This is a genomic window from Micromonospora sp. NPDC057141, assembly GCF_042670805.1.
In the GTDB taxonomy this organism is placed as follows: Bacteria; Actinomycetota; Actinomycetes; order Mycobacteriales; family Micromonosporaceae; genus Micromonospora.
Map to the genome: position 1 here is coordinate 622 of NZ_JBHUVA010000033.1, position 57,076 is coordinate 57,697.

56 protein-coding genes, 1 tRNA gene and 1 pseudogene (1 of these 58 cut by a window edge) are annotated in these 57,076 nt (G+C 72.0%); 38 read left to right on the forward strand and 20 right to left on the reverse strand.

Annotated elements, in window-relative coordinates; all coding sequences use genetic code 11:
* Positions 1-1,161, reverse strand: a 1,161-nt coding sequence (locus ACFT41_RS18050; RefSeq protein WP_377613918.1) for a hypothetical protein, incomplete at its 3' end; no start/stop codon positions are given.
* On the opposite strand from ACFT41_RS18050, the gene ACFT41_RS18055 reads away from it, so the two are divergent.
* A complete protein-coding gene (locus ACFT41_RS18055) occupies positions 1,138-1,980 on the forward strand; it encodes a Replicase polyprotein 1ab (RefSeq protein ID WP_377589613.1) in 843 nt (280 codons plus the stop codon). The genes ACFT41_RS18050 and ACFT41_RS18055 overlap by 24 nt on opposite strands.
* On the forward strand, positions 1,977-2,996 hold the full coding sequence (locus tag ACFT41_RS18060) for an HAD-IIA family hydrolase (RefSeq protein WP_377589614.1): 1,020 nt from the start codon (positions 1,977-1,979) through the stop codon (positions 2,994-2,996). Before ACFT41_RS18055 ends, ACFT41_RS18060 begins: the two co-directional genes overlap by 4 nt.
* Before the next feature lie 84 nt (positions 2,997-3,080).
* Here the strand turns inward: ACFT41_RS18060 and ACFT41_RS18065 are convergent, their stop codons facing one another.
* A complete protein-coding gene (locus ACFT41_RS18065) occupies positions 3,081-3,419 on the reverse strand; it encodes an SCP2 sterol-binding domain-containing protein (protein ID WP_377589615.1) in 339 nt (112 codons plus the stop codon).
* Between the two features lie 113 nt (positions 3,420-3,532).
* Here ACFT41_RS18065 and ACFT41_RS18070 point away from each other — a divergent pair, with 113 nt between their 5' ends.
* The 13 genes from ACFT41_RS18070 to ACFT41_RS18130 all read left to right on the forward strand — a co-directional run bounded on the left by ACFT41_RS18070 (position 3,533) and on the right by ACFT41_RS18130 (position 19,146).
* Complete coding sequence (locus ACFT41_RS18070) at positions 3,533-4,090, forward strand: phasin family protein (RefSeq protein ID WP_377589616.1); 558 nt, start codon at positions 3,533-3,535, stop codon at positions 4,088-4,090.
* A gap of 28 nt (positions 4,091-4,118) precedes the next feature.
* Positions 4,119-4,367 carry a hypothetical protein gene (locus ACFT41_RS18075; protein WP_377589617.1) on the forward strand — a complete coding sequence of 83 codons (249 nt, stop codon included), beginning with the start codon at positions 4,119-4,121 and terminating at the stop codon, positions 4,365-4,367.
* 19 nt (positions 4,368-4,386) lie between these two features.
* On the forward strand, positions 4,387-5,247 hold the full coding sequence (locus ACFT41_RS18080) for a TlyA family RNA methyltransferase (protein WP_377589618.1): 861 nt from the start codon (positions 4,387-4,389) through the stop codon (positions 5,245-5,247).
* A gap of 52 nt (positions 5,248-5,299) precedes the next feature.
* The gene (locus ACFT41_RS18085) at positions 5,300-6,184 is read left to right on the forward strand and encodes an NAD kinase (protein ID WP_377589619.1); all 885 of its coding nucleotides are present in this window, start codon (positions 5,300-5,302) and stop codon (positions 6,182-6,184) included.
* A 153-nt stretch (positions 6,185-6,337) separates the two neighbouring features.
* Complete coding sequence (gene recN, locus ACFT41_RS18090; protein WP_377589620.1) at positions 6,338-8,095, forward strand: DNA repair protein RecN; 1,758 nt, start codon at positions 6,338-6,340, stop codon at positions 8,093-8,095.
* Between the two features lie 119 nt (positions 8,096-8,214).
* The gene (steA, locus tag ACFT41_RS18095; protein WP_377589621.1) at positions 8,215-9,393 is read left to right on the forward strand and encodes a putative cytokinetic ring protein SteA; all 1,179 of its coding nucleotides are present in this window, start codon (positions 8,215-8,217) and stop codon (positions 9,391-9,393) included.
* A 28-nt stretch (positions 9,394-9,421) separates the two neighbouring features.
* The gene (locus ACFT41_RS18100; RefSeq protein WP_377589622.1) at positions 9,422-10,360 is read left to right on the forward strand and encodes a copper transporter; all 939 of its coding nucleotides are present in this window, start codon (positions 9,422-9,424) and stop codon (positions 10,358-10,360) included.
* A 67-nt stretch (positions 10,361-10,427) separates the two neighbouring features.
* Positions 10,428-11,294, forward strand: a complete 867-nt coding sequence (locus ACFT41_RS18105; protein ID WP_377589623.1) for a hypothetical protein — start codon at positions 10,428-10,430, stop codon at positions 11,292-11,294.
* Positions 11,295-11,332: 38 nt separating this feature from the next.
* The gene (murJ, locus tag ACFT41_RS18110) at positions 11,333-13,030 is read left to right on the forward strand and encodes a murein biosynthesis integral membrane protein MurJ (RefSeq protein WP_377613919.1); all 1,698 of its coding nucleotides are present in this window, start codon (positions 11,333-11,335) and stop codon (positions 13,028-13,030) included.
* A gap of 52 nt (positions 13,031-13,082) precedes the next feature.
* Positions 13,083-14,255 carry a glycosyltransferase family 4 protein gene (locus ACFT41_RS18115; protein ID WP_377587911.1) on the forward strand — a complete coding sequence of 391 codons (1,173 nt, stop codon included), beginning with the start codon at positions 13,083-13,085 and terminating at the stop codon, positions 14,253-14,255.
* Between the two features lie 23 nt (positions 14,256-14,278).
* Positions 14,279-16,600: a hypothetical protein gene (locus ACFT41_RS18120; RefSeq protein ID WP_377613922.1), complete on the forward strand. Its 2,322-nt coding sequence runs from the start codon at positions 14,279-14,281 to the stop codon at positions 16,598-16,600.
* A 180-nt stretch (positions 16,601-16,780) separates the two neighbouring features.
* On the forward strand, positions 16,781-18,544 hold the full coding sequence (locus ACFT41_RS18125) for a CTP synthase (RefSeq protein WP_377587910.1): 1,764 nt from the start codon (positions 16,781-16,783) through the stop codon (positions 18,542-18,544).
* On the forward strand, positions 18,541-19,146 hold the full coding sequence (locus ACFT41_RS18130) for an NUDIX domain-containing protein (protein WP_377587909.1): 606 nt from the start codon (positions 18,541-18,543) through the stop codon (positions 19,144-19,146). The genes ACFT41_RS18125 and ACFT41_RS18130 overlap by 4 nt, the downstream gene beginning before the upstream one ends.
* Before the next feature lie 106 nt (positions 19,147-19,252).
* Here the strand turns inward: ACFT41_RS18130 and ACFT41_RS18135 are convergent, their stop codons facing one another.
* Positions 19,253-19,567, reverse strand: coding sequence for a TM2 domain-containing protein (locus ACFT41_RS18135; protein WP_377587917.1), 315 nt, complete (start codon positions 19,565-19,567; stop codon positions 19,253-19,255).
* Between the two features lie 225 nt (positions 19,568-19,792).
* Here ACFT41_RS18135 and ald point away from each other — a divergent pair, with 225 nt between their 5' ends.
* The 9 genes from ald to ACFT41_RS18180 all read left to right on the forward strand — a co-directional run bounded on the left by ald (position 19,793) and on the right by ACFT41_RS18180 (position 28,740).
* A complete protein-coding gene (gene ald / locus ACFT41_RS18140; protein ID WP_377587908.1) occupies positions 19,793-20,908 on the forward strand; it encodes an alanine dehydrogenase in 1,116 nt (371 codons plus the stop codon).
* Complete coding sequence (locus ACFT41_RS18145; RefSeq protein ID WP_377587916.1) at positions 20,905-21,915, forward strand: site-specific tyrosine recombinase XerD; 1,011 nt, start codon at positions 20,905-20,907, stop codon at positions 21,913-21,915. The genes ald and ACFT41_RS18145 overlap by 4 nt, the downstream gene beginning before the upstream one ends.
* Positions 21,916-22,127: 212 nt before the next feature.
* A complete protein-coding gene (locus ACFT41_RS18150; RefSeq protein WP_377587907.1) occupies positions 22,128-23,051 on the forward strand; it encodes a ParA family protein in 924 nt (307 codons plus the stop codon).
* A gap of 88 nt (positions 23,052-23,139) precedes the next feature.
* Entirely contained in the window at positions 23,140-24,195 is a 1,056-nt protein-coding gene (locus tag ACFT41_RS18155; RefSeq protein WP_377587906.1) for a segregation and condensation protein A, read from the forward strand.
* Entirely contained in the window at positions 24,188-25,012 is an 825-nt protein-coding gene (gene scpB / locus ACFT41_RS18160) for an SMC-Scp complex subunit ScpB (RefSeq protein WP_377587905.1), read from the forward strand. Before ACFT41_RS18155 ends, scpB begins: the two co-directional genes overlap by 8 nt.
* Positions 24,999-25,769, forward strand: coding sequence for a pseudouridine synthase (locus ACFT41_RS18165; protein ID WP_377587904.1), 771 nt, complete (start codon positions 24,999-25,001; stop codon positions 25,767-25,769). The genes scpB and ACFT41_RS18165 overlap by 14 nt, the downstream gene beginning before the upstream one ends.
* A gap of 190 nt (positions 25,770-25,959) precedes the next feature.
* Positions 25,960-26,640 carry a (d)CMP kinase gene (cmk, locus tag ACFT41_RS18170; RefSeq protein ID WP_377587903.1) on the forward strand — a complete coding sequence of 227 codons (681 nt, stop codon included), beginning with the start codon at positions 25,960-25,962 and terminating at the stop codon, positions 26,638-26,640.
* Entirely contained in the window at positions 26,637-28,040 is a 1,404-nt protein-coding gene (der, locus tag ACFT41_RS18175) for a ribosome biogenesis GTPase Der (protein ID WP_377587902.1), read from the forward strand. Before cmk ends, der begins: the two co-directional genes overlap by 4 nt.
* Before the next feature lie 626 nt (positions 28,041-28,666).
* Positions 28,667-28,740: transfer RNA gene (locus ACFT41_RS18180), tRNA-Pro, on the forward strand.
* Positions 28,741-28,824: 84 nt separating this feature from the next.
* Here the strand turns inward: ACFT41_RS18180 and ACFT41_RS18185 are convergent.
* The 14 genes and pseudogenes from ACFT41_RS18185 to ACFT41_RS18250 all read right to left on the reverse strand — a co-directional run bounded on the left by ACFT41_RS18185 (position 28,825) and on the right by ACFT41_RS18250 (position 38,930).
* Entirely contained in the window at positions 28,825-30,030 is a 1,206-nt protein-coding gene (locus ACFT41_RS18185; RefSeq protein WP_377587901.1) for a tyrosine-type recombinase/integrase, read from the reverse strand.
* Positions 30,030-30,266 (reverse strand): helix-turn-helix transcriptional regulator, encoded by a 237-nt coding sequence (locus ACFT41_RS18190; RefSeq protein WP_377587915.1) that lies wholly within the window; start codon positions 30,264-30,266, stop codon positions 30,030-30,032. The genes ACFT41_RS18185 and ACFT41_RS18190 overlap by 1 nt, the downstream gene beginning before the upstream one ends.
* Before the next feature lie 323 nt (positions 30,267-30,589).
* Positions 30,590-31,807, reverse strand: coding sequence for a DUF3631 domain-containing protein (locus ACFT41_RS18195; RefSeq protein WP_377587900.1), 1,218 nt, complete (start codon positions 31,805-31,807; stop codon positions 30,590-30,592).
* Complete coding sequence (locus ACFT41_RS18200; RefSeq protein WP_377587914.1) at positions 31,804-32,679, reverse strand: bifunctional DNA primase/polymerase; 876 nt, start codon at positions 32,677-32,679, stop codon at positions 31,804-31,806. The genes ACFT41_RS18195 and ACFT41_RS18200 overlap by 4 nt, the downstream gene beginning before the upstream one ends.
* A 204-nt stretch (positions 32,680-32,883) precedes the next feature.
* Positions 32,884-33,072, reverse strand: a pseudogene (locus ACFT41_RS18205) (DUF2493 domain-containing protein); the annotation flags it as partial.
* Positions 33,073-33,184: 112 nt separating this feature from the next.
* Positions 33,185-33,490: a hypothetical protein gene (locus tag ACFT41_RS18210; RefSeq protein ID WP_377587899.1), complete on the reverse strand. Its 306-nt coding sequence runs from the start codon at positions 33,488-33,490 to the stop codon at positions 33,185-33,187.
* The gene (locus tag ACFT41_RS18215; RefSeq protein ID WP_377587898.1) at positions 33,490-33,711 is read right to left on the reverse strand and encodes a hypothetical protein; all 222 of its coding nucleotides are present in this window, start codon (positions 33,709-33,711) and stop codon (positions 33,490-33,492) included. The genes ACFT41_RS18210 and ACFT41_RS18215 overlap by 1 nt, the downstream gene beginning before the upstream one ends.
* A gap of 130 nt (positions 33,712-33,841) precedes the next feature.
* Positions 33,842-35,788, reverse strand: a complete 1,947-nt coding sequence (locus tag ACFT41_RS18220) for a conjugal transfer protein TraB (RefSeq protein ID WP_377587897.1) — start codon at positions 35,786-35,788, stop codon at positions 33,842-33,844.
* Entirely contained in the window at positions 35,788-36,174 is a 387-nt protein-coding gene (locus ACFT41_RS18225) for a hypothetical protein (protein ID WP_357065648.1), read from the reverse strand. The genes ACFT41_RS18220 and ACFT41_RS18225 overlap by 1 nt, the downstream gene beginning before the upstream one ends.
* Before the next feature lie 150 nt (positions 36,175-36,324).
* Entirely contained in the window at positions 36,325-36,789 is a 465-nt protein-coding gene (locus tag ACFT41_RS18230) for a Pycsar system effector family protein (protein ID WP_377587896.1), read from the reverse strand.
* Positions 36,790-36,873: 84 nt separating this feature from the next.
* Positions 36,874-37,743 carry a DUF2637 domain-containing protein gene (locus tag ACFT41_RS18235; RefSeq protein WP_377587895.1) on the reverse strand — a complete coding sequence of 290 codons (870 nt, stop codon included), beginning with the start codon at positions 37,741-37,743 and terminating at the stop codon, positions 36,874-36,876.
* On the reverse strand, positions 37,743-38,054 hold the full coding sequence (locus tag ACFT41_RS18240; RefSeq protein WP_377587913.1) for a hypothetical protein: 312 nt from the start codon (positions 38,052-38,054) through the stop codon (positions 37,743-37,745). Before ACFT41_RS18240 ends, ACFT41_RS18235 begins: the two co-directional genes overlap by 1 nt.
* Positions 38,055-38,190: 136 nt before the next feature.
* The gene (locus ACFT41_RS18245; protein WP_377587894.1) at positions 38,191-38,556 is read right to left on the reverse strand and encodes an RRQRL motif-containing zinc-binding protein; all 366 of its coding nucleotides are present in this window, start codon (positions 38,554-38,556) and stop codon (positions 38,191-38,193) included.
* Complete coding sequence (locus tag ACFT41_RS18250) at positions 38,556-38,930, reverse strand: DUF6284 family protein (RefSeq protein ID WP_377587893.1); 375 nt, start codon at positions 38,928-38,930, stop codon at positions 38,556-38,558. The genes ACFT41_RS18245 and ACFT41_RS18250 overlap by 1 nt, the downstream gene beginning before the upstream one ends.
* Before the next feature lie 608 nt (positions 38,931-39,538).
* Here ACFT41_RS18250 and ACFT41_RS18255 point away from each other — a divergent pair.
* The 6 genes from ACFT41_RS18255 (at position 39,539) to ACFT41_RS18280 (ending at position 44,793) form a co-directional block, all read left to right on the forward strand.
* Positions 39,539-39,760 carry a hypothetical protein gene (locus ACFT41_RS18255; protein ID WP_357059161.1) on the forward strand — a complete coding sequence of 74 codons (222 nt, stop codon included), beginning with the start codon at positions 39,539-39,541 and terminating at the stop codon, positions 39,758-39,760.
* Between the two features lie 128 nt (positions 39,761-39,888).
* On the forward strand, positions 39,889-41,055 hold the full coding sequence (locus ACFT41_RS18260) for a hypothetical protein (protein ID WP_377587892.1): 1,167 nt from the start codon (positions 39,889-39,891) through the stop codon (positions 41,053-41,055).
* 4 nt (positions 41,056-41,059) lie between these two features.
* Entirely contained in the window at positions 41,060-41,629 is a 570-nt protein-coding gene (locus ACFT41_RS18265) for a cysteine hydrolase (RefSeq protein ID WP_377587891.1), read from the forward strand.
* Positions 41,630-41,803: 174 nt separating this feature from the next.
* On the forward strand, positions 41,804-42,517 hold the full coding sequence (locus ACFT41_RS18270; protein WP_377587890.1) for a hypothetical protein: 714 nt from the start codon (positions 41,804-41,806) through the stop codon (positions 42,515-42,517).
* A 245-nt stretch (positions 42,518-42,762) separates the two neighbouring features.
* Positions 42,763-43,353: a hypothetical protein gene (locus ACFT41_RS18275; RefSeq protein WP_377587889.1), complete on the forward strand. Its 591-nt coding sequence runs from the start codon at positions 42,763-42,765 to the stop codon at positions 43,351-43,353.
* A 312-nt stretch (positions 43,354-43,665) separates the two neighbouring features.
* On the forward strand, positions 43,666-44,793 hold the full coding sequence (locus ACFT41_RS18280; RefSeq protein WP_377587888.1) for a tyrosine-type recombinase/integrase: 1,128 nt from the start codon (positions 43,666-43,668) through the stop codon (positions 44,791-44,793).
* Between the two features lie 334 nt (positions 44,794-45,127).
* Here the strand turns inward: ACFT41_RS18280 and ACFT41_RS18285 are convergent, their stop codons facing one another.
* Both ACFT41_RS18285 and ACFT41_RS18290 read right to left on the reverse strand, forming a co-directional pair.
* Positions 45,128-46,516 (reverse strand): IS1380 family transposase, encoded by a 1,389-nt coding sequence (locus tag ACFT41_RS18285; RefSeq protein ID WP_377587912.1) that lies wholly within the window; start codon positions 46,514-46,516, stop codon positions 45,128-45,130.
* Positions 46,517-46,652: 136 nt separating this feature from the next.
* Positions 46,653-47,312, reverse strand: coding sequence for a GNAT family N-acetyltransferase (locus tag ACFT41_RS18290; protein ID WP_377587887.1), 660 nt, complete (start codon positions 47,310-47,312; stop codon positions 46,653-46,655).
* Positions 47,313-47,606: 294 nt separating this feature from the next.
* Here ACFT41_RS18290 and ACFT41_RS18295 point away from each other — a divergent pair, with 294 nt between their 5' ends.
* The gene (locus tag ACFT41_RS18295; protein WP_377587886.1) at positions 47,607-48,158 is read left to right on the forward strand and encodes a hypothetical protein; all 552 of its coding nucleotides are present in this window, start codon (positions 47,607-47,609) and stop codon (positions 48,156-48,158) included.
* Between the two features lie 284 nt (positions 48,159-48,442).
* Here ACFT41_RS18295 and ACFT41_RS18300 read toward each other — a convergent pair whose 3' ends face one another.
* Positions 48,443-48,898, reverse strand: a complete 456-nt coding sequence (locus tag ACFT41_RS18300; protein ID WP_377587885.1) for a hypothetical protein — start codon at positions 48,896-48,898, stop codon at positions 48,443-48,445.
* 620 nt (positions 48,899-49,518) lie between these two features.
* Between ACFT41_RS18300 and ACFT41_RS18305 the strand changes: the two genes are divergently transcribed.
* The 7 genes from ACFT41_RS18305 to ACFT41_RS18335 form a co-directional block, all read left to right on the forward strand.
* A complete protein-coding gene (locus tag ACFT41_RS18305) occupies positions 49,519-50,250 on the forward strand; it encodes a MinD/ParA family protein (RefSeq protein ID WP_377613920.1) in 732 nt (243 codons plus the stop codon).
* A 53-nt stretch (positions 50,251-50,303) separates the two neighbouring features.
* Entirely contained in the window at positions 50,304-50,672 is a 369-nt protein-coding gene (locus ACFT41_RS18310) for a hypothetical protein (RefSeq protein ID WP_377589304.1), read from the forward strand.
* Positions 50,673-50,685: 13 nt separating this feature from the next.
* Positions 50,686-51,384, forward strand: coding sequence for a hypothetical protein (locus ACFT41_RS18315; RefSeq protein WP_377589303.1), 699 nt, complete (start codon positions 50,686-50,688; stop codon positions 51,382-51,384).
* A gap of 230 nt (positions 51,385-51,614) precedes the next feature.
* Positions 51,615-53,468, forward strand: a complete 1,854-nt coding sequence (locus ACFT41_RS18320; protein WP_377589302.1) for a hypothetical protein — start codon at positions 51,615-51,617, stop codon at positions 53,466-53,468.
* Positions 53,469-53,481: 13 nt separating this feature from the next.
* Positions 53,482-54,978 carry an SCO6880 family protein gene (locus ACFT41_RS18325; protein ID WP_377589301.1) on the forward strand — a complete coding sequence of 499 codons (1,497 nt, stop codon included), beginning with the start codon at positions 53,482-53,484 and terminating at the stop codon, positions 54,976-54,978.
* Positions 54,975-56,552, forward strand: coding sequence for a hypothetical protein (locus ACFT41_RS18330; RefSeq protein ID WP_377589300.1), 1,578 nt, complete (start codon positions 54,975-54,977; stop codon positions 56,550-56,552). Before ACFT41_RS18325 ends, ACFT41_RS18330 begins: the two co-directional genes overlap by 4 nt.
* Positions 56,552-57,076, forward strand: partial view of a type IV secretory system conjugative DNA transfer family protein gene (locus tag ACFT41_RS18335; RefSeq protein WP_377589299.1) — the start only. Its footprint extends 1,326 nt past the window's final position; the window shows 525 of its 1,851 coding nt (coding positions 1-525); its start codon is at positions 56,552-56,554; its stop codon lies off the right edge, out of view. The genes ACFT41_RS18330 and ACFT41_RS18335 overlap by 1 nt, the downstream gene beginning before the upstream one ends.

Consider the following 57,076-nt stretch of genomic DNA (forward strand, 5'->3'; position numbering starts at 1 on the left):
CGGCGTGAGGGTGGTTTCCGTCGCGATGGTGACGCCCGGCAGGGTGGGTTCCGTGGCGGTGACCGCGAGGGTGGTTTCCGTGGGGGTGACCGGCGTGAGGGTGGTTTCCGTTCGGGTCCGCCGCGTGAGGGTGGCTTCCGTGGTGGGGACCGTCCTGAGGGCGGTTTCCGCGGGGGCGATCGTCCTGAGGGTGGTTTCCGTTCTGGCCCGCGTGAGGGTGGTGGTTTCCGCGGGGGCGATCGTCGTGAGGGTGGTTTCGGCGGGGATCGGCGTGAGGGTGGTTTCCGTCGCGATGGTGACGCCCGGCAGGGTGGGTTCCGTGGCGGTGACCGCGAGGGTGGTTTCCGTGGGGGTGACCGGCGCGAGGGTGGTTTCAGTGGTGACCGTCGTGACGGTGGCCCGCGCGAGGGCGGTTTCCGTTCGGGTCCGCCGCGTGAGGGTGGTTTCCGTGGTGGGGACCGTCCTGAGGGCGGTTTTCGCGGGGGCGATCGTCGTGAGGGTGGTTTCGGCGGGGATCGTCGCGAGGGTGGTTTCCGTCGCGATGGTGACGCCCGGCAGGGTGGGTTCCGTGGCGGTGACCGCGAGGGTGGCTTCCGTGGGGGTGACCGGCGCGAGGGCGGCCCGCGCGAGGGCGGCTTCCGCCGCGACGGTGAGTCCCGCGAGCGCGGCTTCCGCGGCGGCGACCGCGAGGGCACCTTCCGCAGCGGCGAGCGCCGTGAGGGTGGCTTCGGCGGAGACCGTCGTGAAGGCGGCTTCCGTTCGGGGCCGCGTGAGGGCGGCTTCCGTGGCGGTGAGGGCCGTGAGGGTGGCTCCCGAGGTGGAGACCGTCGTGAGGGCGGCTTCCGTTCCGGCCCGCGCGAGGGTGGTTTCCGTTCGGGTCCGTCGCGTGAAGGTGGCTTCCGTGGGGGCGACCGGGCCGGTGGTCACGGCGACCGCCCGCGCCGGGACGACCGGCAGGGATTCGAAGACCGGCGTCGGGAAGGCGGCCACGGCGGGGACGCGTCGCGCGACCGTCGGGACGATCGCCGTGACCGTGCCGAGCCGGAGGGAACCGTCGCTCCGTCGCTGCCCGACGAGATCGTCGCGTCCGACCTGGACCAGGCCGTCCGCGCGGAGCTGCTGTCGCTGGCCAAGCCGGTGGCGGATACCGTCGCCCGGCACCTGGTCGCGACCGGCCAGCTGATCGACGAGGACCCGGCGGAGGCGCTGGCGCACGCGCTCGCCGCTCGTCGGCTCGCGTCGCGTATCTCCGCGGTGCGCGAGGCGGTCGGGTTGGCCGCGTACCACGCGGGGGAGTGGCAGACGGCGATCGCCGAGCTGCGTACGTACCACCGGATGACGGGGTCGCAGAGCCACCTGGCTGTGCTCGCCGACTGCGAGCGGGCGCTCGGGCGTCCGGAGCGGGCGATCGACCTGTTCCGGGGGGCTGACCGGGAGAAGCTCGACCAGGCCGTCGCGATCGAGCTGCTGATCGTCGCCGCCGGGGCCCGGGGCGACCTCGGCCAGAAGGACGCGGCCGTGGCCATGCTCCAGGTCCGCGAGCTGACCAACGAGGCGACCGAGCCGTGGGCCGCCCGGCTCCGGTACGCGTACGCCGACGCGCTGCTCGCCGTGGGCCGGCGCGAGGAGGCCCGGGAGTGGTTCTCCCGGGCGGCCGACGTCGACGCCGAGAGCGACACCGACGCCGCCGAGCGGCTGCTCGAACTCGACGGGGTGTTGATCGAGGGCGACGACGCGGACGACGAGCCGGCCGAGGAGATCGCCTCCGGCCCGGGTACGCCGGGTGCGGTGCCCGCCCAGCCGGATGCCGCCCTCACGGGCGGAGCGGACGGCGACACGGACGATCAGGACGCGGCCGAGCTCGACGACGAGGGTGACGACGACGAGGACGGCGCGGACCGGGTCGGGTCGGAGCCGGTGAAGACCGAGCGGGGCGCGGAGTCCGCAGACTCGCCCGAGCCGGGCGCGGACCAGCGGTGACGGCGGACGCCGGGGACCGGCTGGTCGACGGGTACTCGCTGGTCGTCTTCGACCTGGACGGGGTCATCTACCTGATCGATCGGCCGATCCCCGGCGCGGTCGAGGCGGTGGGGCGGTTGCACGCCGAGAGACGGACGGTCGCGTACGCCACCAACAACGCGTCGCGGCGGTCCAGCGAGGTCGCCGACCTGCTCACCGGGATGGGGGTGCCCGCCGGCGCGGACGAGGTGCTCACCTCTGCGGGCGCCGCCGCCGAGCTGCTGGCGGAGCGGTTGCCCGCCGGCTCGCCGGTCCTGGTGGTGGGGGCGGAGGCGTTGCGCGCCGAGATCAGCGCGGCCGGGCTGCGCCCCGTGTCCCGCGTCGACGAGTCCCCCGCCGCCGTCGTGCAGGGCTACGGCCCGCAGGTCGGCTGGGCGGACCTGGCCGAGGCGTCCCTGGCCGTGCGGGCCGGCGCGCAGTGGATCGCCACGAACACCGACCGGACGCTGCCCAGCGGGCGTGGCCCGCTGCCGGGCAACGGGTCGTTGGTGGCCGTGCTGCGGACCGCGTTGGACCGTGACCCGGACGTGGTCGTGGGCAAGCCCGAGCCGGCGCTGTTCGCCACCGCCGCCCGTCGGGCAGGGCAGGGGCGCACCCTCGTGGTGGGCGACCGGCTCGACACCGACATCGAGGGCGCCCGGCGTGCCGGACTGGACAGCCTGCTGGTGCTGACCGGTGTGAGTGACGTGCCCGAACTGCTGGTCGCGCCGGCGGCGCGCCGGCCGACGTACGTCTCGGTCGACCTCGCCGGGCTGTTCGACCCGGCGGCGGTGGTTCGGGTGCCGGGTGCCGCCGAGACGGGCGGCTGGTCGGTGCGCGCGACCGACGGCGACCTGGAATTGACGGGCGCCGGCCGGCCGCTGGACGCCCTGGCCGCGCTCTGCGCCGTCGCGTGGACGGCGGATGCGGGCCCGCAGGTACGCGCGGGTTCGCCGGAGGCCGAAGCGGCCCTGGCCGCCCTCGGCCCGGCCGACTGACTCACCGAGCGGTGGGTGCAGCCCGCGCCGCCGGCCCCGGGTCACTCCCCGGGCTGGTGGCGCGGGCTGCACCCGTCAGGGCCGTCAGAGCAGCTTGCGGAGCTTCATCAGGTCGAACGGGTTCGCCTTGATCGACACCCGACGGGACGTGATCGCCCTGGTCACGTCGAGCTCGCCACGCACCAGGGCGAGCAGGTCGTCGCTGCTGGTGCTCAGTGCGATCTTCGCCTTCGGGTCGTCCCCGTCGGTGAGGTCGAGCAGCCGCCCGTCGGCGAGCCGGCCGTGGAAGGCGGTGTCCAGGTCGGTCACCCGGCAGGCCAGGGTCCGGTCCAGGTCGACCCGCTCCCGCACGGTGTCGGCGTTGCGGTCCAGCCGGGTGGCCAGATCCTGCAACGCCTGCCGGCACTCGTCCACGCTGGCCACTTTGTCTCCTCACGCGCGCCACGTCCGTTTCCCGGCACCGTACCGCAATGGGCGTCGCAGGGCGCCCGGTAGCGTGAGACCCGCAACCCCCACCCCGTGGAAGGACTTCAGGCATGCAGGACGCGTGGCGCGCCTACCTCGGACTGGCCATGGGCCTGACGGAGGCGCCCCGGAAGAAGGCACAGGACGTGGTGCGCCGGGTCGTCGGCTCCGGCGAGGCGACGGCAACCCAGCTCCAGGCCCTCGCCGAGGAACTGGTCTCGACCGGCGCGGCGAACCGGGAGGCGCTGACGAAACTGGTGCGCTTCGAGGTGGACCGCGCGCTCGGCGCGGTCGGGCTGGCGACGGCCGACGAGGTGGCCGAGCTGACCCGCCGGGTGCACGGGCTGGAACGCCAGCTGAGGGAGGCAAGGGCCGGCCTCGCCGAGCCCGCCCCGCAGCCGTCCGGGCCACCCGCGCCGGCGGCGAAGAAGGCCGTGGCCAAGAAGGCCGTGGCCAGGAAGGCCGTGGCCAGGAAGGCCGTGGCCAGGAAGGCCGTCGCGAAGAAGGCCGTCGCGAAGAAGTCGCCCGCCGCGGTGAGCCGCACCGAAGCCGAGGAGGGGGCGGCGGAGCCGGCCCGCCCGGTGAAGAAGGCGCCGGCCCGCAAGCGGCAGCCGGGCGGTGCGGCGTGAGCGTACCCGTGATGGGTCGGGGCCGGCGGTGAGCGGGCCGTTCCGGCCGGGGCCCCCGCCCGACGGCCGGCCCGCGCCGCCACCCGGGCCCCGGCCGGGCCCGCCACCCCGCCCGCTGGCCACCGACGACGACGGGGCCGCCCGGCACCCGGCGGTGGACGCCGCCGTCCAGGCGATGGCGAACGCCGCCTCGCTCTCCCCGGCCGATCAGATCCCGCAGTACGAGGCGGCGTACCAGACGCTGCGGGACACCCTCACCACCATCGACCAGGCCTGACCGACCGGAGATCCACCCCATGGCACGTCGCAACCGGCTCGACGCCGAACTCGTCCGCCGCGGTCTGGCCCGGTCCCGTGAGCAGGCCGCCGCGCTGGTCGAGGCCGGCCGGGTCCGGCTGCGCGGGGTGCCGGCCCGCAAGGCCGCCGCGTTGGTCGACCCCGCAGATCCGCTGCTGGTCACCGGCGCCGACCCCACCTCGGAGTACGTCTCCCGGGGCGGCCACAAACTGGCCGGCGCGCTGGGTGCCTTCGCCCCGGGCGGGCTGCGGGTGTCCGGCCGGCGCTGCCTCGACGCGGGCGCGTCGACCGGCGGCTTCACCGACGTGCTGCTGCGCGCCGACGCGGCCGAGGTGGTCGCCGTCGACGTGGGCTACGGGCAGCTCGCGTGGCCGCTGCGCACCGACGACCGGGTGCGGGTGTTCGAGCGGACCAACGTCCGCACGCTGACCCCGGAGGCGATCGGCGGGGAGGTCGAGCTGACGGTGGCGGACCTGTCGTTCATCTCGCTGCGGCTGGTGCTGCCGGCGCTGGCCGCCTGCACGCGGGCCGAAGGCGACCTGGCGTTGATGGTGAAGCCCCAGTTCGAGGTCGGCAGGGAGCGCGTCGGCGCGGGCGGCGTCGTGCGCGATCCGGCGTTGCGCGCCGAGGCGGTGCTGGACGTGTCGGCGGCGGCCGCCCAGCTCGGGCTGGGGCTTGCCGGCGTGACCGCCAGCCCCCTGCCGGGGCCCAGCGGCAACGTCGAGTTCTTCGTATGGTTACGCCGGGGCGCGCCGATGGCCGACCCGGAGCGGGTGCGGGCCGTTGTGGCGGCCGGCCCGCAGGGCGCGACCCCGTCCGGTGACGCGCCGGACGGGGCCCCGGAGGAGGTGGCAGGGTGAGCGCGAGGAGTGAGCTTGCGAGCCCCGCAGTCGCGAACGGAAGGTGGATCCGTTGAGTCGTACCGCGCTGCTGGTGACGCACACCGGACGGCGTCGCAGCACGGAGCACGCCCGGGCGGTCGCGGCGGACCTGATCGCCGCGGGGTTCGAGGTGCGGGTGGTGGCCGAGGAGGCCGACGACCTGGACCTGCCGGGCGTGGTGCCGGTGACGGGGCTGGAGGCCGCCGAGGGGGCCGAGATCGTCTTCGCCCTGGGCGGCGACGGCACGTTCCTGCGCGCGGCGGAGCTGGCCCGGCCGGCGAAGGTGCCGCTGCTCGGCATCAACCTGGGCAAGGTCGGCTTCCTCGCCGAGGCGGAGATCGACGACCTGGACGTGGCGGTGCGCGACGTGGTGGACCGCAACTACACGGTGGACGAGCGGCTCACCCTCGACGTTACCGCGGAGTTCGACGGTGGTCCGACGATCGAGTCCTGGGCGCTCAACGAGATCAGCGTCGAGAAGGGCGAGCGGGCCCAGATGCTGGAGCTGCTGGTCGACGTGGACGGCCGGCCGCTGTCGCGGTACGGCTGCGACGGCGTGGTCTGCGCGACCCCCACGGGCTCGACGGCGTACGCGTTCTCCGGCGGCGGGCCGGTGGTCTGGCCGGAGGTGGAGGCGTTGCTGCTGGTCCCGATCAGCGCGCACGCGCTGTTCAGCCGGCCGCTGGTGACCGCGCCCACGTCGACGTTCTCGATCACGGTGGACCCGTTCACCACCCTCGCCGTGCTGTGCTGCGACGGCCGCCGCGTCTACGACCTGCCGCCGGGGGCGCAGGTGACGGTGCGGCGGGGCGCGCTGCCGGTGCGGGTGGTGCGGCTGCGGGCCCGGTCGTTCACCGATCGGCTGGTGGCGAAGTTCGGGTTGCCGGTGCACGGCTGGCGGGGCAACCGCAGGTGAGCGACGTCTCCGGGGCGGCCCGGCGGCGTTGGCGGACCGCTGGTCGGCTGGTGCGCCGGCGGGGGTGACGGGCGGGCCGGTCGGTGGACGGTCACCGCGTACCGGCCGTGCCGGCTGGTCAACTGTCGGGGCGCGCGTCTACTGTCGGTTGCTGTGCTGGAAGAGCTGCGCATCACCGGACTGGGCGTCATCGAGGACACCACGCTGCCGTTGGCCGGCGGGATGAACGTCATCACCGGCGAGACCGGTGCGGGCAAGACGATGGTGGTGACCGGCCTCGGCCTGCTCTTCGGGGGCCGGGCCGACGCGGGCCGGGTGCGGGCCCAGCCGGGTCGGGCGGTGGTCGAGGGGCGGCTGCGGCTCGGTGGCCGGGTTGCCGCCGCCGTGCACGCCCGGGTCACCGACGCCGGTGGGGAGCCTGACGACGACGGTTCGCTGCTGCTGAGCCGCACGGTCACCGTGGAGGGTCGCTCCCGGGCGCACCTGGGCGGGCGCGGCATGCCGGTGGCGATGCTGGGCGAGGTCGGCGAGCAGGTGGTGGCGGTCCACGGCCAGTCCGACCAGTTGCGCCTGTTGCGCCCGGCCGAGCAGCGGGCCGCGCTGGACCGGTTCGCCGGGCCGGAGCACGAGAAGCTGCTCGACGCGTTGCGGGAGGCATATTCCCGGTGGCGGGCGGTGGTCGACGATCTGGCCGACCGGCGGCGCAACGCCCGGGCGCGCCATCAGGAGGCCGACCTGCTCCGGTTGGGCCTGGACGAGATCAGCCGGGTGGATCCGCAGCCGGGCGAGGACGACGAGCTGAAGGCCGAGGCGCAGCGCCTGGAGCACGCGGAAGGACTGCGTACGGCGGCGCAGACGGCGTACCAGTGCGTCGCGGGCGGCACCGAGCCGACCGACGAGGCGCCGGACGCCACGGCGCTGCTGGGGTTGGCCCGGCGCACCCTGGAGGCGCAGGCGGGCACCGATCCGGCGCTGGGTGACCTGGCGGCCCGGTTGGAGGAGGCGGCGACCCTGGTGGCCGACGTCTCGGCGGAGCTGTCGGCGTATCTGGCCGCGTTGGACGCGGATCCGGCCCGGTTGCAGGTCGTCTACGAGCGGCGGGCGGCGCTGCGTGCGTTGACCCGCAAGTACGCCGACGACGTCGACGGGGTGGTGGCCTGGGCGGAACGGGCCCGGGTGCGGCTGTCCGATCTGGACACCTCCGACGATCTCCTCGATGAGCTGGGCCGGGAGGCGTCCCGGCTGGCCGGTGAGGTGGCCGAGCTGGCCGGGCGGGTGTCGGTGTCCCGGCAGGAGGCGGCGTCCCGGTTCGCCGAGCAGGTGACCGTCGAGCTGGCGGGGCTGGCGATGCCGCACGCCCGGATCGAGGTGGCGGTGCTGCCCCGGCCGGCGGGCAGGGCGGAGCCGAGCCTGGCGGTCAACGGCGTGGAGGTGGGCGTCGGCCCGGACGGCGGCGACGAGGTGGAGCTGCGGCTGCTGGCCCACCCGGGGGCCCCGTCGCTGCCGTTGCAGCGGGGCGCGTCCGGTGGTGAGCTGTCCCGGGTGATGCTCGCCATCGAGGTGGTCTTCGCGGGCTCGGGTGGCCCGCCGACCCTGGTCTTCGACGAGGTCGACGCGGGCGTCGGCGGCCAGGCGGCGGTGGAGATCGGCCGGCGGTTGGCCCGGCTGGCCCGCAGCCACCAGGTGCTGGTGGTCACCCACCTGCCGCAGGTGGCGGCGTTCGCCGACCGGCACCTGGTGGTGGCGAAGGACACGGGTGGTGCGGTGACCACCAGCGGGGTGCGGGTGGTGGAGGACACCGAGCGGGCCCGGGAGTTGGCCCGGATGCTGGCGGGTTTGCCGGATTCGGATCTGGGTATCGCTCACGCAGAGGAGCTGTTGGCCGTGGCGGCACGCGAAAGGCGGCCGTGACGGCGGGTATTGTGAGCGCGCGCACACCGGCACGCGCTCTGGTGTGCTTCCCTGGGTAGGCGGCCCTGCTCAGGCATGTCGCGACAGAAAAGCCTGCCTCACATGCCAGGATGGTCACGATGCGTCTACCCACGTTGCGCCGGACCCGTAACACCGAGCCGGACACAGTCCTCGGCACCGCGCGCCTCGACCGCCGGACGAAGCGCCTGGTCGGCCGGCTGCGTCCGGGCGACATCGCGGTCATCGACCACGTCGACCTGGACCGGGTGGCGGCCGATTCGCTGGTCGCGGTCGGTGTCGCCGCCGTCCTGAACGCGAAGCCGTCGGTCTCCGGCCGCTATCCGAACCTCGGCCCGGAGGTGCTGGTGACCGCCGGCATCCCGCTCCTGGACGACCTGGGCGAGGGGATCTTCGAGCGGGTCCGGGAGGGCGACACCGTCCGGATCGAGGGCAACACCGTGTTCGTCGGCGGTGAGCCGGTCGCGCACGGCGCGTTGCAGGACGCCGAGTCGGTGGCCAAGGCGATGGCCGACGCCCGCGAGGGGCTGTCGGTGCAGTTGGAGGCGTTCGCCGCCAACACGATGGACTATCTCAGGCAGGAGCGTGACCTGCTCCTCGACGGCGTCGGCGTGCCGGAGATCCAGACCCAGGTCCGGGGCCGGCACTGCCTGATCGTGGTCCGCGGCTACGACTACAAGGCCGACCTGGACGTGCTGCGGCCGTACATCCGGGAGTTCAAGCCGGTGCTGATCGGCGTGGACGGCGGGGCGGACGCGCTGGTAGAGGCCGGCTACACCCCCGACATGATCATCGGGGACATGGACTCGGTGACCGACGACGTGCTGCGCTGCGGCGCCGAGGTGATCGTGCACGCCTACCCCGACGGCCGGGCCCCCGGGCTGCCCCGGGTCACCGGGCTGGGCGTCGAGGCGATCACCTTCCCGGCGGCGGCCACCAGCGAGGACCTGGCCATGCTGCTGGCCGACGAGAAGGGCGCCTCGCTGCTGGTGGCGGTCGGCACGCACGCCACCCTGGTCGAGTTCCTGGACAAGGGCCGGGGCGGGATGGCCTCGACGTTCCTCACCCGGCTCAAGGTCGGCGGGAAGCTGGTGGACGCCAAGGGTGTGAGCCGGCTCTACCGGCAGAGCATCTCCGGTTCCTCGCTGCTGCTGCTGGTCCTGTCGGCGGTGGCGGCGATGGCCTCGGCCGTGGCGGTCTCCACCGTCGGCAAGGCGTACCTGGGCGTGGTCAGCGAATGGTGGAACAATTTCGTGTTCCAGCTCGGCCAGCTCTTCTAGCTCCCCGATCGATCAAGAGGCTGCAAGCGTGATCAACTTCCGTTACCACGTGGTGTCCCTGACCGCGGTCTTCCTGGCGCTGGCCATCGGCCTGGTGGTCGGCACGGCCGCCCTCAACGGCCCGGTCGCCGACTCGCTCAAGGAGCGGGTCAACGGGCTGAGCAAGGACAACCAGCAGATGCGCCAGGCGGTCAACAACATGCAGAAGGAAATCGAGCTGGAGGAGCAGTTCGCCGCCGAGATGGCCCAGGTCTTTCTGCCCGGCAAGCTCACCGACCGCCGCGTGCTGCTGCTCACCCTGCCCAGCGGGCGTGAGCACACCGAGGGCGTGCTCAGGATGCTCCAGACCGCCGGCGCCCAGGTCACCGGCCGGGTCGACCTGCAGGACAAGTTCATCAACCCGGACAACAACAACAACCTGATGGAGCTGGCCGTCACCGCCGCCCGGCCGAGCGCCCCCGCCTCGGGGCTGCCCGGCAACGGGCACGGGGTGGAGACGTCCAGCGCCCTGCTGGCCAGCGTGCTGCTGGACCGCGCCGACGGCACCACCGCGGCCACCGACGCCGACCGCCGGGCGGTGCTGGCGTCGTACAGCAACGCGGGATACCTGACGACCGACGAGAAGGTGACCGGGCCCGCCGAGGCGGTGGTGCTGGTCAGCGGCCAGCCGTACGTGGACAAGGACTCCGCGAAGAAGGACGAGTCGGTGGTCAAGGTCGCCGAGCAGTTCGACCGGACGGGGGCGATCGTGGTGGCCGGCAACGGCTCGGCCGGCGGTAACGTCGTCGCGGTCGTCCGGGGCGACCCGGTGCTGTCGCAGACCATCTCCACCGTCGACGACGCCAACACCACCCAGGGGCAGCTGGTCACCACCCTGGCCCTGGTGCAGCAGCTCGTCGAGAAGAAGGCCGGCCAGTACGGCGTGGGCGACAACGCGTCCTCCCTGCTGCCTAGACTGCCCCAGTGAGCGAACGACGTACCCGGGTGTCCGATCCTCTCCGCCGCGCCTGCGGCGTACCGAACGGGGTGACCGCGTGAGCCTGCTGGGCCGCCTGCTGATCGCCGGGGCCGGTGCCGCCGCCGCCCGGTACGCGCTGCGCGAGGCGCGCAGCTCGCCGGCCGCCCCGGCGCTGGAGCGCACCAACTTCCGGGGCCGCACCGTCACCCTCGCCGCCGGGCCGGCGCTCGCCGCCGGTGCCGCCGCGGCCGGGGCGTTCGGTGCCGCCAGCGCCCCCGCCGGCGCGGCCGCGCTGGTGGCCGGCGTGGGCGGGGGAGCGGTCGGGGTCTACGACGACGTGGCGGGCGCCCGGCCCGAGCAGAAGGCCGCCAAGGGTTTCGCCGGGCACCTCGCCGCGCTGCGCGAGGGCCGGGTCACCGCCGGCCTCGTCAAGATCGTCGGAGTGGGCGCGGCGGGGCTGGCCGCCTCGGCGCTGCTCGCCGCCGACCAGGCGGTCGCCGCCCACCCCCGCCGGCGGCGGCACGGCGCGGTGGGCCGCACCGTGGACGTGCTCCTCGGCGCCGGGGTGATCGCCGGCACCGCCAATCTGATCAACCTGCTGGACCTGCGGCCCGGGCGGGCGCTGAAGTCCGCGCTGCTGCTCGGCGCGCCGCTGACCGGGGGGCCCCATGGCGGGATCGCCGCCGGGGCGGTGGGCGCCGCCGCCGGCCTGCTCCCCGAGGACCTCGACGAGCAGGTGATGGTCGGCGACGGCGGGGCCAACGCGATCGGCGCGGTGCTCGGGGTGGCCCTCGCCGCCCGCACCGGGCCACTGGGGCGGGCCGGCGTGCTCGCCGTGCTCGCCGTGCTCACCGCCGCCAGTGAGAAGGTCAGCTTCACCCAGGTCATCCAGGCCACCCCGGGGCTGCGTGAGCTGGACGCGCTGGGCCGGCGCACCGACTGACGTGCGACGGCCGACCGACGTGCAGACCACCGGCTGACGTGAAGAACCCGGCACCCCTCGCCGGCGCCGGCCGGGTGGCCGGGGCGGCCGCCCTCATCGCCGTGCTCACCGTGGTCGCCCGGCTCGCCGGCTTCGGCCGGACCATGGTGTTCACCTGGACACTGGACTTCAGCGACCTCGGCGACATGTACGTGGTCGCCAACGTCGCGCCGAACATCATCTTCGAGATCGTGGCCGGCGGGGCGCTGGCCAGCCTGGTCGTGCCCCTGCTGGCCGGCCCGGTCGCAGCGGGTGACCGGCGGGCCGTCGGCGCGACCACCGGGGCCCTGCTGACCTGGACGCTGACCCTGCTGGTGCCCCTCGCGGCGCTGGTCGCGCTGCTGGCCGGGCCGATCGTCGAGGCGCTCAGCTCCGGCCGCAGCCCCGCCGAGTTGGCCGCCGGGGCGCGCATGTTGCGGGTCTTCGCCCCCCAGCTGCCGCTCTACGGCGTCGGCATCGTGCTCACCGGGGTGCTCCAGGCGCACCGCCGCTTCGCCTGGCCCGTCATCGCCCCGCTGCTGTCCAGCCTCACCGTGATCGTGGTCTACCTGACCTTCGGCGGCGTCGAGGGACGAGGGGCCACCGTCGCCGGGGTGAGCCGGGGCGGCGAGCTGGTCCTGAGCGGCGGCACCACCCTCGGCGTGGTCGTGCTGTCGCTGTCGCTGCTGATCCCGCTGCGCCGACTCGGCCTGCGGCTGCGCCCCGGCTACGCCTTCGGCGCCGACGCCCGGGCCCGGGTCGGCGGGCTGGCGGCGGCCGGGGCGGTCACCGTGGCCGCCCAGCAGATCGCCCTCGCGGCGGTCGTCAAGGTCGCCTCCGGGGGCCCGACCGGTTCCGTCCAGGCGTTCAACCTGGCCCAGACGATGTACCTGCTGCCCTGGGCGGTGCTGGCGGTGCCCCTCGCGGTCGCCGCGTACCCGACGCTCGCGGCGGCGTCGGCGGCCGGCGACGAACCGGCGTACCGGGACACCCTCGCCACGACCACCCGGGGGGTGCTGCTGTTCAGCTGCCTCGGCGCGGCGGCCCTCGCGGGCACCGCCGCCCCGGTCGCCGCGTTCTTCCGCCCGGCCGACCCGGCCCCGGTCGCCGCCGCGATCGCCGGCTTCGCCCCCGGACTGCTCGGCTACGGGCTGTTCGCGGTGCTCTCCCGCGCCCTCTACGCCCGAGGCGAGACCCGGCCGGCCACCGCGGCCATCACCGCCGGCTGGCTGGCCGTGCCGCTGGCCGTCGTCCCCCTCGCCGCGCTGCTGCCCCGCGCCGACCGGGTGCTCGCGGTGACCCTGGCCAACTCCGCCGGCATGCTGCTGCTCGGTGTCCTGCTGCTCGTCGCGGCGCGCCGCACGGCCGGGCCCGCCGCGCTGGCCGGGGCGGCCCGCGCGGGGGCGGCGGGGCTGCTCGGCGGGGCGCTCGCCGCGCTCGCCGGGGCGGCCACCGCGCATGCCCTGGCCGGGGCCGGGGCCGGCACCCCGACGACACTCGCGGCCCTCGTGCAGGGCATGCTGTCCTCAGCCGTGGTTGGCGTCGTGTTCCTCGCCGTGGCATACCTGGCCGACCGGCGGGACGTGCGGCCGGTGCTCGCCGCCGTGCGCCGCCGGTTGCCCGGTGCGGGCTGGCGAGCCGGGCGCTCCGGCGGGCCTCGGCGGCAGGACGTGGTCGGTCCGGAACGGGGCGACGGGAAGGAGACGGTGTCCGGGTGAGCGTGACGACGGGCGGCCGACCGGGGGTGGCGGTGGACCGGAGGTGGTCGCGGTGACGGGCGCGACACCGGCCGTCGGACGGCACGGCACCGTGGCGCTGCTGCTCGCCTCCAGCACCGGCGGCGTCGGCCAGCACGTCCGCTCCGTCGCACGGGGCCTCGCCGCGGCGGGCGCGGCGGTGCTGGTCTGCGGGCCCGCCGCCGCCGAGGAGCAGTTCGACTTCACCGGCGTGGGAGCCCGCTTCCAGCGGGTCGAGATCCCGGCCAGCCCGACCCCCGCCGACGCCCGGGCCGTCGCCGCGCTTCGCCGCGTGCTGGCCACCGAGACCGAACCGGTCGCCGTCGTGCACGCGCACGGGCTGCGTGCCGGCCTCGTCGCCGTCCTCGCCCGGCCGGCCGCCCCACTCGTGGTCACCTGGCACAACGCGGTCCTCGCCCGGGGGTTGCGCGGCGGGCTGTCCCGGCTGGCCGAGCGGGTCGTCGCCCGGGGAGTCCGGGTCGCCCTCGGCGCAAGCGCCGACCTGGTCGAGCGGGCCGCCGACCTCGGCGCCGCCGACGCCCGGCTCGCTCCGGTCGCCGCGCCGGCGCTGCCCGCGCCGCGTCGCCGCCGGGCCGCCGTCCGCGCCGAGTTCGGGGCCGCCGACGGCCAACCGCTGATCCTCTCCGTCGGCCGGCTGCACCCCCAGAAGCGGTACGACGTGCTGGTCGACGCCGCCGCCCGGTGGCGCCGCCGGACCCCGCCGCCCGTCGTGGTGATCGCCGGCAGCGGCCCGGCGTACCTGCCCCTCGCCGCCCGGATCTCCGCCGCCCGGGCCCCGGTCACCCTGCTCGGGCACCGCACCGACGTGGCCGACCTGCTAGCCGGCGCCGACCTGGCCGTGGTGACCAGCGACTGGGAGGCCCGCCAACTGTTCGCGCAGGAGGCGCTGCGGGCCGGCGTACCGCTGGTGGCGACCGCCGTCGGCGGCCTGCCGGAGCTGGTCGGCGACGCCGCCGTGCTGGTGCCCGCAGCCGACGTGGACGCGGTCGACGCGGCCGTGCGCGACCTGCTCGACGACCCCGACCGGCGGGCCGAGCTGGGTCGCTCCGGGGCCGCGCGGGCGGCGACGTGGCCCACCGAGGCGGACACCGTCGCCGAGCTGGCGGCGCTCTACGCGGAGCTGGCCGGGGACACCAGCGGCCCGGCCGCCCCCGGCACGGACGCCCCGTCGACGGGACGCCGGTGATGCTGCGCGCACTGAAACCGGTGCTGCTGCGCAGGCTGCCGCCGGTCCTGCTGACCGTGCTGGTCGTGGTGCTCGGGGTGACCGCCCTCGCCGCCCGGCCCGCCACCGAGGCGCCCGGGCGCACCGCCGACTTCGTGGTGCTCGTCGGGGTGGCCGGCCTGCGCTGGGACGACGTCGACCCGCAGACCACCCCGACGTTGTGGCGGATGGCCGAGCAGGGCTCGATCGGCTCCCTGTCGGTGCGCTCGGCCCACCGGCCCACCTGCCCCGTCGACGGCTGGCTGACCCTGGGCGCCGGGAATTTCGCCGCCTGGAACGGCAGCCGGGGCGGCGGCGGGTGCCCGTCGGCCGGGGTGACCGTCGAGCAGCCCGACGGCATCGGCGCGAACCTGCCCGACCAGGAGAGCGTGGTGCAGCACAACCAGCAGCGCCTGCCCTGGGGCGCGGTGCCCGGCTCGCTGGCGGAGTCGGTGCGCTGCTCGGTCGCCGTCGGTCCCGGCGCGGCGGTGGCCGCCGCCCGCCCGTTCGGCCGGGTCGACCGGTATGCCTCGGCGCTGCCCGACGACCCGGCCCCGCTGCTCGGCTCCTGCGTGCTGAGCATCGTCGACCTCGGCACCGTCGCCGGTGCCGACCGGGCGGCCCGGGCCGAGCAGGCCCGCCGGGCCGACGCCGACCTGGCCCGGGTCCTCGCCGGCCGGCCCCCGCGCTCCCTGGTGCTGGTGGCCGGGATCTCCGATACCGACCTGCCGTCCCGGCTGCACGTCGCCGTCGCCGACGGGCCCGGCTGGGAACGGGGCTGGCTCACCTCGCCGACCACCGGCCGGGAGGGCTACCTGCAACTGGTCGACCTGGCGCCGACCGCGCTCGCCGCGCTCGGCCGGCCGATGCCCGAGCGGCTGTTCCTCGGCCGGCCCGCCCGCACCGTCGGCGGACGCCCGGCGGACCTGCCCGCCGCGATCGCCGCGCCGGCCGACGCCGATCGGGAGGCCGCCGCCCAGCGGCGGGTCGCCGGCTGGTTCTTCGCCCTGCTCGCCGGCGCGCAGGTGGTGCTGGCCGTGGCAGTGCTGCCGCTGCTGCGTCGCGCCCGCCGGCACGCCGGGCCCGTCGGCCCGGCGCCGGTGCCCCGGCGGGTGGTGGCCGCGGTCGAACTGCTGCTGATCGCCGTCGCCCTCGCGGTGCCGGCGGCCCTGCTCGCCGACGTGGTGCCGTGGTGGCGCGGCGACCACGCCGGCTGGTGGTTCGCGGCGACCACCGTGCTGGTGTTGGTCGGTGCGACCGCCGCCGTCCGGTTCGCCCCCGGGCACGACGCGACGCTCGGGCCGCTGGGCGCGGTCGCCGGCCTGGCCACCCTCGTGGTCGCCGCCGACGTGCTCACCGGGTCGCGGTTGCAGCTCAACGGGGTGGCCGGCTACTCGGCCCTGGAAGGCGGCCGGTTCTCCGGCCTGGGCACCGTCGGGCTCGGCGTGTTCGTCGCCGGGTCGCTGCTGTGCGCCGGCTGGCTGGCCCAGCGGGTCCACCGCCGGTGGCGGCCCATGGTGGTCGTCGCCGTCGGCGGGGCCGCCGTGGTGGTGGTGGGCAGCCCCTACCTCGGCGGGGACTCCATCGGTGCCATCGCGCTGACGGCCGGGGTGAGCGTGGCCGCCGCGATCAGCACCGGTGGCTGGCTGACGGTCAGCCGGCTGGTATGGGCGGGCATGGCGGGGCTGGCGGTCACGATCGGCTTCGCGGTGCTCGACCTGCGCCGGCCGGCGACCGAGCGGGGCAGCCTCGGCCGGTTCCTGGCCGCCCTCGGCGACGGCACCGGCGGGCTGACCGTCCACCGGTCCAGCACCGCCAACTTCGAGACCCTGGTCAACAGCCCGCTCACGGTGCTGGCCCTGGCGGGTGCCCTGCTGGTCTGGTTCGCGCTGCTCCAGCCGTGGGGTGGGCTGATGCGGCTGTTCGGGATCTACCCTGCGATGCGGGCGGCGATGGCGGGCACGGGGGTGGCCGCCGGCCTCGGCGGGGTGCTCGAGGGCTCCGCGCTCGACGTGGCCGGCGCCGCCGGTGCGCTGGTGGTGCCGATGGCGGCGCTCGCGGCGCTGCGGGTGCTCGACCACTCCACCGACCGGACCCAGCCGGGCGACGGCGGCCCCGCCAACGGCCGGCTCGGCGTCGCCCCGCCGGGCGGCCCCGACGGTCCCGGGGCCGGCGGCGGGACCGGGACCGGCGACGGGACCACGCCGCCGGCCGGCGACCCGCACCCCGCGCCGCCGGCCGACGCGGGCGCGGGCAGCGGTGGGGACGCACCGGACCGGGCACCCGACCGGGCCGCCCGCGCATCGACGGGGGCCGCGGCGGCCTGACCCGGTGCGCCGCCCGGCCGGGCGACCTCGGGTGCGGCCTGCGGGCCCGGCCCGGGGAGGTGTTAGCGTGGAGTCCCGTGGATCGCGTGATCATTTGGCCCGCAGCCGGCACGGCTGGCTGTTCGGCACTGATCGGCACGGCGGTCTGCACGACCGCGACGGACGACACGGGAGCAGGCCTTGGCCCCTTCAGCACGGACGACCAGGCACATTTTCGTCACCGGGGGCGTGGCCTCCTCGTTGGGTAAGGGCCTCACCGCCTCCAGCCTCGGCAACCTCCTCTCGGCCCGGGGGCTGCGCGTGGTGATGCAGAAGCTGGACCCGTACCTCAACGTCGACCCGGGGACGATGAACCCGTTCCAGCACGGCGAGGTCTTCATCACCGAGGACGGCGCCGAGACCGACCTCGACGTCGGGCACTACGAGCGGTTCCTCGACCGGGACCTGTCCGGCAAGGCGAACGTCACCACCGGCCAGATCTACTCCGACGTGATCGCCAAGGAGCGGCGCGGGGAATACCTGGGCGACACCGTCCAGGTGATCCCGCACATCACCAACGAGATCAAGGCCCGCATCCTCGGCATGGCCGACCCGGACGCCGAGGGCCAGATCCCGGACGTGGTGATCACCGAGGTCGGCGGCACCGTCGGCGACATCGAGTCGCTGCCGTTCCTGGAGGCGATCCGCCAGGTCCGCCACGACCTGGGCCGGGACAACTGCTTCTACCTGCACGTCTCGCTGGTGCCATACCTCGCCCCGTCGGGCGAGCTGAAGACCAAGCCCACCCAGCACTCGGTGGCGCAGCTGCGCAGCATCGGCATCCAGCCCGACGCGCTGGTGCTGCGCTGCGACCGGGAGATCCCGGAGAAGGTCAAGGTCAAGCTGTCGCTCTACTGCGACGTGGACACCGAGGCGGTCGTCGCCGCCCCGGACGCGCCGAGCATCTACGACATCCCGAAGGTGCTGCACCGCGAGGGCCTCGACGCGTACGTGGTGCGCCGCCTCGGCCTGTCCTTCCGCGACGTGGACTGGGCCAGCTGGGACGACCTGCTCGACCGGGTGCACCAGCCCCGGCACACCGTCACGGTGGCGGTGGTCGGCAAGTACGTCGACCTGCCCGACGCGTATCTGTCGGTCAGCGAGGCGATCCGGGCCGCCGGCTTCGGCCACCGGGCCCGGGTGCAGCTGCGCTGGGTGCCCAGCGACGACTGCGTCACCCCGATCGGCGCGGCGGCGGCCCTGGCCGGCGTGGACGGCATCGTCATCCCCGGCGGCTTCGGCGTACGCGGCATCGAGGGCAAGATCGGCACCGCCCGGTACGCCCGGGAGAACGGCGTACCGCTGCTCGGCCTCTGCCTCGGCCTGCAGTGCATGACCATCGAGGTGGCCCGGCACCTGGCCGGCCTGCACGGGGCGAACTCCCTCGAGTTCGACTCCGAGGCCACGCACCCGGTCATCGCCACCATGGCCGACCAGGAGGACATCGTCGCCGGCCGGGGCGACCTGGGCGGCACCATGCGGCTGGGGGCGTACCCGGCGCGGCTGGCCGAGGGGTCGATCGTCGCCGAGGCGTACGGCGTCGCCGAGGTCAGCGAGCGGCACCGGCACCGGTACGAGGTGAACAACGCCTACCGCGACCAGCTCACCAAGGCGGGGCTGCACATCTCCGGCACCTCCCCGGACGGCCGGCTCGTCGAGTTCGTCGAGCTCGACCGCGACCTGCACCCGTTCTTCGTGGCCACCCAGGCGCACCCTGAGCTGAAGAGCCGCCCGACCCGGCCACACCCGCTGTTCGCGGCGTTCGTGAAGGCCGCCGTCGCCTACTCCGAGGCCGACCAGCTCCCGGTCGACCTGGACGCCGTCGGCGTCGCGGCGGAGGCGGCGAGCCGGGCCGACCGCAACGGCGGCGCGACCGCCGGGCGCGAGACGGCATCGGCGTCGTGAGCGCCGTCGAGCACCGCTACGAGGTGACCGACCGGCGGGAACACTACGCCGGGCGGATCTTCTCCGTGGTCACCGACGAGGTCACCATGCCCGGCGGGGGCACCGCCGCCCGCGACTACGTCCGGCACGTCGGCGCGGTCGCCGTCGTGGCCCTCGACGACGCCGGCCAGGTGGTGCTCATCCGGCAGTACCGGCACCCGGCCGGCCGGCACCTGTGGGAGCTGCCCGCCGGGCTGATGGACGTCACCGGCGAGGACCTGGCCGCCGCCGCGGCCCGGGAACTGGCCGAGGAGGCCGACCTCACCGCCGGCACCATCGACGTGCTGGTCGACCTGCACAGCTCGCCCGGCTTCTCCGACGAGGTCGTCCGGGTCTTCCTGGCCCGGGACCTCGCCGACGTGCCCGCCGGGCAGCGCCACGAGCGCAGCGAGGAGGAGGCCGACCTCCAGGTGGTCCGGGTGGACCTCGACGAGGCGGTGCGGATGGTGCTGGCCGGCGAGATCACCAACGCCTCCGCCGTGGCGGGGGTGCTCGCCGCCGCCCGTGCCCGGGACGTCGGCTGGTCGGCGCTGCGCCGCCTGGACGCGCCGCTGCCGCGCTGAGCCGGGCCGACCGGCGCCCTGGCGAAGGTCAGCGGCGGGCGGACGGGGTGTGACGACGGAGGGGCCGTGCGGCGAACCGCACGGCCCCTTCGGGGTGTGGTGGAGATCAGTCGCGCAGCGGGCGACCCTGCCCGTCGACGCCGCCGTTGACCAGGATCAGGATGCCGTCGATGGTGCCCCAGAGGGCGCCGAAGCCGCAGGTGACCAGGGTCACCACGAGCTGGAGCACGCCTGTCTTGGTGTCGCCCATGTAGAACCGCCCGACGCCGAAGCCGCCGAGGAGGATGCCGAGAATGCCCGCGACGACCTTGCTCTTGTCGGAGACGCCCTGCGGGTACTGCTGGTGAGGAGTGGTCATGGGGCGAAACGATAGTGATCGACTCGCGTCCTGTCCGCAGCGGCACCCCACCGGTGGGACGATGGGAGGCGAACACTGTCGGAACGGCCGATCCGCTCTCCACCACCGGCCCGGTCGACGCCTGACACATCGTCAGCACCCCCGGGCACGGAATGGCACAGTGTCGGCGCCGCGTAACGGGCGGCCCGCCTAGACTGCCGCCGGCGGGACGGTGGACCGCGGCGGCAACGGGGCCGCCGCGCACCGGGCGGTCGGGGCGGGACGGCCCCGGAGAGAGGTGTCTGCATCGTGAAGGTCGGAATCCCTCGCGAGGTCAAGAACCACGAATACCGCGTGGCCATCACGCCCGCGGGCGTCAACGAGTTCACCCGCAACGGCCACCAGGTCTTCGTCGAGTCCGGCGCCGGTGTCGGGTCGAGCATCGCCGACGACGAGTTCGCCGCGGCCGGCGCGAAGATCCTGGCCACCGCCGACGAGGTGTGGGCGACCGCCGAGCTGGTACTCAAGGTCAAGGAGCCGGTCACCGAGGAATACCACCGCATGCGCCCCGGGCAGGTGCTCTTCACCTACCTGCATCTGGCCGCGTCCAAGGAGTGCACCGACGCGCTGGTCGACCGGAGGGTCACCGGCATCGCGTACGAGACCGTGGAGCTGCCCGACCGGTCGCTGCCGCTGCTCGCCCCGATGTCCGAGGTGGCCGGCCGGCTCGCCCCGCAGGTCGGCGCGTACCACCTGCAGCGGCAGGGCGGCGGGCGCGGCATCCTGATGGGCGGCGTCTCCGGCGTGTACGCGGCGAAGACCGTGGTCATCGGCGCGGGCGTGTCCGGCATGAACGCCGCCGCGATCGCGCTCGGCCTGCAGGCGGAGGTGCTGCTGCTGGACAAGAACGTGGCCCGGCTGCGCCAGGCCGACGCCATCTACCGGGGCCACCTGCAGACGGTCGCCTCCAACGCGTACGAGATCGAACGGGCGGTGCTCGACGCGGACCTGGTCATCGGCGCGGTCCTCGTCCCCGGCGCGAAGGCCCCGACGCTGATCTCCAACGAGCTGGTCTCCCGGATGAAGCCGGGCAGCGTGCTCGTCGACATCTCCATCGACCAGGGTGGCTGCTTCGAGGACTCCCGGCCCACCACCCACGCCGAGCCGACGTACCGGGTGCACGACACGATCTTCTACTGCGTGGCGAACATGCCCGGCGCGGTGCCGCACACCAGCACCTACGCGCTGACCAACGTGACCCTGCCGTACGCGCTGGAGCTGGCCAACCAGGGTTGGCGTGAGGCGCTGCGCCGCGACCCGGCCCTGGCGCTGGGCCTGAACACCCACGACGGGCAGGTCGTCTACGGGCCGGTCGCCGAGGCGCACGGCATGCCGACCCTGCCCCTGGCCGAGGTGCTGGCCTGACCGGGCAGCAGCGCACCGGGGCACCGGAGGGGGCCGGCGCGGAACCCTCGCCGGCCCTGCGCCGCGCCCTGCACGGCTACCTCGACCACCTCACCGTCGAGCGTGGCCTGTCCGCGAACACCCTCGCCTCGTACCGTCGGGACCTGGACCGCTACCTCGCCACCCTCGCCGACGCCGGGATCGCCGACCTCGCCTCGGTCGGCGCCGGCGCCGTCGAGTCGCACCTGGCCCGGCTGCGCGCCGGCGACGACGGCCGCCCGCCCCTGGCGGTCTCCTCCGCCGCCCGGGCGGCGTCGGCCGTGCGCGGGCTGCACCGCTTCGCCCTGCGCGAGGGGCTGGCCGGCGCCGACCCGAGCCGCGACGTCCGACCGCCCGCCCCGCCGCGCCGGCTGCCCCGGGCGCTCGCCGTCGACGCGGTGGTGCGGCTGCTGGAGACCGCCGGCGCGGTGACCACCGCCGGCGACGGCGCGCCCCTCGCGCTGCGCGACCGGGCGTTGCTGGAGTTCCTGTACGGTACCGGCGCGCGGATCTCCGAGGCCGTCGGCGCGGCGATCGACGACCTCGACGGCCTGGACGGCGGCGAGGCGACGGTGCTGCTGCGCGGCAAGGGCGGCCGGACCCGCCTCGTGCCGGTCGGCGGGTACGCCGTCGAGGCGCTGCGCGCCTGGCTGGTGCGCGGCCGACCGGCCCTGGTGGCCGCCGGCCGGGGCACCCCGGCGGTGTTCGTCAACGCACGCGGGGGCGCCCTGACCCGGCAGGGGGCCTGGACGATCCTGCGGCGGGCCGCCGAGCGGGCCGGGCTGCCGGTGGACGGGGCGAACGCCGTCTCCCCGCACACCCTGCGCCACTCGTACGCCACCCACCTGCTCGACGGCGGGGCCGACGTGCGGGTGGTGCAGGAGTTGCTCGGCCACGCCTCGGTGACCACCACCCAGGTCTACACGCTGGTCACCGTGGAGCGGCTGCGCGAGGTGTACGCCACCGCCCATCCCCGGGCCCGTGGCTGACCGCGCGTGACGCGTCGACCGGACCTGCCCGCCGGGGACCGGCCGGTCGGGGCCGACACGCCGTACCGGTGCCGAACGCCCTGCTGATCGGTGGCGTACAGTCGGCATGGCGCGGACCTTGCGGGGCGACAGGACCGGGGTGCGCAGCGGCGCCGCGAGGGACGTCGGACGGCTCCGACGTCGGGTGGTCGTCGGGAGGGGGCAACGAGGACATGGCTGGCAACGGTGACCGTGCCGAGACCTGGACGTCGGAGCTCCGCGAGCAGCAGGCCACGCTCGGCGCGGACCTCGGGCCGGCGGACCCGGCGGCCTACACGATGCGCAAGCCGATCCCCGAGCCGATGCCCACCGACCGGCATGGGCCGGCCCGGATCATCGCGATGGCCAACCAGAAGGGCGGCGTCGGCAAGACCACCACCACGATCAACCTGGGCGCGGCGCTCGCCGAGTACGGCCGCAAGGTGCTGCTGGTCGACTTCGACCCGCAGGGCGCCCTCTCCGTGGGCCTCGGCGTCAACCCGCACAACCTCGACCTGTCGGTCTACAACCTGCTCATGCAGGACGACGTCACCGCCGAGGACGTCCTGATCAAGACGGACGTGGCGGGGCTGCACCTGCTGCCGGCCAACATCGACCTCTCCGCCGCCGAGATACAGCTCGTCAACGAGGTCGCCCGCGAGATGGCCCTGGCCCGGGTGCTCAGGTCGATCCGCAAGGAATACGACTACGTCCTCATCGACTGCCAGCCCTCCCTCGGCCTGCTGGCGATCAACGCACTGACCGTCGCGCACGGGGTGCTGATCCCCCTGGAGTGCGAGTTCTTCAGCCTGCGGGGCGTGGCCCTGCTGCTGGACACGATCGACAAGGTGCGCGAGCGGCTCAACTTCGACCTGGAGCTCGAGGGCATCCTCGCCACCATGTACGACAGCCGCACCACCCACTGCCGGCAGGTGCTCCAGCGGGTGGTCGAGGCGTTCGGCGACAAGGTCTACCAGACGGTGATCACCAAGACGGTGAAGTTCCCCGAGTCCACCGTGGCAGGGGCGCCCATCACCACCATGGACCCGGCCTCGTCCGGTGCCCGCAACTACCGGCAACTCGCCCGCGAGGTGATCGCCGCGCAGGCGGAGCGGTAGGCCGGGTGGCCCGTCGTCGTCGCGCGCGTCCCCGACCGGGGTCGCACCTTGCCGCCGCAGCGGCAAGGGCGTGGACTACGGTCGTCCGGTGACCGCGCCACCCCTCGACCCGCCCGCCGCGCCGCCGCCCCCGGTGGCCGGCAAGGGCGGCGTGACCGGTGACGGTGCGGGCGGGGCTGCCGGTGACGGTGCGGGCGGGGAGCCCACCGGGTTCACCGTCCGGCTGGACAACTTCACCGGCCCGTTCGACCTGCTGCTCCAGCTCATCAGCAAGCACAAGCTGGACGTCACCGAGGTCGCCCTGCACCGGGTCACCGACGAGTTCATCGCCTACCTGCGGGCCATGGGCGACCAGTGGGACCTGGACGAGACCAGCGAGTTCCTGCTGGTCGCCGCCACCCTGCTGGACCTGAAGGCAGCCCGGCTGCTGCCTGCCGCCGAGGTCGAGGACGAGGAGGACCTGGCGCTGCTGGAGGCGCGGGACCTGCTCTTCGCCCGGCTGCTGCAGTACAAGGCGTTCAAGGAGGCGGCCGCGCACATCGCCGAGCTGGAGGCGGTCGGCGGCCGGCGCTATCCCCGGGCGGTCACCCTGGAAGCCCGCTACGCCGAGGCGCTGCCCGACCTGGTGCTCGGCATCGGCCCCGAGCGGCTGCTCAAGCTGGCGATCAGGGCGATGACGCCGAAGCCGGTGCCCGAGGTCTCCATCGCGCACGTGCACCTGGTCCGGGTCAGCGTCCGGGAACACGCCGCGATCATCGCCAAGCGGCTGCGCCGGGCCGGCGTCGCCACGTTCTCCCTGCTCTGCGCCGACTGCGAGGCCACCCTGGAGGTGGTGGCCCGGTTCCTGGCGCTGCTGGAGCTGTACCGGGAGGGCCTCGTGTCCTTCGTGCAGGAGCAGGCGCTGGAGGAGCTGACCGTCCGCTGGACCGGCCCCGCCGACGGCGGCACCGAGCTGCACGTCGGCGAGTACGCCGGCACCCCGCCCGAGCCGGGCACGAGCGGCGATACAGGCGGTGCCGGCGGTGTCGATGGTGTCGGCGATACAGGCGGTGTCGGCGATACAGGCGGTGACGGTGGCGCCGGTGGGAATGGCGCGGGCGGGAACGGCATGGGCGTGAACGGCGAGGAGCAGCGCGATGAGTGACGAGGAGCGCCGGGATTCCCTGGCCGACCAGGCCGCCGCCTGGGTCCCGCCCTGGGACCGCCCCCGACCCCCCACCCCGGCCGCCGGCTCGGAAGATCTTGGAAGCGAGCGGCCCCTGGAAGGGTCGGATTCCTCCATGATCTCCCCGGTGGGGGAGGCGGCCGAGGCCGGCGACGGCGGGGAGGCCGGGGAGAGTGGGGGCCGGGGGGAGCGGAGGCAGGGGGCCACGCGGCGGCGACCCGCTCCCGCGCCCCCGCCGGCACCCGTGCTCGACGACGCGGAGTTGCGCGGGGCGCTGGAGGCCATCCTGCTGGTGGTGGACGAGCCCGTCAGCGAGCTGACCCTGGCCCAGGTCCTCGAACAGGCCCCGGAGCGGGTCGGCCCGCTGCTCGACGACATCGCGGCCGGATACACCGCCGCCGGGCACGGCTTCGAGCTGCGCCGGGCCGCCGGCGGCTGGCGGCTCTACACCCGGCCGGAATACGCCACGTACGTCGAGCGATTCGTGCTGGACGGGCAGTCTGTCCGGCTGACCCAGGCGGCGCTGGAGGCCCTCGCCGTGGTGGCGTACCGGCAGCCGGTGACCCGTTCGCGCATCTCGGCCATCCGGGGTGTCAACTGCGACGGGGTGATCCGTACGCTGGTCTCCCGCGGGCTGGTCGAGGAGTGCGGCGCCGAACCGGACAGCGGTGCCTTCCTCTACCGGACCACCACGATGTTCCTGGAAAAGCTGGGGTTGAACTCGGTCGACGAGTTGCCCCCGCTCGCCCCGTTCCTCCCCGACGACGTAGAAGAGCTTGCCGATGCGACGCGATGACCGTGCCCCCAAGACCGACGCGCCCGTCTTCGAGGGGGCCGAACGCCTCCAGAAGGTGTTGGCCGCCGCCGGCGTGGGATCCCGCCGCGCCTGCGAGGACCTGATCTTCCGCCGCCGGGTCACCGTGAACGGGAAGGTGGCCCAGCTCGGCGACCGGGCCGACCCGACCCGGGACGTCATCCTCGTCGACGGCGAGCGCCTCCAGGCCGACACCCGGCTGGTATACCTGGCCCTGAACAAGCCGCGCGGCGTCGTCTCCACCATGGCGGACGAGAAGGGCCGCGCCGCCCTGTCGGACTTCATCGGCAACCGGGTGGAGCAGCGGGTCTACCACGTCGGGCGGCTCGACGCAGACAGCGAGGGCCTGCTGCTGCTCACCAACGACGGCGACCTCGCCCACCGGCTCACCCACCCGTCGTACGGGGTGCCGAAGACGTACCTGTGCGAGGTGGCCGGGCCGATCCCGCGCAACCTCGGCAAGCGGCTGGCCGCCGGCGTCGAGCTGGAGGACGGCCCCGTCACGGTCGACTCCTTCAAGGTGGTGGACACCCTGGGCAAGACCGCCCAGGTGGAGCTGACCCTGCACGAGGGGCGCAAGCACATCGTCCGACGCCTGTTGGGCGAGGTCGGGCACCCGGTGTCGCGCCTCGTGCGTACCTCGATCGGGCCGATCCGCCTTGGTGACCTGCGCGCCGGGCGGACCCGGCGGCTCACCAACGCCGAGGTCGCCGCCCTGTTCAAGGCGGTGGGTGACTGACCCCGTAGGGCGGGGTACCCCAACGGGTAGGCTTCCGTGACGCCCCGGACGGGGCGCGCGGTGGCGTGGGTCGCCACCGACGGCGTCGCGCGCGGCACCTCGACGGGCCGCGGGCATGATTGACGACGACGACAACCGCTCGCGACGGGCCGCCGGGCCCCGCGCGAGGCACGGGCTGAGGAGGATCACGGTGGAGGAAAACGTACGGGCCGGGCGCTGCGTGGTCGCTGTGGACGGGCCGTCCGGTTCGGGTAAGTCCACCGTCTCCCGGCGGCTCGCCGTGGGCCTCGGCGCTCGCTACCTGGACACCGGGGCGATGTACCGGGCGATCACCTGGGCGGTGCTGCGCTCGGGCGTCGACCTGACCGACGCCGAGGCGGTGGGCAAGGTCGCCGCCGAGGTGGACCTGCGCATCGGCACCGACCCCCAGGGGTACGCCGTGACCGCCGACGGCGTGACCGTCGACGCCGAGATCCGGGGTACCGAGGTCACCGGCGCGGTCTCCGCCGTGGCCGCCGTACCGTCGGTCCGGGCGCTGCTGGTGGCCCGGCAGCGGGAGCTGATCGCGAAGGCCGGCCGGATCGTCGTCGAGGGCCGCGACATCGGTTCGGTCGTCGTCCCCGACGCGGACCTGAAGGTCTACCTGACCGCCTCCGAGACGGCGCGCGCCCAGCGGCGCAGCGCAGAGGACGCCACCGACGTGGTCGCCACCGCCGCCGACCTGGCCCGCCGCGATCGGCTCGACTCGACCCGCAAGGCCGACCCGTTGCAGCAGGCCGCCGACGCGGTGGTGCTGGACACCACGGAGCTGGGCATCGACGAGGTCGTCGACCGGCTGCGCGCGCTGCTGGCCGATCGGGGAGTGGCATGACCACCGACGAGGGCTGGGTGGAGCTGCGCGAGCCGGACGTCGCCGTCGAGGAGCCGACCGGCCCGATGCCGGTGGTGGCCGTCGTCGGCCGCCCCAACGTCGGCAAGTCCACCCTGGTCAACCGCATCATCGGCCGTCGGCAGGCGGTCGTCGAGGACATCCCCGGGGTGACCCGGGACCGCGTCCCGTACGACGCGCAGTGGTCCGGCCGGGCGTTCACGGTCGTCGACACGGGCGGCTGGGAGCCGGACGCGAAGGACCGGGCCGCGGCGATCGCCGCGCAGGCCGAAATCGCCGTCGCCACCGCAGACGTGGTGCTTTTCGTCGTCGACGCGATGGTCGGCTCCACCGACGTGGACGAGGCCGCCGTCAAGATGCTGCGGCGCAGCGCCAAGCCGGTCATCCTGGTGGCCAACAAGGCCGACAACACCACGATCGAGATGGAGTCGACCTCGCTGTGGTCGCTCGGCCTCGGCGAGCCGCACCCGGTCTCGGCGCTGCACGGCCGGGGCTCCGGCGACCTGCTCGACAGGATCCTCCAGGCGCTGCCCGAGGCGCCGGCGATCGTGGAGAACCGCCCCCGTGGCCCGCGCCGGGTGGCCCTCGTCGGCCGGCCCAACGTCGGCAAGTCCAGCCTGCTCAACCGGTTCTCGGGCGAGGAGCGGGCGGTCGTCGACTCGGTCGCCGGCACCACCGTCGACCCGGTGGACAGCCTCGTCGAGATCGGCGGGGAGACCTGGCAGTTGGTGGACACCGCCGGGCTGCGCAAGCGGGTCGGCAAGGCCAGCGGCACCGAATACTACGCCAGCCTGCGCACCGCCTCGGCGATCGAGGCCGCCGAGGTGGCCGTGGTGCTGCTCGACTCCAGCGAGCCGATCAGCGAGCAGGACCAGCGGATCCTGTCCATGGTCACCGAGGCCGGCCGGGCCCTGGTCATCGCCTTCAACAAGTGGGACCTGGTCGACGGCGACCGCCGGTACTACCTGGACAAGGAGATCGAACGGGAGCTGCGCCGCATCCCGTGGGCCCTGCGGATCAACCTGTCGGCCAGGACGGGCCGCGCGGTCGACAAGCTCGCCCCGTCGCTGCGCAAGGCCCTGGCGAGCTGGGAGACCCGGGTGCCAACGGCGCAGCTCAACTCCTGGCTGACCGCCCTGGTGCAGGCCACCCCGCACCCGGTGCGGGGCGGCCGGGCGCCGAAGATCCTCTTCGCCACCCAGGCGGGGGTCGCCCCGCCGCGGTTCGTGCTCTTCACCACCGCGCCGCTGGACGCCGGCTACCAACGCTTCGTCGAGCGCAAGCTTCGCGAGGAGTTCGGCTTCGAGGGCAGCCCGGTGGAGATCTCGGTACGCCCGCGCAAGAAGCTCGGTCCGGGCGGCAGGGGCAAGGCGCACGGCTGACATCGCACTCGCCTCCTTCTCCTGACGCCTGGCCCTGATCCGCTTGCTGCCCGGCCCCGCCGTAGGGGCCGGGCAGCACTGTCCTGTCTACGTTCCACACGGATCGGGCACGCCTTCTTGCCTGCGTTCGACGCGGATCGGCCGGTTCTTGCCTACGGTTGACGCGGATCGGCCCGTTCCTTGCCCATGGTCTAAGCGGATCGGGCCTGCGGTCGTGCCTACGGTTCACGGGGGATCCGGGCCCGCGGGTGCCTCGGCTGAGGCGTCCAGGCGGAGGTGGGCCTGACCGGGCCACCCAGCCCTACCCGCCGTGATCTTGGACAGTTGCCGTCGCTGGCGAACAGTAGCTGTCCAGGTTCAGAGGGCCGCGATGCGACGGGCGGGGAGGACGCGTTGTGCGGTGGTGGCGGTGAAGTGCCGGCGTGGAGCCGCGCGCTGAGGCCCCCGCAGGCGCTCACCGGCCCCGACAGACTTGTCGCCCTGCCTGGCGAAAACCAGCCCCCTATCCCCCTAGGACGCGCTAGCGGGCGTGAGGTGGCGAAGGGGCGGGGGCAATGCATGCGTGGCGAAGATCGTGCGCTAAGCTGTACCGGCTGTCGCAGGGAGGAAGTGCCTCGCGGGAGCATCGGGACGTGGCGCAGCTTGGTAGCGCACTTGACTGGGGGTCAAGGGGTCGTCGGTTCGAATCCGGCCGTCCCGACAGCACGAAAAGAGGCCGTCAACCGGGGCTTACGCCCTGGTCAACGGCCTCTAACTCGTATTAGAGCGGTAGAGATTTCCTGATCTAGACGGCGCGTAGCTGGGGACCACTTGGGGACCGGCGTGCCTTCAGGTGCGCGCTGAGTGCCGTTCCCGCGTCGGTGATCGACTGCCGGTCGGGGTGCAGGTATCGCTGTGTCGTGGTTAGCGACCCGTGGCCGGCAATCTTGCGGAGCACGTGCACTGGCACCCCGGCGTCGGCCATCCAGGTCAGGCCGGTGTGGCGCAGGTCGTGCCGGCGTAGGTGTTCGTAGCCCAGCTTCGTGACCACCTCATCCCAGTGCGTGGCGTCGCGCAGTACGGCGGTGCTGATCCGTCCACCGCGCGGCCCGGTGAACAGCCGAGACTGCGGCGCGGTGACCGAATCCAGGCGGCGAGCCACGATCGGTCGCACCTCTTCGATCAGCGGGACTACGCGTGCGCGCTTTCCCTTGGTGCCTTTGTCGATCAGGCCACCGGGTCCCGGTGTGGTCTGTCGGCGTACCGTCCACATCCACGTTTCCCGGTTGATGTCCTCGGCCCGGACGCCGGACACCTCGCCGATGCGCGCTGCCGTGCACGCGGCGAAGATCGTGACGTCACCCCAACCGGGAAAGCCGTTCGCGGATCGCTCGACCAACGCGGCGGCAAGCCCTGTCAGCGCTTCCCAGTGCGGCAGCGCCAGCGTGCGCGGGTCGTCCAACTCGTCTTCTGCTCGTTGGTACTCGCGCTGCCATCCGGTGACCTGGGCGGGATTTCGCGAGATGATGCCGTCCCGTACGGCCTGCTGCATCACCCGGACCAGCACGGCAAGGCTGTTCTTGACCGTCGATCGACTGCACTCGTCGGCAATCCATCCGTGCACGGCCCGGTCTACCGCGCCGTTGGTGATCATTCGGACCGGAATGTGTCCGAGAGCCGGCACCACGCGCTTTCGCCACCCGGCAAGGTACGGGTCGAGGGTCTTGCGTTCCAATCCTCGGAGTGCCAGCGTCATCACGCTTTCGCCGTACTCGGCAAGTCGTTTCGTCGCGGCGAGCGGGTCGACGCCGCCCTGTGCTGTGCTGACCATTTCATCGATCCACGCTTTCGCCTCTTCGGGCGTGGCTACCGACGTGGACTTGGACAGTCGGCGCTTGGTCGGCGGGTCGATCCACCGGACGCGCGCCCGGTAGGGGCGTGCACGGCCGGCGCGAAACTCCACATCGGTAGTGAGTTGCACGCCGATCGGTGGTTGCTGTGGGGGTGCCATCAAGCCGCCTTCGGGTAGACCCGGCGAGCGGAAAGCCATCGCTCGACGTCGGCCGTCACGTACTTCACGACGCGGTCGGAAATCTGGATGAACGGCGGGCCCTGCAAGGGCGGGACCGTACGCCACCGCCGGATGGTCGACGGGTCAACGTCGAGCAGCTCGGCGAGTTCCTCGGTGGACATGAACGGCTTGGACGAGAGTCGGATGGTGTCGTCTACCTCCGGCGCGGCGGGCATCTCTGGTGAGGCGTTCTGCGTCACGAGTCGCACGGTGGGTGCCTTTCGGTCGGCGGCTGGTGTTGCGAGGTAGAAGCGGGAGGTATCAGCTCAGATAGGCACAGAACGGCCCGCTGAGAGCGTCGTGGGGCCGCGATCCGGTGTTGCCCGGTGTTACGGGTGTGGGCCGGTGCGGCTGAGGGCTTCTCAGCGGGCCGTTCTGAGGGGGCGGCGTTCCCTGGGCGGCCGGGTGGGGCTGTTCCGGGTGGCCGGGGTACGCGTACCACCCGTACCAGGGTCGTTTTCCCTGGTCAGGGTTGGTACGGGTCGGATTGCGGTACGGGTTAACGCGTACCGGGGGCGGTGGTGAGGGCGCGTCGTGGTACGGATCGATCCGTAACAGGCACGTGACCCGTACCGGGGATGACCTGCGGAATTGAGGTTGGTACGGGTGGTACCGATACCCCCGTGGAAGGGTTCTCGGGTGCGGGGCAGTAGCGCTGCCACGCGTCGGTGAACGCGGTCCGGTTGTAGCCCTTGGCCTGCCCGACGGGGAAGCGGATCGTCTCCGACTTGACGCCGAACTCGCGGAGCAGGTCGCCGAGTTTCTTGCCGGTGAGTCCGTTGGGGCCGCTGTCGGCCCAGGGTGCTTCGGGGTCGCCGTTGAGGGCGGCGAGCAGGTCGGCGGTGGGCGCGGCGGGCGGGTTACCGAGGGTGGCGAATGCGGTGCGGATGTCGGCGAGGAGCCGGACGCGTTGGGAGACGTTGCCGGCGTCGTCGGCTTCGGCGGTCAGGACGGTGACGGCCTGGCGGGCGCGGGCGGGCCAGGTTCCCCCGGCGAGGTCGGCGACGGCCACGAGGGGTTCCCAGGTGTCGGCGGCCCGGTCCTCTACCGGCATGGGCGGTTCCGCGGCTTCGAGGATGGCGAGGTTGGCCCGGAGCCATCCGGCCAGTTGTTGGGCGAGGGTGCGGAGGGCGGGGCCGTCGCGGCGGTGGCGGTAGGGGGCGACTTGCTCGCCGGGGGCGCGGCGGCGCATGCGGATGACGACGGCGCGGTCTTCGATGGTGTCGGGCATAGCGCCGATGCCGGCGAGGGCGGCCATGGCGAAGGTGGGGATCTTTTCCAGGCTTTGGGTGTTGTTGTCCCAGCGGATCGCGGGCCGGTTGCGCTGGTGACCGGCGTTGAGCAGCCCGCGTAGGTCCTCGTTGGCGTCGGCGTTCTTTCCGCCGAACAGGGTGTCTGCCTCATCCACGAGTAGGGTCGGGGGTTGGCCGGTGCCGATGGCGCGGTAGACGGCGGCGGGTGAGGCGTTGACGGTGATGAGCGGGTCGTGGCAGGTGCCCTCGACCACGTCGAGAAGACGCGACTTCCCGCACCGCTTCTCCGGGGCCCGGATGACCAGTCGGGGCGCGTGTGCCCACGCGGCTTGGGCGTGGGTCGCGGCGATCCACAGCGCGACGGCGTCGACCGCTTCGGGGCTGGGGAGGATCACGTACTTGGTGAGGCAGGCGCGCACCTGGTCGAGGATCGCCGCGCCGTCGAGCTGGTCGGTGTGGCTCATGGGGCAACTCCTTCGTCTCGGAATCCGCCGGTGATGGCACCGCGGATTTCGCGTTCGGTCTGTTGGGCGGCGCGGCCGGTGTCGGTGAGAGCGGCAATCGCGTCGGCGTGGTTGATGGCCCCGGCGGCGACCATCCGGGCGACGCCTCGGGCGGCGCCGTAGAGGGTCACGCGGTGGCGTCCCTTGGGGGCGGCGGCGACGGTGGCCAGGATGGAGGCGAGCAGCGCGTCAGGGGATGAGATGGCCCCGCCCCCGAGCGTGCGGGTCGACCTGGTCGTGTCGCTGACGGTGCGGGTCGGTGCGGCCTGGCAGGCGTCGAGCAGGGCGGGGGCCATCTCAGTCAGGTCGTGTTCGGTGTCAGCCCACCGGTACGGGCTGCCGGTGCGTTGGTGTCTGCTCGGCGGCAGCACGACGTAGCCGCCATCGGCCTTGATGTCGATGCCGTGCCGGCCGGGCATCGGCCGGGAGATCACCGACGTTCCGGGGTGCCGGTAGTACAGGTGCAGCCCGTCGGACCCGGTGACGGCGTAGCGGGTGCGGGGTAGGAGCCCTTCGGCGATGAGCGCGGCCATGCTGTGGTGGCCACCGTGGCGCGGGTCGACGTCCACGACCACCGTGCCGGACGCTGCCCCGGTGCGTAGGGCGAGTTGCCCGCGCGGCACGGCGTCGATGATCGCGGCGACCCGGTGCGGGTCGGTGGTGGCGGCGTAGAAGCCGTGGCAGGTCAGGCAGGGGCAGGCGTGCGGGTCGTGGTCGGGGCCGGCATCGGTGCAGGGTGGGCAGTTGGCGACGGGTCGTTTGGAGCGGGCGAGCATGAATACCGGCCAGCCTCGGGCGGCGTAGTCGAGGGCGGCGGCGAGCAGGTCGGGCATGGGGTGTCTCCTTTCCTGCGGTAGGGCGGGGATGTCGTGGGGGGTGGGGTTGCGCCGGGTGGGGATGCCGGCTTGTTCGGCGAGGGCGGCGCAGCCGGTGGCACCGGGGGATGCGTTGCGGATGAAGGCCAGGCAGAGATCCGGGCGGCTGTTGACCATGGCCGCGTTGCGGCGTGGTCCGGCGGCGCGGCCGGTTGTCCAGTCGGCGGGGTAGGTCTCGACCGGTACCCGGTGTCGGCTGCACCAGGCGTGGGCGATGGCGTCCGCCCCACGGGGACACGCCCCATGCACCACCACCAACGCCGACCCGTACCGCTGGTAGAGCGCGGTTAGGGCGTTGGCGATGGTGTCCCGGTCGGTCCACGTCCGGGAACCGGTGATCAGTACCCGCATGGTGGTTCCTCCTTCCAGCGGGCAGCGGCGGGTCGGTGGCCAGCGCCGCGTGGACGCTGGCCACCTGGTGGTGAGCGCGCGAAGCGCGCCGATCAGGTGTTGGGTCAGCCGGTCAGGCGGGGCGGCGGGTAGCGCGTGCGGCGTCCAGGTCGATCAGGGCCGCCCCGTTATCGGCGGCCGGGGCGGGCCGCCCGGTGACGGCGCGGTCGGCGGTGACCGACAGCCGTAGGTAGACGCGGAACCGTCCAGCGTCGGCACCGGTCAGCGGGCGGGGCGTGCCCTGCCAGATGACGCACCCGGCCCCGGCAAGTGCGGTGGCGGCGGCGCGCAGTTCGGCGCGGGTGCCGGTAAGCCACACCTCCAGCCCGGACAGGGCCGGGTCGTGACGCGACGGGGCGTCGCGGCGGGTGCCGGTCATCAGCGGGCCAGCGCCCACACGACGAACGCGGCGACAGCGACGGTGCCGGCGGTGGCGGTGGCGTAGCCGGCGAGGTCGCGGATGAGCCATCCGGTGACGCGGGCGCGGGTGATGGCGGCGTCGGCGTGCCAGGCGACGCGCTCGACGCGGCGGCCGAGGGGAACACCGAGGGTGATGCCGAGGATGGTGCCGAGGGCGAGGGTGAGGATGGCGAGTTTCATCGATGCTCCCTGATGGTGGGCATGACGGGTCGCCCGTGGATTCCACGTGGATTCCACGGCGGGTTTGTCTAGGTCAGGGGCCGTGGAATCGGTGTGGATTCCACGTGGATTCCACGGCCCCCGGGGGTGGCTACTGGCCGGTGCGCAGGATGCGGTAGCGGCCGTTGCGGTTGACGGCCATCAGCAGCGGGTGGTTACCGGTGGTGAGTTCGCCGAGGGCCTTGCTGAGCCACTTCGCGCCGTAGCCGGTCGCGGCGAGCACGTCGCCGAGGTCGGCCGGGCGTACCTCGGTGGCACCCTGCTCGGCTAGGGCGGTGATGTGCTCGCGCAGCACGGCACGGGCGCGCTCGGGGTTGGCCTGCGGGGGCAGGGCGAGCGACATCCGCCGGGGCGTCGGGGTGGTGTCGATCTCCTGCGAGGGGTCGATGTCGTCGGGCGGGTCGTTGGGGTTGACGCCGGGGCGGGTGGCCATGGCCGGCACCTCCTGGTCGTCGTCGTGATCGTGGTCGGCGGTGGCAGCCGGGCCGGCGGCGGTGGCGGTGGTGGTGGGCATGACGGGAGCGAGGGCCTTGGCGGTGACGGGGTCGAGAGGCCGGCGCACGGTGGTCCAGCCGGTGACGGCTTCGGCGAGGTCGGCGCGCTGCGCCAGCTCGGCGCGGCACGGGATCGCCCACCGGTTGGTGGGGATGCCGGGGGATTCGACGTAGAGGTATCCGGGTTTGCTGCTGCCCCAGGCTTGCGGGGACGCCCCCGCGTCAACGGTCTCCCCGGTGAGGGCAAGCGCCGGGTCATCCCGGCTGTCGATGCCGAAGCACACGTTCGTCGCGAACTGCGACCGCAGCGACGTCGGCGCCCGGTCGTGGGTCCAGCGCTGCTGGGACAACACGAGGCAGATACCCGCCGACCGTGCCCGCTCGGCCACCTGCACCAGGGCCGGGTGGCCGGACCACGCAGCCGACTCCTCTACCCACACCGTCAGGTGCGACAGCGAGCATCCCGGCATCCACTCGGTCAGGTCCTCCCGCCCCAGGGCTTCGGTGCGGGCGGGGATGACCTGCTCGGCGAGGACGTCGAAGAACGCTTCCGCGTGGTCGTCCTCGGTGACCAGCAGCGTCAACCCCGCCTTGAGCGGCTTGACCGTCTGATCCCGCTTCACGGTGTCGACCACGACCAGCGCGCCGTCGGTGCGGGTCAGGTAGTCGGTCATCACCACCAGGGCCCATTCCGTCTTGCCCGAACCCGTCATGCCGGTCGCGCGGACGTGGGTGGCGGGGCGGACGCCGGGACGGCCGGTGAGCCACAACCCGACCGGCTCCCCATCCTCGGCCAAGCCGAAGCGCAACGGGGCGTCGCCGACCGACCGGCCGGGGGCGGACGGGCCAGCCCACGCGATGGTGTCGCGGAGCTGGTCGACCGGCACCACCTCAATGTGACCGGCGCGGACGCTGTCGGGGTTGCGGTGCACCCGCACCGCCGTCGGCGCGACGTCGAGAGCGGATGCGATGGATTCGCGGGATCCTTCGACCTCGGCGAGGGTGTCGCCGTGGGGCATGGTGACCGACGCGCGGACCTTCGCCCCGTCGACCTTCGCCCGACCGATCCGCGCATCCTTGAGGGCGGCGACGGCCTCAGCCAACCCACCCCCGCCACCGGTGGTGGTGGCCTGTTCGTCGGGGTTGGCCTTGGCCATCAGCCGCATCACCGCGACCGCGACGGACGCGACGACGGTCCCGCCGGCCCACACGTCCAGCCACGGCCGTTCCCACGGTGCGCCGATGGTCGCGCCGAGCGCCCACGCCGACCCGGTCGCGGTGAGCAGGGTCGCCACCCGCTGCCGGATCACACCCCGCGCCCGCCCGGCCGTCCAGGTCAGCGCGGTGAGTCCGCCGCCGGCGGCGGTGATGCCGGCGGCGGCCCACGGGTTGGTGCCCCACCAATGGTGCGACGCGGCGGCGGCCGGCCACGCCAGCAGGCAGCCGGTGGGGCAGGCGAGGTAGGGGATCGCGGCCGAGCGGAGGTCGACGGAGTAGCGGACCGGTGGGAGTCCGCCGTGGCGGGGCATCCGGGTGCGGGCCATCAGCGGCCACCCCCGCCGCCGGTGGTGAAGCGGAACCCGTCGCGGCGTGCCTTGTAGCCGACGGCCTCCAGCTCGGGCAGGTACACGGCCTCGAAGCGGGTCGACGCGGTCACGATGTACTGCGACGCGGTCACGAGGGCTTCGGAGGCGTGGGTGATGGGTCGGGCGACCTGCCGGGCGCGGGCCCGTCCGGTGAGTCCGCCGACCATGACGCCGCCGCCGACGGCGCGCAGCCGGGCGTCGAGTTCGGAGGCGGTCACGCCGAGTTCCAGGGCGGCGGCGTGCAGGATGCGGCGGGTGGAGTTGAACCACTCCACGAGCGCGACGTTGTCGGTGAGGGCGTCGGCACCGGTGAAGATGCCACGTTCCTGGGGCATGCCTGCCATGCTGTGGTTCTCCTTCAGGGAGGGCCGGGCGCGGGAGTTGTCCAGACACGCCGCGCCCGGCGCAAACACTGGGGTGGTGCGGGCCGGTCGGCCCCCGCACCCACCCGCACCCCGACGCCGGGGTGCGGGCAGGCACGGCCGGGAGACCGGTCAGCCGAGCAGCACGACCAGGGCGGCGGTGAGCGCCGTGCCCGCCAGCCCGGACAGCAGCAGGTCGACGGCGGTGCGAACCCGGCGGTACTTCGCCACCGTGGTTCGGGACAGCCAGACCAGCTCGTGTGCTCGCAGGGACGCCATGCTCAGCGGCGGCAGAGCGGCGTCGGTCATCAGATCCCCCGGCGCGCTGGTCGCGTAACGCTCGTGGCCGTGTCCGCCGCCGAGGGACGGGCGGACCGCGCAGGCCAGCAGCCCGACGGCGACACCGATCACCGCGACGGTTGCGGCGCCGGTGGCGAGGGCGGGGGTGGGCAGGTCGGCGCGGGCGAGCACGGCCAGGCCGACGGTGAGGGCGGTGCCGGCGAGCGTCAGCAGGGTCGACGCTTTCGCGTCCACGCGGACCAGCTCGGCGCGCACGGTGGCCAGCTCGGTGGTGAGGAACGTGGTATCTGGCAACATCTCAGGTCTCGCCTTCCATCGGGAGGAGTGAGGGCCGGCGGCACGGCACAGGTTGCGAGCCAGGGGCCGTGCCGCCGGGCGAAGCTACGTACGGCTACGGCGGTTCGTGACCAGCAGGGCGGCCGATGCCATGACCATCAGGCCGTCGACGGCGAGGGGGCCGATGGCGATGGTGAGCGGGTCCTCGCCGAAGTGCTCCAGCAGTCCGGACAGATGCCGGTAAGACACCACGGCGGCGACCACCGCGACCGGCAGCACACCGGCGACCCGGGCGACCACGGAACTGAATCCCTCGCCCCAGGGGATGCGGGTCAGGATCTCCACCGCGACGAACAGGGCCACCGGCCAGAACACCGACAACGCCACGGCCAGGGGCGACGGGGACCACCCCGGGTCCGGGGCCCACCCGAGCGGTGCGCCGTCGGGCGGCTTCGGCAGGTAGGTGTGCGCCACGTTCGCCGCGATCGACACCACCCCGCCGAGGATCACCCCGACGTAAGCCCAACCCCGGCCCGTTGGGCGGGTGGCGGTCGGGGTGGTGGTGATGTTGGGACCCGGGTCTACGGCGGGTGCTGCCTGCCCCGACGCGACCTCGGGTGCCTCGGCCACGTCCGGGGCGGAACCTGCCACGGGCGAGGCGTCCGGCCCGGGGGGCGTGGGCGCGTCCGGCGCGGGCGGGTCGGCTTCGGTGGCGTACGGGTGGGGGTCCGGGTCGACCGTCGGCCGGTCGGCGGCATCCGCGTCGGGGGCGGTGCCGGTCGGGGTGGCGGTCGGGTCGACCGGCGGGCGGGTCAGCCGGTCGAGGATGGCGTCCGCCTTCGGCCCACCGACCCGCAACTCCGTCTTGATCCGGTTGCGCGAGGGCACCGTTCCGAGCCGGGCGACCAGGGCGTGCGCGTCCGGCATCAACTCCTCCACCGACCGGGGGTAGACGCTCAGCGTCGGCGCGGTCATCAGGCCACCGCCAGCGCGGCGAGCCGGTCGGCCGTGGATCCGTCCAGCGACCCGGCGGTGTCGGTGTACTCGGTGGCGTGGGCGTAGATCTCCCAGCCGTGCCACGTCGGGTAGGCGTTCAGGGCCCGGTACGGCCGGCCGTCGGCGCGGGTACCGATGTGCTCGCCGATGAGCAGGTCCGGGGTGTTCAGCCCAGCCAGGTGCAGCCAGGAACGCAGCTCGGCGATGCTGTCGAACTCCACCGACAGCGAGACGCCGTCGCCTCGGGTGTAGATGGTGGTCGGGTTGGCCAGCAGAATCAGTTCCGCCATCACGGCGCGGCGGGTCTTCCGAGCGGTCATCGAAGCGTCTCCTTCACGGTCGGAACGGCGCTGTTGAGGGCGTGGCCGATGACGAACGGGGCGAGCATCACCAACGGGCCACCCAGCAGGATCAGCAACAGCCAGATCACGAGGTGCCTCCTTCGAAGCAGGTCAGGCACTCGCCCAGCGAGCGCGGAATGTAGTAGGAGCGGGTCACGCCGCAGATGCGGCAGGTACGACGGGCGGTCAGCGCGGCGCGGACGGCGCGGAGCTGGGCGGGGGTGGCGGTGCGCTTCGGCCGGGCCAGGTCGACCCGGTACAGGTACGCGGCGCGGGTGCCGCCGACACCGCGCCAGAGCACCTGCGCGGCGATCGGCTGAGCGGGGCGCAGACCGGCGGCGCGAAGCTGACGACGGGTGGCGTAGCCGGGCGGGGCACCTCTCCACCAGAAGGTGGGGATGCCGTAGCGGTCGCCGTCCGGGTCCCAGTAGGCGGCGCGGATGCGGGACATCAGGCCGCGTGAGCCATGCCGGCCCGGCACCCGTCTTCGGTGCGGTGAAGCACCTGCTCACCACCGCAGTCGGGGCAGCGCACGATCTCGCAGCGGTAGCCGCAACCGGTCCAGCCGACCACGGCCAGGCTGTGCGACACGCACCCGTCGGCGCTCCAGGCCGGGCGGACCGTCGTCGTGGCCGTGCGGGTAACGCGGGCCTCAGCCCGGCGCAGCCGCCGCCAGTCCAGCGGCGACGGGCCGCCGTGGTCGGCGGCGTAGATCAGGCTGATCTCGGCGTCGAGCAGGTCCAGTTCGGCGGCGATCAGCGGCCATTCGGCCTCGATCGCGGCCAGGTCAGAGGCAGACGGTCCGGGCCGGTCGTCGGGGGTCACTTCGATCGGTTCCTTCCGGTACGGCGAGAGGGTGACGACTGCCGGCAGGGCCGGCAGTGCTGCTCGGCGGGGGCCAGCGGGGCGAGGTCCCCGCACGCGGTGCAGATGCGCCAGGTGGCGCTGGACTTGGTCGTGACGCGTACACACGCAGCGAGCACGGACATAGCGAGATCACCTCTCCTTACAGGTCAGGTCAGGTAGACAGCGCGGGGCGATCACGCCCCGGTCACGCACGGCCCGAACACAGCGGGCTGGGGACCGTCCCCGGGGCGTACACCGCGCCGTAACAGCGCGGCCCCGCCCAACAGGGAGCGATCAGAGGGCAGAAGCAACCGCGCGCCAGATCCGCCCACTCGGCCCGCTCGCTCGGGACATACCGAGGTCGGCCACCGTGTGGATCAAGGCAGGCATACCGCAGACGAATCAACGCGGCGCTTCGTGCTGTGGAGTTGTCAACTAACGACCTGATCCGGCGGCCCGTGGGCATGCGGCAACGAGTGCCACCGTTCCCCGGGCCATCCGGCCGGCTACAACTTGACGTTGTATTCGGGACGCTACAGCGTCACGTTGTATTCGCGCAAGCACCTGTACCGCGTAGGCTTGTACTGATGACTGACGCCAACCTGCCCGCCGACTGGTGGACGACGGAGCACGTACGTACCTACCTGGCCTCGGTAGGTGCCCCGATCAGCCGCGCAACCTGGGCTTCTTACGTCTCGCGCGGCCAGGCTCCCGCGCCCGATCGGATGTTCGGCCGGTCTCCGGCTTGGCAGCCCGAGACCATCCGGAAGTGGCAGGCCGAGAGGCCGCGTAAAGGCACCATCGGCTAGGTCGGATCATCCGGTGCCTCCTGTCCTCGGCTCCCGTCTGCGGCGGCACCATGCTCGCCTGCCAATGAGACTGCCCGCCCAGCGGCGATCCGGGCAGCTCCTACGTACGGACACGAAGGACACGACCTATGTCCACTGAGGTCCCCCGGCAGTTCAAGCCCAACCTCGTGCTGGTCAACCGTCGCAAGGCCGCCGGTTGGGAGTCGCGTAAGCGTGCTGCGCGAGAGCTGCACCGCGTCGGCCAACAGCGCGGCATCCGTGAGACGCCCACGGTCGAGGCCATCGAGAAAGCGATGTACCGCCACGAGACCGGGCGGGTCGCGGTCACCGACCCGGTCTACCGGCAGCTCTACTGCCTGGCGTTCGGAGCAAAGCCTCACGATCTATTCGGCGACCTAACCAGCGGTGCTGAGGACCGTCCGCACTTCTCGGCGCGGTCCCATAAGTTCGTAACGGCGTTCGTCGGCGCTGAGGGTGCTGCCCGGCTGCGAGAGAGCGTTGGCTGCGCGTCGGCGGTGGGGGAGTGGCACACCTGCTATTCGGCTCCCGTCGAGCACGCGGAAGGCGATTGCACCCTGTACGTATGGCCGTGCGGGTCGGCAATCTTTCACCTTGTCGAGCATGTCCAGTTGTCTACGATCGCGGCACTGGCCGCATGGAGAGATGTCTCGTACGGCGACAACATCAAATGGGCCATCGACTACCTCGCACCCATCGCGCCACCCGAGGACGATTCTGCGGTGTACGTTCTTGGCGCTCACTGGGTAATTGAACCAGCATGGCCGGCTGAGTTGCTAGATACCGCATTGCGAATTATGTCGACGCCACGTGTGTTGCTGCACCGTGGCCGCGCCATGGACGACGAACACTTGGCGCACGCCGAACTGATCGAACAGTCGTTGCTGTCTGAATCGTACGACCACGTAGGCATCGAGTCGTTCGGCGTGCGCGGGATTTCGGTCGGTTATGCCTCATGGTCTGGGGTTGTGTACCACCCGATCTCAGCAGAGCGATCCTTGACGGAAGCCGAGTTGATTTCGTGCGAGCTTGCGATTCAATCGATGTGGGCATATAGCGACGCGATCGCCCGAAAAGTAGAGCAAGGGCGAGACCCGCAAGTGCCGCCGGAGCATGGATGGCGCTACCTTCGGGGGGTGCGCTCCCGACTTACTGTCTCGCGCCTGCGGGAGACAGGACAGCATCAGGCGATGCGTCGCGCGATTCTGCGTACCTGTGACCTAATGCCAGCCCTAGACCAAGCCATCGAGACCCTCCGTGACACGGATCGAGGTTGAGCCCATGACGTCAGGTCGCACTGTGCTTGTCGTGACCGACATGCAAAATGGCTTCGTGCGCGAACAGTCGGCGCACATCGTTCCTGTCGTCGTCGACTTGGTGCGCCGCTGGCAGGCGGCCGGCGGCGATACGCTTTTCACCCGATACCTGAACTACCCTGGCAGCCCGTTTGAGCGCTTCTTTGGCTGGCAACGCCTCCAGTCCTCTCCCGAAATCGACTTTGTGCCCGAGTTGCACCCGTACGTGGGTCAGGGTGTAACGCTTGACAAGAGGATTTACAGCCCGTTCACCTCGGAGGGTATCGCCCTTTCCAAGCAGCGCGAATGGGAAGAGTTCTACTTCTGCGGCATCGCTACCGAAAGCTGCGTCCTAAAGGGGGCGGTGGACGCATTCGAGCACGACTTCACGCCGTGGCTCATCGAGGACGCGTCGGCAAGCCACGCGGGCGCCGAAGCGCACGAGGCGGGCCTACTGGTCGCACGTCGATTCATCGGCCCTGGCCAGGTGATCCGCATGATAGATGTTCCTGCCGGGCTCCTTGAGCAGTCGCCGCCGTCGCCAGATGCGCCTTGAACCACGGAGGCTTAGTTGGGACATCTCGTTGCGGGTGGCAATGTCTAGGCTCTACAGCCTATCGCGAATCAGGAGGAAAGTTTGGTGAGTGAACCTCGGCCGTCCGAGCGCGAACGATATCGCCATCCTCGTTGCTGGGCGTCAAGTAGAGGTGACTGCGACACCAAGATTAGCTTGGAGCACTACATCAGTGACTCTGTACTTAAAGTGCTCGGGGCTAGTAGTGTAAGCGGGCCAGCTTACACTGGTGGAAAGTCTGGGATTGACATCAAGCGCTCCGCATTCGGTGCTAATGTTTTATGTCGTAACCACAACAGCGACCTCTCGTCAATTGATGCGAATGCGCAGCTCCTGTTTACGGTGCAGCGACTCTTTGTTGCGGAAATCAGCAAGGAAGGATTCTTGCCAGAGAGTGAGCAAATAGATATATCTGGCGACATGCTTGAGCGTTGGTTGCTTAAGTCTATGATTGCGCACGTTGTGGCGCGGATCTTTACCGCAGGCGGATCTCATCTGGCTCCGCCTGATCTGGAACACGCCGCAAGGTTGGTTTTCGAGGAAGACCCATGGCCTAGGAACTGTGGCTTGTGGATGCATTCGAGGCCCGACACTGTGCTGAACTTGTCCAGTCCTGTTGGGTTTGAACCGATATGGATGAAGCGAGATCGCGCGCTAGGTGGTGGAAGAATGGAGATTGGTGGTCTCGACTTCTGGATCTCGATGTTTTCGCCTGCAAGCGGAGATGGTGGTCCATTTGACGGGGCGATCTATAGGCCATCTGGAATTGTCTACAACTTCCCGAGTTTCAAGAAAGTAATCGGCTTTCACTGGCGAGACGGTTCTGCGAACCCTTCAATCTCCTACAATGTTAGAGTGGTGGGTAATTGACCTGATCGTGATGCCTAATTGGCAATTCATGGTTAGCGCATCGACTGGCCTTTCCCATCCGCTTGGAGCCTCACCGCACGGACCGGTCTGCGGAACGGGGGTGAGGATGTCTTCCCGTCCACCGTCGGCCCAGGTGGAGCCCGAGCGGGCTCGGGCCAGGCTGGCAAGGTGGAGCCCTGTCGGACGAACGACCTTGTCGCCTAGTTCTGGCCTGCGTCGCCATGGTGTGGGGCGGCGGTGGAGGCATGGCGGATGGAGACTGGTTGCAGCGTGCGGTCACCATGGAGGGTATGGCTTGGGAATGGGTAGTTCCGGTGGTCGGGACGCTGACGACTGGAGCCGTCGGCATATTTAGCACCATCAACGCCAGTAGATCTGGGAAGCGACAGGAGCGCGCACTGGAGAGGCAATCGGATATCCAGCGTCACAACACCGTAAAGGACAAGACTCGGGATGAGCGCAAAGCGCTCTATGTTCGGTTCCTGGATGTTACGGCTAGGGCGTCTGATGCCGCTCTCCGGATGGTCAGATCTTCTGACTCAGGCAGTCGATCAAAAGCCCAAGAGGAGGCTGATCTCTACCTGCACGAGGCCGAAATTGTGGGGTATGAAATGAGCCTTGCGGCGAGCGAGGACGTAGCTATGCGATGTGTGGTTTTTGAAAGCGTTCTGCTTCGCTTTCGGATAGCTTTGGATTCGATCAAGTCGAAGGCAAAAGTAGAGCGCGGAGATTTGGAGGCACTCATTGAGGTTACGAACGACTTGACCTCGTCCCGGATTCGTCTAGTGAAGGCAATGCGGGCGGACCTTCAGTTCGATCAAGAGCCCGAGCTGTGACGAATGACGGGGTAGTTGTGCAGCCTTCAGGCAGCGCTTTGGGGACCAGGTGGGGACCACACGGTGTGCGCGATGGTGGCCGATATGCCGTCGACTGCACGGCCTGATCTAGGGGATAGCGTGCGTAACGTGCGGGAACGCTTACCGAATCGTCCTGGGGGTCAAGGGGTCGTCGGTTCGAATCCGGCCGTCCCGACGGGTATTGAGCAGGGCATCCACAAGATCATCGATGATCTTGTGGTCACGGACGTGGTCACAGTGATCGCTACGGTTGAGCCGTCGGTCTCGCGTCGTGACCACGGGGGTGCCCTCATGACCGTCAGCAGCTACCTTCTGGCCAACAAGAAAAAGGCCTGGTACTACGTCATCGATCTGCCACCAGGGCAGGACGGGAAGCGGCGCCAGCAGAAGCGCCGCGGATTCGCCAGCCAGAAGGCGGCAGTCGCCGCCGAAAAGGCCGCTCTCCAATCCTTCGGCCAGGCGGGCCTGGCCGCCGACGGCAGCGTCGCGGCGGAGCTGCAGGGCTGGCTCGATGAGCGCGAACTCGACGTCGAGGAAACCACGCTGTGCAACTACCGTGACCTCATCCGGTGCTACGTCAATCCGCACATCGGGTCGCGGCAGCTCTATGCGCTGGACAAGCGCATCATTCACGACCTCTACAAGACCCTGCTCCGCTCGGGCAACAAGAACGGCGGACCGCTGTCGGCCACCACGGTCCGCCACGTGCACCGGGTCCTGATGAAGGCTCTGAAGGATCTCGGCATCAGCATCGAGGGTGTGCGCCAGCCCAAGAAGGCGCAGCGGAACACGATGGGCCGCAAGGGTGTGTGGACGGCACCGCAGGCCGCCGCGTTCCTGAGACACCACAAGACGCATCGGCTTCACGCGGCGTGGGTGCTCGCCGTCGTGCTGGGTATGCGGCGTGGCGAGCTGGCCGGCTTGAAATGGGGCAGGCTCGACCTCGAGCGCGGAGTGCTGTTCATCGACTGGCAACGGACAACGACGAGCACGGGGGTCGTGGAGAAGAGCCCGAAGGGCAGCAGCACGCGACCCATCGCGATCGGCAACCTCGTCGTCTCGGTCCTCGAAGCTCACCGCGAAGCGCAGCAGGCCGAGAAGGCCGAAGCGGGCATCGCCTACCAGGACTTCGGTTACGTCTTCTGCCGGGAGGACGGCAAGCCGTACTACCCGAAATACTTCACCGACAAGTGGGAACTCGCCTGCCGCGCGGCCGGCATGCCGGTGATCGCGTTGCACGACGCGCGCCACACGTCGGCCACCGCCGGTGCGGACGGAGGTGTGCCCGAGCACGTCATGCAACACCGGCTCGGCCACGCCGAAGGTAGGACGACCAGGATGGTCTACACCCACGTTCTTCCGGACGCCGAACGAAGAGCTGCTGAACTCATGGAGAAAGCCCTGCTGATGGGCGAGTGAGCCTCGCCGCCGGTAAGCGCTGTGAGGACCTTGAGGAGAGTCACGCCTCGCCGTCTTGGTTGCAGAGCCTGCAACGTCTAGCCTTGCCTGCGGAGTTGGATACCTAGTTGAGGGTGTTCCTGCAAACTGCTCCGGTGAGAAGGGAAGCCCTGAGCCTCGATCCACCGACGCGGTTCGTCCTGAGCGTGGTTGAGTAGTTTCGGTATCGGGTGTTTCCGGGGCAGGGCGGAGTGGCCGATAACGTGATCGGCTTGCTCCGGCGTGGTTTGTCGAGGGCTGGGACGGGGTTCGTGGCCTGCGGTCGGGCCGCCTGGTGTCGGTTGGTGGGTGGTGGTCACCCGGGTGTGGGGTGGACGGCGGTGAACAGGTTGTCGAACGCGGTCTGCCAGGGCCAGTGCTGCGGTAGGTGCAGGTGGATGGTGCGGGCCCGGTGTGCGATGCGGGCGGCGACGGTGATGATCCGGGCCCGGATGGTCGCGGGCCGGGCGGCCGGCCAGGCGCCAGCGGCGAGGTGCCCGGCCGTGCGGGTCAGGTTGTGGGCGATGCCGGCGCAGGTCAGCCAGGCGTCGTTGGCGCTGAACCGGCCCGAGGGCAAGTGGGCCAGAGGGCCGGCGATCAGGTCCGCGTTGACCTGTTCGATGATCGCGTGTTGACGGTGCTGGGTTTCGGCCTGGACCAGGGTGTACGGGCTGTCGGTGAACACCGCGTGATACCGGTAGGAGGGCAGGAGTTCTTCCTGGCCCGGGGACTGCCGTGGGTCGTCGCGGCGGATCCGGCGCACGACCAGCCGGGCGGCGACGGCGTGTCGGGTGCCGGCGAACGCGGTGTAGGTGGTCTCGGCGATCTGCGCGTCGGAGATCCACCGCTGTTCCTGCTCGTCCCACACGGCCTGCGGGTACCGGATGTCGATCCACTGGTCCTCGCCGATATCGGCGCAGGCGGTGCGGATCTTGGCGTCGATGCGGGTGGTGACCGAGAACCGCACGCCACGACGACGGCACACGCCGATGACGGTCTTGGCGTAGAACGCCGAGTCGGCCCGCACGACGATCTCACCCGAGGCACCGCAGGCCCGGGCGGTGCCGATCACCTCGGCGATCATGCTGGCAGCGCCGCGAGCGGAACCGGTGTTACCCGAGCGTAGCCTCGTGGCGGCGACGACCGGCGCGGCCAACGGCGTGGACAACGTCGCGATCAGCGGGTTGTAGCCGCGTAGCCAGACGTTGTAGCCGCCGACCTTGGCGTGCCCGAACCCGATGCCCTGCTTCTGCCTGCCGTAGACCCGCCGCAGCATTGAGTCGATATCCACAAAGGTCAGCACGTCGGCGCCGGCCAGCAACGGCACCCGCCCGGCCAGGCCGATCAACGTCTGGCGGGCCGCGGCCTGCAACTGCCGCACGTGCCCGTGCGTGAACGTGCGCAGGAACGAGCCCAGCGTCGACGGCGCGTACACGCTGGTGAACAACGACCGCATACCACCGTGCCGGGCGACGTCGAGGTCATCGATGCTGTCCGCGCCGGCGCACATCCCGGCCACGATCGTGGCGACCTTCCCAGCCGGGTTCGCGCCCTTGTCCGTCGGCACGCGCACCCGACCCGCGACCGCGTCATGCAGACCGGCCTGCTCGGCAAGCCGCATCACCGGCACGAGACCGGCACACGACACCAGATTCGGATCATCGAACGTCGCGCGTACCACCGGCGCATCATGGCGTAATCTCACCTGCGAGGTGCCCTCTCGAACCGGCTGATAGAAGCTTCGCAACTCCTATCTTCCCAGTTCAGAGGGCACCTTCTATCTTCGGGGCCCCACCATTCCAACACTCATCGGTGGATCGAGGCTGAGCGGCTTCCCTTCTTCATTCGTCAGCATCGCCTGTGGACGCGAACCAAGGGCCAAATCGGAGTTCCAACGCAGGTGACGATCGGTCCAACCCCGGCCGCACGCCTTGGGTCGTCGTGACAGCGGGCAGGTCGGTGTTGGCGAGGTCGATGTGCCAGTCGTTGCTGCGCATCATGGTGCCGCTGCCCGGCGGGTACTCGAAGTTGCAGGGGCCGAGAAGAGTGAAGCCAAGCCGGCGGCAGAGCGCGTTGGAGGGGGCGTTCTCGACTGAGGGGAACGCATGCAGGCTGTGGGGTGCATCGGGCAGGCGGGCAGCCTCGCGGACGATGGTGATCAGGGCGGTGCCGGCTGCGGAGGCAATGCCTCGGCCTTGGTAGGGCGGTAGGACGTTCCAGCCGGTCTCGTAGATCTGCTCGCCCTGCCAGTCACGCTGGTGGTAGGCGATGCTGCCCATCATCTCGTCACCCACCAGCACGGCGAACATGCAGCCGCGGCCGGCCGCCGGCATGGCGAGGTACCGGCGGTGCCGGGCAAGCAGTTGTTCCTCCGGCTCGGGACCGCCGACGTGTTGACGCATCTGCGGAGTGTTGATCCGGCGCAGGAGGTCGAGTGCGGAGTCCGACCAAGGCTCAAGACGAACGTCCATGCTGTGCAGCTTGGCAGTCCTCGGGATCATCAGGCACCTCATTTCGATTGGGTGCTGCCCCGCTTGCCCGAGCCGCACGTCCAGCGGGATGCGGCGCGCAGTGGGACCTGCCGCTGCCGGCGATTGGGAGCGCTGTGAGTACGAGCGAATCCGCTGGACGGTGGGGGATTACACGCCGCCGGTCGGCTTGGCAGAACTGGACAGGGGACGGTTCCTCGAGCCTGACCGGCTACACCCGCAGTCACCTACCCGACAAGCACAACGGACACCACCAACTGAACCAGCACCATCGGCAAGGCCACACCCCAACCAAGGAGACACCCCTTGACCTACCCGCAGCTTTCCGCCGACGCCCATACCCCCGCCGAGCCGCAGCAGCAGCCGTGGATGGGCCCCGACGGGCAGCCCTACCCGCAGCAGCCCAGCGAATCCATGACCACCACCCCGCTGCCGGCCCCGCCCAGCCGGAAGCCGTACCTCGTTGCGGCCCTTGCTGCCATCGGTGTGATCGCCGTAGGCACCATCGGCTACGTCGTGTGGGACGGATACATCAAGGAAGACTCCGGTCTTGCCGTCTGCAAGGCCATCCGTGACGGCAAGAACATGGATGGCACCTCGAAGGCCAGCGATGCTGGCGACGACAAGCTCACCGAGGCCGAGTATCGGGAGGCGCGGGCCCTGTTCGAGGACTCCCGGCACGAGGACATCCGGGAGCACGGCACCGCCCTCATCGACATCGTGTGGCAGGTGTCGAAGTTGCCGGACGGTGAGGGGATGGGCGCGTTGGCGTTCGTGGGGCCGATGGGCACCCACATGTCGGGGTTGCAGACGGCGTGCGCCGACCAGGGCGTGATCATTGACCTGAACAGCGATTGAGGCTGCGCCCGGCCAAGAAGCCGCCCCGCCCCGAGCATCAGGGGTGGGGCGGCTTCGTGTTGCCCGCTACCCCAGCACGGTCCTACTTCACCTCAGCGGCATGATCGCCGTCGCCGCTGGTTTCCAGCCGAGTTGCTGCGCGACAGCGGAACGATGCCAGCACCAGGGCGGTAGGCCGTAAGGCCGGTCTGGCCCTCGCGCTTGCCCTCAACTTGGGACTTCATCGCCTGCGACCACTGCGGAATCAGCTGGGGGCGCTCTGTAGCTGTCCTGGTGATCGATATCTACTCGGGTGAGGTCGTCGGTTCCGATTGCGGATCTTGGTCTGACGCCTTGTCTCCGCGGGCTGCGGCTTCTACGCGGAGGAGGTTGTCGATGATGACGGCGATGCCCTCTTGCGCGGCGGGGGAGAGTTGGTTGAGGGACCGGGCCATGACGCGTACGCGTGGGCTGTGTTCCGTCGGCGTCGCTTGGTCGCCCAGGAGGTAACCCGCTGGCACGTCGAAGAACTGGGCGAGCGCTCGTAGGGTCGAGGCTTTCGGGTTGATGCGGGGGCTGCGGAGCAGGTTTCTCAGTCCCTCGGCGGTGATGCGGTGGCCGGCTTTCGTGAGTTCTCGCGCCACTTCCGCTTCGGTGTAGGGTCCTCTGCCGTCAGGGGCGGTCGCGAAGAGCCTGCGCAGCCTCGTCTGGATCAGCTCGGAGGCGGCGGCGTCGGCCGTGCTCCCTGGTTCGTCCGTCATGGCGCCCTCCGCATCCAACCACAGTTGGCCGAAGCTCAAACTATAGTTGACGCCCCTCGGTGATCCGTGCTTAGCTCGCAGTGCTGGTCGACCAACTGTAGTTGAGTGCATGCCCAACTGTGGTTGGTCGACCTGTCGGATCTCGGTCCCCTCCAATCTAGGGGATCGGCCGATCCACGGGGGCAGCGCGACTACTGGTGGCGCTGAACCTCACCGGCCTGCTCGCGTGGTCAACGTCCAGGTCGTGGCAGCAACGGGGGACCGGCCTATGTCGACATCGGCTCGGCGATGGCCGGTGCTGTACGGCAAGCCTTTGGGGGGCGGACGTGCGGGATCGAGCAAGCGAGCAGGCCAACCAACCCGCCGGCCCTGGCGCCTCGGACGAGGTGCCGGCTGGCGGCGGGGGAGAGGAGTTGGTGGCACGGGGTGTGCCCGTCCCACCAACTCCGCCCACAGCCGCCGGGCGGCCCGATCCATCGCGAGCGGGGCAATCCTGGCGGCGGGGGCAGGCGGCGCAGGCGCCGCCGAGACCGGTTCCGCGCGAGTTCGGCGCGGGCAGCCACGTCGACAGGTTGTGGCTACGGGCGGCGGCGCTTCGTCCGGGTTGCCCACTGGTGTGTGTGTCGTCTGCGGATGGCGGCGTCGGGCGCTCGACGCTCACCGTGGCGCTTGGCGGGGTGCTGGCGCTGGCTGTCCCGGTGCCGGTCGTGGCGGTGGACGCCACGCATCGGGCGTGGGGCGGGCTGGAGCACCGTGTGGTCCGCAGCAGCCCAGCGACGCTATGGGATGCGGTGCTCGCCGGGGACACGCTTGGCGACGCGTCAGTCGTTGAGCGGCTGGCGCAGGTCGGGCCCACGGGCTTGCGTGTGCTGGTCGGTGAAAGCAAGTGGACGGCGCAGCGCCGCCCTCCGACGTGGTCGGAGCTGTTCGGCGTAGTGGGTCATCTGCGTGACGCGTATGCCTTGGCGCTGCTGGATCTGCCGCCGGCGGACACCGCGTCTGCGTGGCGGGCCTTGGGATGGGCGACGGTGCCCATGTTCGTGGCCCGAGCCAGTGTCGAGTCTCTGCAGCACACGATGCGGCTGTTGACCCAGCTGCGGGCGGTTGGCCTGACCGAGGTGGTGCAGGAGTCGGTCCTGGCCGTGATGGCGACCTCGCACTCCACCGCCCGGGAGGTCCGCGCGGTGGAGCAGATGGCGAGGCAGTCGGTCGGGCACCTGGTGCGGGTGCCGTACGACCCGGTGCTGGCGCGGCCGGATCCGGTGGACCTGCGGTCGTTGAGCAAGCTCACGCGCTCGGCGTTGGTGGAGGTCGCCGCGGCTGTCATCGACCGCTGTCCGGTGGACCTGTAGCAGCCGGACGGTGAATTCGTCGCCCAGGGCGGCATGAAACGGGGGAGGACCACGTGTTGTTGAGCTGGATAGCGGCGGTGCTGACCGTCCGAGCGCCTGTACCGATGGCGTTGCTGGCAGCGCCGTCGCCGACACCTCAGCCGTCGGAAGGTGGCTTCGACTTCAGCCGGATCAGCCCTGATCCTGCAGCCGTTCCCCGCTCCGACCTGTTCTACAAGCTGGCCAACGCGGCCCTGTTCCTTGGTGTGGTGTCGGCGGTGGCCGGCCTTGCGGCCGGAGCGATCGCCTTCGGTATCGGCCCGATCTTCGGCGCGCACATCATCAGTGATCGGGGCAAGTCGATGATGTGGAAGGCCGGCCTCGTCGCGATCGTGATCGGGTCTGCCACGTCGATCGTGGCGTTCCTGCTCAGCGAGATCTGAGGGAGGAACTCACATGTCAAGGGCAGGGTTCAAGCCGGCCGGCGATCGGCGGGGTGCCGTGGCGGTCGTCGCGGGGGTGCTGGTGGCGCTGGCGGGTGCGTTCGCCGCCGGGCGAGCGAGCGCCCCGGAGCAGGTTGCGACGGTCGAGTACACCGACCGTCTGGTCAACGGGGTGCCGGTGGGCTTCCCGGGAACACCACGCGGGGCGGGTGACACGGCAGCGGCGTACGTGACGTCGCTTGCTGCCTCTGCCGCGCTCGCGGCCAGCGAGCGGCAGGCCATCGTCGACGCGGTGGCCGCGTCTGGGGCCGGGCCCTCGGTGGCCGACCTCGTCGGCGTGCCGGCGGCGCAGCCCGGCGGTGCGGTGATCTCGCAGGTGCTGGTGGCGCGGGTGTGGGTGCCCGACCACGATGTCGACGCCGCGGTGCCGGAGGGCGGTGAGGTGTCGGCGCGGATGCTGCTGTGCGCGCTGAACGGGGCCGTGACCGACGGCATCGTCGCCGGGTCCCAGGCGGGGCTCGCCGGCGGCTGGTACGTCCAGGACGTCACCCTCAGGTGGGTCCAGGGACGGTGGAGGGTGACCGTCGTGCAGCTTCCGGTGCCGGTGCCTCCTCCCGACCAGCGCGGCGCGCGGCGCGACGGCAGTCCTCGCAACACTCAGCCGCTGCTTGAGGTGCTCAGCGCCCGGTCATGGGTGCCGGGGACGGTGTGACCATCATGTGGGTATCCCTGATGCGGCGACACCGGACCGGTGGCTGCCTTGCGGTGATGCTGGCCTGCGTGGTCGCGGTGGCGATGGCCACGCCCGCGGCTGCGGCGCCAGAGCCGTCACCGTCGCCGTCAGCGCCTGCGGAGTGGTGCCCGACTCCGTCTCACAATGACCAGCCACTGCCGGGCGGGGTGGAGCCCGCCCTGCCGCAGGTGAACTGGTGTCTGCCGTGGGTGCAGTGGCAAGACGGCGACGGCTGGTTGACGCTGTGCAGCAAAGCCACCAACGCCGTCGAGCAGGAACGATGCGACGCGGTGTCCGACACCCTTGTCTCGCCGCCGCCCGACCGCACCCGGTCCGTGCTCGACGAGCGGATCCCGGCCAGCGGCGAACACCCGGTGCGGTGCGAGCGGTTCGGCGACCGGGCATCAGAGGACCCGGCGAACGCCGAGCGTTGGAAGGCCAAGCAGGCGCGGTGCGAGGCAGCGCGGGCGTCGCTGGTGATGAACTCCTCGCTGCGCCCCGACGAGGGCTGCCACGTGCTGGATGTCACCTGCCAGGTCAGCTCGCAGGTGGAACGCGTCGTGCGCAGCGGGTTCATGGGGTTGGTGGACATCGTGGTCGCCGGCTTCGCCTGGGCGCTGGGGAAGCTGGCCGAGGTGGTGTTCGAGCAGACCTCGCCAGTGCTCGCCGACGAGCCGTTCTACGCCGTGTACAACGATCTCAGCGGTGTGCTTGTCGTCCTGGTCCTGGTCGTCTTCGTCCTCTCCACAGCGATCAACGGGCTGCGGCTGAACGGCGGCCCGGGCCCGCTGTCGAGCCTCGCTGGGCTGGTCCGCGCCATGCTCGGCATCGCCTTCGCCGGTGGCATCGCCTATCTGCTGATGGCTGCCTGGGACGAGGCCACGGTCGCGCTGATCGAGCGCAACCAGCAGCGCGGCTGGCAGCCGAGCATCTGGGTGGAGTCGCTGGAGGCGCTGACCGCGCAGACAGGCACCCTGTTCCTGGGCTTCGCCGCCGGGTGCGTCAGCCTGGTTGGGCTGGTGCTCCTGTTCGTCATGTTGATGTTCCGGTCGCTGCTGGCCGCCGGTGCCGCTCTGCTCGGGGCCGTAGCGATGACCGGGCAGGTGATGGCCGAGACCCGATCGTGGGGCCGCAAGTGGTTCTGGACGTGCAACGCGTTGGCCTCTTCGAAGTTCTTCATCGCCGCGTTGTGGATCTACGGCACGCGCACCACGTACGAGAGCGACAACGTGATCAACGTGCTGCGGGGGATGTTCATCATCGTCCTGATGGTGCTGGCACCGTGGATCCTGTTGCGGCTGACGAGCATGTGGGACGGCTACGTCGCCGACGTTGACGCCCGGGGGTTCATGGCGTCGGTGGCGGGCGGGGTGGGGTTGGACGCCGCGAGTCGCCTCACGGGCCGGTTCGGCGATGGAGGGGACGGCGGTGGTGGGGATGCCCCGTCGCTGATGCAGGGCAACGCCGACGCCATCCCGACCATCCCTACGTCCGATTCCGGTCCGCCTGGGCTTGACGACAGCGCTGTTCCCGACGCCGTCGACGCACTGGAGGGCCGAGGGGACAGCACTTCGGTAGGCAAGCCGAGCCCGGAGCCCGGCCACGAGCAGGGCGGTGACGAGAACGCCCAGGAAGCCGCCGGAGTCGAGCGCGACAGCCACACGGCGCGCAGCGACGTGGAGCAGGGCCAACTCACGGTGCCGGGCGACACGACGGGAGACCAGGGTTCGCTGCCGGTGACTCCCCACGCCGCGTCCGGGCAGCCGGCCGGAGCGGACCCCTCGGACGCCGGTGACGCGGGGACCCGCTCGGCAAACTCGCCAGCGCCTGGCGGCGAGGCCGAAGGACAAGGGGCGTCCGGCGCGGTCATCCCGCCGGAGGCGGACGCGGGAGGGACCTCCGGCGTCGGTCCGGCCAGTGGCGGCGGGGCGGGGGCTGACGACGGCGGCAGCGAGCCGGGTGGACAGGAGACGAGCGCGGCCGGTGCGAGCGCCGGCGGCGCAGGCCGAGCGGGGGGAGCCGCGGCCGGTGGCGCTGCGGAAGTCCCCATCGTGCCCGTGTAGGTGAGGAGACGAAATGACGCAGTTCTGGTTTCCGCCCCGGTCCACGCGCGGCTCGGTCCTGGGCTTCTCCTGGGGACAGATCGGCACGGCGGTCGCCGGGGTGATCTGCCTGGTCATCGCCGCGAACCTGTTCACCGTCGGCCGGAGCGGCGCAGCCGGGGGCATCCTGCTGCTGGCGCTGCTACTGATCACGCTGGGGCTGCTGCGGCTGCGCGGCCGGCGGGTCACCGAGTGGGCCCCGATCGTCGTCGGGGCGCTCGCGCAGCGGGTCGCCCGGCAGGACCGCTACCGCGGCGGGGTGTTCGCCGCCAGCCCGGGTGCCGACCATCTGCATCTCCCCGGCCCGGCCGCCGGCTACCGGTGGTTGCCGGCCGTGGCCGCCGATGGCCTGACCGAGGTGGGGCTGCTGCACCACCGGCGGGAGGGAACGGTGACCGCGGCATTGAGCTGCGCCGGCAGCAACCTGCTGCTGGCGGACACGGTGGTGCAGCAACAGCGGCTGACGGCGTGGGCGGGCGTGCTCAACCTGTTGGGCACCGAGTACGCCGACAGCGGGCTGGTGCGCTGGTCCCTGACCGCCCGGGCCGTGCCGGACGCCGGGAACCGGGCGCAGCGGTACCTGCTGCAGCAGGCCGTCGACACGAGCACGGCGGCGTACCGGTCGTTGGCGGAACTGACCGCGGCGGCGGCACCGTCCACGCAGCGGCACGAGGTGCACCTGGCCGTGGTGTTCGACCTCAAGCGGCTGTCGGCGGAGATCGAGGACGCCGGCGGTACGGACGCGGCCATCGCCACGGTGATCCTGGACAAGCTGACGGGTATCGGCGCGGCCGTGCGTGAGGCCGGCATCGACATGGGCGGGTGGCTGTCGTCGCGCGCCTACGCGGCGGTGCTGCGCACGCAGTTCGACCCGCAGGCCGAGCCTCCCGTTGACGTGCGCTCGGCTGCCGAGCCAGGCGTGGCACCGCACATGGCCGGGCCGGTCGCCGCGGAGAACGTCGGCTGGGCGTCGTACCGGCACGACTCCGGATTCTCGCAGACGCTGTGGGTGTACGAGATGCCCCGCCAACCGGTGACCGCGACGTGGATGACCGCCCTGTTCACCCGCACCGTCGGCCGACGGGCCGTGACCGTGGTCGCCGAGCCGGTGCCAGCCCAGCTGGCGCAGCTGGCGACGCGGCGGGACAAGGTCGCCCGTGCTGGCGATGAGGTCACCAAGCGTCGGATGCGGCTGGTGCGTACCGCCCGGGAGGACGAAGAGGCGCGCTCCGTCGAACAGGTCGACCGGGAGCAGGCAGCGGGCCATGTCCGTTACCGCTACGCCATCCTCGTCACCGTCACCTCCGACAGCGAGGAACAGCTGCGCCACGACGTACGGGCGATCAAGCGCGTCCTGGGCCGCGCCGGCTGCCAGGCGGTGGTGCTCTACGGGGAACAGGACCAGGGGTTCCTGGCCGGGGCCTTGCCGCTGGCCCGGGGACTCAAGCCGCTACGGGGGTGGTTCGCGTGAGGTCGCCGGGACGGGTACAGCGGGAAGGGTCCCTCGCGCAGGGGATAGCGCGGTCCGCCGCCCACCGGGACATGGCCGTCGCGCAGGCCGCGCTGGAGCGGGAGGAACGCGCGGTACGGCGGATGGCCGAGCGGCTGCTGGGCCCGCCGCCGGCCGACCGGCGGGGCGAGCGCGGCCGGGCCGCCGGACGGGCGTTCTGGCGGCTGCGGCTGCCGCCCCTGGTCACCACCAGTGCCCAGCTGTGCAGCGTGTACCCGTTCGTGGCCGACCCGGGCCTGGGTGTGGACGGGCCGCTGATCGGCCAGGAGGTGTACTCCCGCGCCGGTTTCGTCTTCTCCATCCACGAGCTGTACCGGGCCGGCGTGCTCAGCGCGCCCAATATGGTGGTCACCGGCGAGATCGGGTCGGCGAAGTCGTCGCTGCTCAAGACGATCGCCTACCGCGGCGTGCCGTTCGGGGTGCGGTTCTACATCGTCGATGTCAAGGGCGAGTACGACGGCCTGGCCGATGCCGCCGGGATCCGGCCGGTGCGGGTCGGCCCCGGCGCGGGGGTGGTGATGAACCCCCTCGCCGGTATTCGCCGGCAGGCCGGTCAGGGCGAACAGGAGTGGTTGCAGATCCAGCGGGCCCGGCGGCTGCTGCTGTTGGAAGGGCTGCTGGAGATCCAACTTGGTGGTCCACTGGGCGAGGCGGAACGGTCGCTGATCGAGTACGCCCTCGACACGGTGACCCGCAGCGACGACGGCACCAGCCCAGACCGGCTGGCCACCCCCACCCTGTCGTTGGTCCTCGCGGCGATGGGCGATCCTCACCTGTGGGCAGGCCGGCTCGCCGGACTGCACTACGACGTCGACCAGTTCACCGCCGACAGCCGTCGGGTGCGGCTGGCGATGGAACGGCTGATCACCGGCGCCCTCGGCGGGATCTTCGACGCGCCGGCCGCGTCGTCCCTGACGATCGACTTCGACGAGCCGGGCGCGATCCTGGACCTACGGGCGGTGCGGGCGTCGGACCAGATGACGGCGATGGCGATGACCTGCGCCCAGTCCTGGCTGGAGGCGGAACTGACCCGCCCCGACGCCCCACCACGGGTGTGCCTGTACGACGAGTTCGCGCTGATCACCCGCCACCTCGGCCTTGTCCGCCGGCTGCGGGAACAGCTCAAGCTGGCCCGAGCACTGGGCACGGCGAACGTCCTGGCCTTCCACCGCTTCTCCGACCTGGCGGCGAGCGGCAGCGCGGACTCCGAGCAGGTACGCATCGCTCGCGGGCTCATCGAGGACACCGGCGTGCGGGTGTCCTACCGGCAGGCGCCCGGCTCTCTCGACGCCGCCCGCGAGTTCCTCGGCACCACCGACGTGGAGACCGATCTGCTGCTGCACCTGCGCCGGGGCGTCGGGCTGTGGAAGGTCGGCCTGCGCTCGTACGTGGTGAAACACCAGCTCTCCTCCGAGGAGCGGGCGATGGTCGACACCGACACCCGGATGCGGCAGATCCCCGAGCAGCCGGCGCGAGGACTGACGGACGCGGGCCACCCGGCACGGGAGTCCGCGACAGCAGGGCAGGTGTGGTGATGGCCGGGTCCCTGATGTCCCCGGGGCACCGGCTGCCCACCCGTGGCCTGGCCCGCGCCGACATCCTGGCCCGGCTGACCGTGCTGGGCATCGCCGTGCTGGCCGCGCTGCTGGGCACCGCCACGCTGTGGCTGGCCGGGCAGGTAGGCGGCGTGCTCACCCACTGGGCCTGGCCGGACACCTCACCGATCGACGCTCCCGGCATCGCCGTACGGCTGCTCAGCCATGCCGGTGACCCAGCCGCCGCCTGGCCGGCATCCGCCCGACCGGACCTGCCCCCGGCGCCCCTGCTGTATCTGCTGTGGCTGACCCTCCTCGCCGGCATCGTGACCGGTGCCGGTGTACCCGCAGCCCGGTTCGCGCGGCGGCGGGTGCAGCGGCGAGGCTTCGCCCGCCGCGCCGATCTCGACCGGGCAGTGACCGCCACCGCCGTGCTGCGGCGCGTCGACGTGCTACGCCCCGGCCTGACCATCCGCGCCACGGACCGTCCAGCGGCCGTCGAGGCGAAGACACGCCGCCGCGCG

Coding starts and splice junctions, on each gene's coding strand:
- ACFT41_RS18070 (WP_377589616.1), top strand. CDS start 3,533: ATGCAGGACGCGTGGCGCGCCTACCTCGGACTGGCCATGGGCCTGACG.
- ACFT41_RS18080 (WP_377589618.1), top strand. CDS start 4,387: ATGGCACGTCGCAACCGGCTCGACGCCGAACTCGTCCGCCGCGGTCTG.
- steA (WP_377589621.1), top strand. CDS start 8,215: ATGCGTCTACCCACGTTGCGCCGGACCCGTAACACCGAGCCGGACACA.
- ACFT41_RS18150 (WP_377587907.1), top strand. CDS start 22,128: ATGGCTGGCAACGGTGACCGTGCCGAGACCTGGACGTCGGAGCTCCGC.
- scpB (WP_377587905.1), top strand. CDS start 24,188: ATGAGTGACGAGGAGCGCCGGGATTCCCTGGCCGACCAGGCCGCCGCC.
- ACFT41_RS18165 (WP_377587904.1), top strand. CDS start 24,999: ATGCGACGCGATGACCGTGCCCCCAAGACCGACGCGCCCGTCTTCGAG.
- der (WP_377587902.1), top strand. CDS start 26,637: ATGACCACCGACGAGGGCTGGGTGGAGCTGCGCGAGCCGGACGTCGCC.
- ACFT41_RS18185 (WP_377587901.1), bottom strand. CDS start 30,030: ATGGCACCCCCACAGCAACCACCGATCGGCGTGCAACTCACTACCGAT.
- ACFT41_RS18190 (WP_377587915.1), bottom strand. CDS start 30,266: ATGCCCGCCGCGCCGGAGGTAGACGACACCATCCGACTCTCGTCCAAG.
- ACFT41_RS18195 (WP_377587900.1), bottom strand. CDS start 31,807: ATGAGCCACACCGACCAGCTCGACGGCGCGGCGATCCTCGACCAGGTG.
- ACFT41_RS18200 (WP_377587914.1), bottom strand. CDS start 32,679: ATGCCCGACCTGCTCGCCGCCGCCCTCGACTACGCCGCCCGAGGCTGG.
- ACFT41_RS18210 (WP_377587899.1), bottom strand. CDS start 33,490: ATGACCGGCACCCGCCGCGACGCCCCGTCGCGTCACGACCCGGCCCTG.
- ACFT41_RS18215 (WP_377587898.1), bottom strand. CDS start 33,711: ATGAAACTCGCCATCCTCACCCTCGCCCTCGGCACCATCCTCGGCATC.
- ACFT41_RS18220 (WP_377587897.1), bottom strand. CDS start 35,788: ATGGCCCGCACCCGGATGCCCCGCCACGGCGGACTCCCACCGGTCCGC.
- ACFT41_RS18225 (WP_357065648.1), bottom strand. CDS start 36,174: ATGGCAGGCATGCCCCAGGAACGTGGCATCTTCACCGGTGCCGACGCC.
- ACFT41_RS18230 (WP_377587896.1), bottom strand. CDS start 36,789: ATGTTGCCAGATACCACGTTCCTCACCACCGAGCTGGCCACCGTGCGC.
- ACFT41_RS18235 (WP_377587895.1), bottom strand. CDS start 37,743: ATGACCGCGCCGACGCTGAGCGTCTACCCCCGGTCGGTGGAGGAGTTG.
- ACFT41_RS18240 (WP_377587913.1), bottom strand. CDS start 38,054: ATGGCGGAACTGATTCTGCTGGCCAACCCGACCACCATCTACACCCGA.
- ACFT41_RS18245 (WP_377587894.1), bottom strand. CDS start 38,556: ATGTCCCGCATCCGCGCCGCCTACTGGGACCCGGACGGCGACCGCTAC.
- ACFT41_RS18255 (WP_357059161.1), top strand. CDS start 39,539: ATGACTGACGCCAACCTGCCCGCCGACTGGTGGACGACGGAGCACGTA.
- ACFT41_RS18260 (WP_377587892.1), top strand. CDS start 39,889: ATGTCCACTGAGGTCCCCCGGCAGTTCAAGCCCAACCTCGTGCTGGTC.
- ACFT41_RS18265 (WP_377587891.1), top strand. CDS start 41,060: ATGACGTCAGGTCGCACTGTGCTTGTCGTGACCGACATGCAAAATGGC.
- ACFT41_RS18275 (WP_377587889.1), top strand. CDS start 42,763: ATGGCGGATGGAGACTGGTTGCAGCGTGCGGTCACCATGGAGGGTATG.
- ACFT41_RS18280 (WP_377587888.1), top strand. CDS start 43,666: ATGACCGTCAGCAGCTACCTTCTGGCCAACAAGAAAAAGGCCTGGTAC.
- ACFT41_RS18290 (WP_377587887.1), bottom strand. CDS start 47,312: ATGATCCCGAGGACTGCCAAGCTGCACAGCATGGACGTTCGTCTTGAG.
- ACFT41_RS18300 (WP_377587885.1), bottom strand. CDS start 48,898: ATGACGGACGAACCAGGGAGCACGGCCGACGCCGCCGCCTCCGAGCTG.
- ACFT41_RS18315 (WP_377589303.1), top strand. CDS start 50,686: ATGTCAAGGGCAGGGTTCAAGCCGGCCGGCGATCGGCGGGGTGCCGTG.
- ACFT41_RS18325 (WP_377589301.1), top strand. CDS start 53,482: ATGACGCAGTTCTGGTTTCCGCCCCGGTCCACGCGCGGCTCGGTCCTG.